Raw genomic sequence first — 43,494 nt, forward strand, 5'->3', positions numbered from 1 at the left:
ATCCCGAAACAGAGATGGCGATTGGCGAAACAGTGGCGAAGAGTGAATCTCAAATAGAAACGGGAAGAGAAAGGGAATCTCTCGGGCCCGCCGCGCCAGTAACAATAGGGGAAATTACCAATCCCGAAACAGAGATTGTCGTTACAAGTCAAGGAGAAAAGGAAAATCTGCCCGCAGAAGAAGATGCACCGATGCGGATTTTCATTACAGGTGCGAGTGGGTGCATCGGGCACTACATCGTAGAAACTTTGATTGAGAAAACAGACTACGAACTGTTTCTATTAGTAAGGAATCCAAATCAACTCAAATTTGATTGCAATGCCCGTCCCGGTATTCACATTGTCCAAGGTGATATGCGCGAAATCAAGCGCTTTGGCAAGCTGCTGAAGACGATGAATTGTGCCGTTTTGGCGGCGGCAGCTTGGGGAGGACAGGAAGCAATTGATGTAAATACGTTCAAAACTATCCAACTGCTGAAGTTACTCAACCCAAAAGTTTGTCAGCATATCATTTATTTTTCCACCGCCAGCGTCTTAAATCGCCAAAATCAATTGCTTAAAGAAGCTGGACAAGCGGGGACAGATTATATTCGTTCCAAATACGACGTCTTGCGTCAAGTAAACCGCGTACCCCTTGCTGGGCGCATCACTACGGTATTTCCAACTTTAGTTTTAGGAGGCGATGAAAAACATCCATATTCCCATATTTCCGCCGGATTACCAGACTTAATGAAAGAAACAGAAATAATTCGCTTTTTAGACAAACCGCTGTTGAAAGTAAAACCAATAGATTTGATTCGGTTTTTCCAAGCAGAGGGGAGTTTTCACTTTATCCACGCACGAGATATTGCCCAAGTCGTAAGATATCTCATAGACCATCCCCCAGAATCGCAAGATTCCCGCTGGTTGGTGTTGGGAAATGAACCCGTGACGATTAACGAAGTAATCGAGGAAGCTTGCGCCTATTTGAACAAACCTATTTCCTATCGCTTTAACCTGTCTCCTTGGTTAGCGAATATCTTTATCCGTTTGTTCCGGATTGAAATGAGTGCTTGGGATCGGTTCAGCTTCGACTATAGGCATTTTACTTACCAGAATCCGGTCAATCCGTCAACATTCGGAATGCCAGTTTACTGTCCTAATATTATTGATGTGCTAAAACTGAGCGGAATTTCACCCTTTGGGTAAAATTTAATAGACCTCTGCAAAAAAGAAACTAACATAGCAGGCAGGATGCCCACCCCACAAGAGTTTTTGCAGAAGTATCATGGGAAAGGTGCGTTAGGCGCTTCCAGAAGTTATGGTAATTTCAAAGAAGGCTAAATGCGCCTGACGCACCCGACGCTAATAGTTTATCGTTTTAGATCAGTTTGATGGCGCGGAAGCCAAAAAACAAGGCTAAAGCGACGGCATAAGCACCACCCAAGAGCAAAATATAAGCTAAAGCACCAGACAGCATTTGCGTTTCTCCTGTTTCTTTTAGGTTTTGATATGGAATCCGTTATAAATGTTAATGTACCGCAACAAGCATACGATATTGCGATCGCACCCAATAACTTAGACAAGTTGGGTGAGATGATGCAGTCGTTAAAGCTGGGGAAAAAAGTGCTGTTGGTGTCGAATCCGGCGATTTTCCGGCATTATGGGGAGAAAGCGATCGCCTCCCTCAATTCAGCAGAGTACGATGTGACTACCTGCATCCTCCCCGCAGGCGAACAATACAAAACCCTCACCGCCATCCAAAAAATCTATAACACCGCCCTGGAAAACCGTCTAGAACGCTCCTCGACAATGGTAGCCTTGGGAGGTGGCGTGATCGGCGATATGACAGGCTTCGCCGCCGCTACGTGGCTGCGCGGTATTAATTTTATCCAAGTACCCACCAGCTTGCTGGCGATGGTAGATGCAGCGATTGGCGGTAAAACTGGCGTCAATCATCCCAAAGGGAAAAACTTAATCGGGGCATTTTATCAACCCAAATTAGTATTAATCGACCCCCAAGTTTTAAATACCTTACCACCCAGAGAATTTCGCGCCGGAATGGCAGAAGTGATTAAATACGGCGTAATTTGGGATGCAGACTTGTTTGCAGCGTTAGAAGCATCTAAAAGATTGGATCAATTCCGCTATATCAGTGAGGAATTATTGCAACAAATCCTAAATAAATCTTGCCAAGCGAAGGCAGATGTGGTAAGCAAAGACGAAAAAGAATCGGGATTGAGGGCAATTTTAAATTACGGTCATACGATTGGTCATGCGGTCGAAAGTTTGACCGGATATAAGTTAGTAAATCATGGGGAAGCCGTGGCAATTGGCATGGTAGCGGCGGGACAGTTGGCGGTGCATTTGGAAATGTGGGATAAAACTGATGCAGAACGTCAAGATGCGTTGATTAAAAAAGCGGGATTGCCGACACAATTGCCAGCAGGATTGGATATTGAAGCGGTGATTGATACGTTGCAAACTGATAAGAAAGTGAAGGATGGGAAGGTGAGATTTATTCTGCCTACTCGGATTGGTGAAGTAATAGTAACGGATAAAGTTGAGGGGGATTTGATGCGGGAGGTGTTGCCAAAAATGCAGGCGGTTTAATTTTTTTGAACCGCAGAGGCGCAGAGGTCGCAGAGAGAAGAGAAGAGAGGATTCTTCTTACCCACGCTTTGCGATCGCACTACAACGAGGTGTTATGTCGCTTGTATTGTGCAACGATACAGCAGTACAGATTCAAATATGCCGTATGATGCAGCATCATCCACAATCCCAATTGTAGAGAACCCGCGAAAAATCTAAAGCTCCTAACGCTTTTTCCTCTATGAAAAAGTTACCTACGCCTGAATCCCCCCACTGAATACGCGCATTGTCTGCCCAATCAATCTGTAGTAGAAGAAGCCAGTTCTCATCGGGTGGTGTTAGGAATCGGCGGACATCTTGTTGCACAAAGTCTGCGTAACCACCTATTTTGTTACCTTGAGATGTAAATTTTTCTGTAAAATCGGCCCAAGCTTTTTCTTCCTCTTCAGTCAGAGAGGCAAGGAAGCCTTCTCCCAACAATCTCTCGAATCTATAGTCGTTGTGCCATACGACCTCTTCGCGCAAAGAAAACTCTAATCTGCACTCCCTCTCCACTGGCAGATAATTAAAATCTGGCAGAAAATCAACTGACGTTATCAGGAAGTTTTCATCTTCAATAATTTCAGGGTGATAAATAACACGGAAATTATTTTGGCTGGTTTGAAGTTTGAACTGTTCAACCGAATCGTATGGATCGGTAAACTCTAGTCCCCAAAGATCGTCGTCAGCGATGAAAAATTGAAGTATGCCTGCTGTTGGATAACCCTCAAGCTTGGGAGTCTCCGCGAAGTTAATCTGTGCAAGCAATGCCAACGGTCTTCCGTTTTTACTATGCGGATATTTAAAATTTTTGGGCATATAAGGAAGGCCCAAATACTTACTATACCAAGATTTGGGTAATTCTTTTTTCAGCGACTCCTCGTCATTAACTTCAAAAGGCTCAATATGTATAAATGTTGTCTTAGTAGCAAGAATGATATCTTGCTTTTCTAGGAAATTTTCGGTAAATTGAATATCCATTTTTTACTTTTACAATTGTAACAAATAAATATAAGGTCACAAAATGTCATCTATCAGAACTGTAGCACCTTGACAGAAATCTATGCTGAGATGATAATCTTGAAGCATTGCTGTGCCAATGAGTGGACGACGACCCATTGCTAGAACTGCTATATCGCGCGCTACACGGTTCCACACAACAGTTGCTAGGTAAACATCGGTTGCGACATTGGAGTTATCGGCTAGATTGGCATTGATTTGGGCAAGGTAGGGTAACCCAAGCTGAGCGATCGCAGCAGATGGTAAGGTTAAGAAACCTTCAAAGCCTGTATCAACAACACACTCAATTTCTATTAAATCTTCTTGTCCTGGGACACGAAAAATTACACCAATTCTTGCCTGGAGTCCAACAACATTTCCCTGTATCACACTCCAGTCCTAACCAATGTACCGCCAACGGCATAGACAGCATTAAAGCCAATCCTTTCTGCCCAAATTGCTGCATCAGCTTGTTTAGCTTGCAATCGACGACTGGTAACTACTAGATCGTCTCCTATTTCATAGTCGCCAGTTTCAACATTGATCGAGATAATTTTGCCAATATTCTCTGCTGTTTCTACATTGGCACGGATACTCTTTTCATAAAGTTCTTTGCCACGGCGAGCAATTTCTTCTCTACTGAGGGCGGAATGAGTCATATCAGTTACCTTCTCATTCAAATAGCAGTTCCTAAATACATGATAAGCGAGAATGAATTAAGTGTATGGGTAAGCAGCCAATCTAGGCACACCCTTCAACGTACTCGACTTCTGGGAGTCTTCCCGATCGGAATATCGTTACCCGATTATTGAGTGTTTCAAATACTAACCGATAGTTGCGATCGCGCGCATCTTTGGGAATATAAGTTAAATAGTGTCCGCCTCGATCAAACGTGTATTCATGGGGAGTTACTCTAATTTGTCCTGGATAAAGCGATTTAATTCGCTCTTCTGTATCGCCAATTTTTGCTCCACTAACTGTGGTAATGCGATCGCTAACAATTTCTACTCTCGCAATCCGGTCAACCTCACGATTTATCGGGCCTTCTTTGTGAGGACTTATGACCATAAATTGCAAGCCTTGCGGCCCCCGTTGCGGTCGAATGTGGTAACAATTGTCTAGTCGTCCATTACTTACAAACCGCACTCTAGCAGAAAGTTCGGCTTCTGCAATCGTCATGCCAACGCGCACGGGACCGATGCCATCAATCGCTAATTTCGATTGTTCTGTCAGTGTTGTTTGAGCAGAAAGCGGTAGAGTAGAAAGTATAAATGTTAAGAACGTGCCGATAATAAATGCCAAAATTTTAATATTGCGCCTCATAGTTAAATTTCCTAAAATTTAGTTTATGGTTGCTGCAAATGTTCGGTTAAAAATAACTATTTAGACTATTGTAACTCAGCCTCAGCGTGTTGCCACCGTAGGGTGTCGCGATATACCTCCGGCACGCTAAGCGATCGCATTGTTCAAATATGAGCTACCTCAAAGACGTTATCGCCAGAATTTGCCAAACTAAAGATACCACTGAGTTAGAAGGGCATCGAACATGACTCAGACTCCCGTCAACATTCAAACTGCACAGGGACATCAAGTATTAGCCGCAGCCGGTAAGAAAATTCTCCGACCGGGCGGAAAGTCTGCTACAGAACAGTTATTTGAGTGGGCGAATTTTCAACCAAACGAGACAGTATTGGAACTTGCGGCTAGTTTTGGAGAGAGTGCGATCGCACTATCCCAACGTTATGGCGTCCGCGTTGTCGGCGTGGAAAAAAACCCGGAAAGTGTAGCGCGTGCAAAAGCCAATATTCGCAATGCTGGTTTAGAACAACAAATAGAAATTATCGAAGGAGATATTTTCCACTTAGAAGCAATTCCCGGCGAATTTGATTGCGTTTTTGCCGAAGCAATTCTCTCGATGCAATCTGCACCAGGAAAAGCCAAAATCTTAAACTCTATTCGCGATAAGCTAAAAAACGGAGGTAAATTTCTCTCCCACGAACTACTAGCCCAAAACAACGAAGAAGAAATCCACCAACAACTTGCACAAACCATCCGCAGCAACACCACACCCCTATCAGAAACAAATTGGATTGCAGCTTGTACCGCAGCAGGATTGCAAGTTCAACAGCACAAAACTGGAGCAATGGCATTACTGAATCTGCCATCAATGATTCAAGATGAAGGTTTAGTAGATACAGCCAAATTTCTGTGGAATGTATTAGCTAACCCAGAAATCCGAAAACGAGTGCTAGCCATGCGCCAAATCTTCAACAAATATCGGCAAGACTTGGGTTACATAGTTCTCGTAGCTGTTAAAAACAAGCCACTCTCTCTCTAATTACCAGAAAAAATGGGTTGTTAGCCTTCCCCTTTTAAGGGAAAAGGAAAAATTAATTGGCTTCGCTCACAATCCTATAAGCTTTAGGGAGAGGTAACTGTCAACTGTCAACTGTCAACTGTTGAACTCTTCCCTCTGCGTCCTCTGCGCCTCTGCGGTTAATTATCTAATCATGACTTCTAAAACAGTGCCTACCCCATCCTTCACAACTCAACTGAGAGAACAAATTGAATATCCCACTGGGGGAGTTCTAAGTAAAGTTCTCTTGAAAGACAATAATTGCCAGTACACCCTATTTTGCCTAGCATCTGGCACAGAAATTTCCGAACACACCTCAACGCGAAACGCGACAGTTCACGTCCTTCAAGGTCGAGGAATTCTGACCTTAGAAGGAAGAGAAATTACACTGGTTCCAGGTATATTTGTCTTTATGCCTGCGAATGCTCCTCATGCCTTAAAAGCCGAGGAAAATTTGGCATTTTTGCTGACACTTTCTGAAATTAACCATTAGCTGGAATTTCAACAGAACGCAAAAAACTCGCGCTTTCTTCTGGCAGTGCTGTATTAATATACATGCCACTGCCTAATTCAAATCCGGCGGTCAAATTCGTTCGCGGTATGAGTGCAATATACCAGTGAAAGTAATCGGTGCGTTCCTCTGCGGTTGGAATAGAACGGATTGTGTAATTGTAATCGGGATTGTTCAATCCGTAATAAAGTTTAGCCAAAACGGTTTTCAGCATCTTGGCTAAATCTTCAATTTCTGTATCGGTAATATCGTCAAAACAAGATGTATGGCGACGGGGAAAAATCCAAGTATGAAAAGGTGAAAGCGCCGCATAGGGAATAAACGCGACAAAATGTTCGCTTTCTGCTATAATTCTTTCCCTGCTTGCCAATTCATCTTTGATTGTGCGACAAAATATACATTCGCCCGTATCGTCAAAATAACGAATCGCTTCTTGCAAGCGAATTCGCAATTGGTAAGGGACAACTGGCGTTGCTGCTAGCTGGGAGTGAGGATGTTCTAAAGATGTGCCTGCACTTTGACCATGATTTTTAAAGATAATAATCGTGGCAATGCGAGGGTCGTGTCTAATTTCAGCATATCTTTGACGGTAAACTCTGATAATATTGGCTACGTCTTCAATTTCCATCAGTGCGGTCGTCAAGTCATGTCGGGGATGTTCGATAATAACTTCGTGAAATCCCACTCCGGATAAGGAACGATTTATACCTGCGACTTTCCTAATAGCTTCTCCCACGGGAAATAAAGCAGGATATTTGTTATAAACAGCACGCACTCTCCATCCGCGATTATCGTTCAAACGATAGGATTCTAGTTCGGTAAAATCTTCGTTACCGGCACAAAAGGGACAAGTAGGACTATAGGAAGGGATGCGAACAGTTTCGGTGTGAGGTTTGGCAAATTGGTGGGGTCTTTTTGCCCTTTCGGTAGCAATAATTACCCAGTCCCTGGTAATTGCATTTAGTCTGAGTTCGGTCATTTTGTCCTCATTTTTGACGAGGGTTTGTGCCACCAATTTTATCCGATGGATATGGCTAAATATGGGGAGCGTTAGCCAATCGTAAAATGAGGATAGGAATAAGGCAATTCTGCCAACCAAAACTCAATCAAATCTTGATTTAATTACCATGCAATAGCTAACCTGTCAACCAATGTTAATCTTTTTCAACCTATGACTACCACAACAACTGAAACTCAAAAAAAACCTAACCCCCAGGGGTGGTATAAACCGACTTTTTCGCCAGAACATGGGGTTTATGTGATGCTGCTGGTTTCTTTTTTTACAGGTGCAGCAGCGGCACAAAATTGGACGCTTTTAACGACGTTGGCTTTAATTTGTGCGTTTATTGGCTTTCAAGCTGAACATCCCCTTGTTCTACAGATAAAACAACGAAAAAGCTTGAAGCCGCGTTTTTTAGTTTGGGGTGGATTGTATGCAGGAATTTGCTTGGCGATCGCTCTATACCTATACCTAAGATATCCTATATTACTGTGGATTTATTTTGCTGCGATCGCTGCCTTAATTATCGATGGTATTTCCGCCTTCCACCGGGAACAAAAATCTATCTTTAATGAGATAGTAACCTTCGCTGCGGTATGTCTTTCTGCACCCTTCGCTTATGCTGTTACTACGGGGACAATTTCAACCATTGCCATCGGTTTGTGGGCGATTAATACGCTTTATTTTTGCAGTACTATTTTTACTGTAAAGCTGCGGAAACCGAAAACGAGTTCTGTTATTCCGGGGGTGGTGTATCATGCGATCGCAATCCCAATTATCACCGGACTCTACTATTTAGGCTGGCTATCTTTACCCATCGCTTTAGCATTTGGAATAGCCCTACTCAAATTCGCCATCATAGCTTGGCAACAGCAATTGTTTAGCACCGCCAAAATTCAATATGTGGCAATGCTAGAAACAGGATGTGCCTTCATTTTTCTGGCAATTGTTGCCCTCTCGCTGCTGCCAACGCGCTTAACAACTCTTTAGAAAACTCCGCATTTATATATGCCTTTGGTTAGAGCCACTGTAGCGAAATTAGCAGTAATCTAAAAAATGCTAACAAAGTAGCGAGAATCATCTTCAAAGCGCTACAAGGGGTTTTAGAGGACTTGCCAGTTGTTTATTAAATCGGCAACAGTTTAGCGAATTTCAAAGAAAATTATCAGAAGTTTTGGAGATTTGGCTATGACCGATACCACGGTATTTAATGGCGGTACGGCAACAGCTACAAGAACTCGCCAACTCAGCTTTCCAGCTTGGCTAGTGCTAATATGTATCGTTGCCTTTACCGTTTTACTGGCAGCGGGTGCTGCTATTTGGAAAAACGCTCCACCCGTCCCAGACTTTGTGCGTTCCTCTCAACAAGAAATCATCCTCACAAAGGCAGAAATTCAAGCCGGACAAGAAATTTATCTGGCACGCGGCGGTCAACATATTGGCAGCGTATGGGGACACGGCAGCTACTTAGCACCCGATTGGACAGCTGACGTTCTCCACAAATGGGGTTTAGCAACTGCTGGGGTTTTATACAACAATAATCCCAACTTTTTGCCAGAAGATTTAGCCGCATTACCAGCCCCAGAAAGAGCCAGTTTGCAAGCACAAGTCAGCGAAGAATTTAAAACCAATCGTTACGACCCTCAAACCCACTCACTAACCCTGACAAACGCCCAAACCGAAGGGTTAAAATACGTCTTCGACCAGTATCACAATCTATTAACCTACGGTTCTTCTATTCACTCAATTCCTCAAGGTTGGTTTAAAGACGATACCCAAATTCGCAACGTCACCGCCTTCTTTGCTTGGACAGCTTGGGCAGCAGCAGCCAATCGACCCAATGCCCCCTTTTCTTATACCGCAAATTGGCCTCACGATGACTTAATTGGCAATCAAGCACCGGGGCAATTTATTATCTGGTCGATTGTTTCAGTTATCGTATTGATTGCTGGCATTGGTGCCTTTCTGTTTGTCTATCTCACCCAAGAAGAACCCGACGAAATTCAACCAGTCCCAGCACGTCCAGCGGTGCGAATTCCCACACCCAGCCAAAAAGTTACCTCGCTATTTTTCGGCGTCGCGATGGTGCTGTTTTTAGTGCAAATTGTGATGGGAATGTTCACGGCGCATTATGCTGTAGAAGGCGAAGGTTTTTACGGAATTCCTCTAATTAACTTCCTGCCTTATGCTGCTTCCCGCACTTGGCACTTGCAATTAGCCGTATTTTGGATTGCGACTTGTTGGCTAGCAGCCGGACTTTACTTCGCCCCTCGTTTCGGTGGTTTTGAACCCAAATTCCAAGCCGTTGGAAATAGCATTCTTCTAATTGCCTTAACCGTCGTTGTCGTCGGTTCAATGATTGGTTCTTGGAGTGCAATTACGGGAGTTTTAGACGTAAAAAATAGCTTCCTTTGGGGACACCAAGGCTATGAATACATCGAACTAGGTCGAGTTTGGCAATTGCTGCTAATTGGCGGCATGATTTTCTGGTTGTGGCTGATGTACCGCGCCTTCAAACCCGCTTTGCTAAAAGAAAAAAGTCCCACCGGATTGAGTCACTTTTTCCTGTACAGCGCGATTACAATTCCCCTGTTTTATTCAGTGGGTTTAGCTTATACCAATCGCACGCCTTTGAGTATTGCAGAATATTGGCGCTGGTGGGTGGTTCACTTGTGGGTAGAAGGTTTCTTCGAGGTATTTGCTACCGTTGTGATTGCTTATTTATGCAGCGAATTGGGCTTTTTGAAGAAATCTTCAGCGCTGCGCGCTACTTACCTGACGACTATTTTGTATTTGGGTAGTGGCGTAATTGGAACCTTGCACCATTTGTATTTTTCCGGTACGCCGTCGTTTATTGCGGCACTGGGAGCGGTGTTTTCAGCATTGGAAGTAGTCCCTTTAACGTTGATAGGGTTTGAAGTATTACAAAGCTTGAGACTTTCGCGAGAAGCTGAAGGATTTTATCGCTGGCCTTTGCGCTTTTTTATCGCTACCTGTATTTGGAATTTAATCGGTGCTGGCGTGTTTGGTTTCTTAATTAACCCGCCCATTGTTCTCTACTACTCTCAAGGTTTAAATACTACGCCAATTCACGCACATGCTGCTTTATTTGGTGTCTATGGCTGTCTTGCTTTGGCGCTGATGCTGTTTGCTTTGCGGGAATTCGTACCAGAAGATGCATGGAATGAAAATCTGCTGAAGTTCTCTTTCTGGATGATTAACGGCGGCTTAGTTGTGATGCTAATTTTTGGCTTAATTCCCAATGGCTTCTATCAGCTAGTACAGTCAATTAATTACGGCACTTGGTATGCTCGTAGTGCTGAAGTGATTACCAGTCCTTGGATGCGGTGGACGGTATGGTTACGAATTCCAGGTGACATTATTTTTGCCATCGGTACATTGGCAATGTTTGTCTTTACTGTAAGGGCGATTTACGCTATCTTTCGCTTTCCAGTTGCAAGTAAACCTGAATTAAAAGCGGCTGAACAATCTTAAATGTTTGTAGTAAGGACTTTAGTCCTTGCTGAGTGAGACATGATACCAAATCCAGGTTAGCTACCCCGCAATATCATTTTCCTCTTCTCTTCTTTCTTCTTGGCGTTCTTGGCGTCTTGGCGGTTCATTTAAAAAGGGGGTCATCCAAGCGGATTTGGTATTCTTTTCGTTGATTGAAAACATTAGCAAATTTGCTAAAATGTTAACATTTATGATGCCACCGGACGCCGATTTTAGTAGACGTGATATGCTCCATTAAAGTTGACAACAAAAAACTCCGTCACCCTAACTAATTAGTCCAGTCTGGACAAGGGGGGTAGCGTCAACAGTTGATTGAAGTCACAAGCATTCCCCGATGCCTTCACAGATAGGGGATAAGAGCTGCGTAGTTCAGCCTATGGCAGTTAACTGCTCAAAGTGAAAGCGAAGGGGGTTGCTGCAATGCAATCGGAGGCTATTTAATATTTGCCTATACTTTCACCAACTATGAGGACTAAAGTCCTCACTACGAACTATACCCAACCTTAGTTAGCTAGGGTTGGGGATTTTTTCATGCGTTGCACAAATTGCAACGCTGGGCGTCAGAGAGGGGACAGCCGTCTGGTATATAAGCACGACATAGACAAAAGATTAATCTTTTCTGTAGCTTAAACTACCATTTAAGGCTATTGTAAGCATAGGTAAAAATTCTTAAGCCATCCTCCTGGATGTTGGGGCTTGAGGTTGCTGCCGGATTCATAAGTATGTCTGATTTTTTTATATTAATCATTAAGATATTCTTATTTTTTGGTGGCACGCAGTTTATGAAAAGTTATCCGAGCAAACGGAATTACAAACGGACTTTGGCACGGTTAAAAATTTTTTTGTGCAAGCTTCATGGCAGTTCAGTTTATCAACCCCGGTTTTCGTACAAACAAATTTTGTTTTCCTATATTGGTAGTTTCCTGGGTATTGCAGCATTGGCTTACCTTTCCATCAAGACCAATTATCCTTTAATTGCGGGGCCTTTTGGTGCAACTGCCGTATTGCTTTTTGCAGTTCCAGAAAGTCCTTTAGCACAGCCACGCAATGTGCTTGGCGGCAATATTATCGGTGCTATTGTCGGGTTGATTTTACTACATTTATTTGGTTCGCAACCTTGGGTGATGGCTTTAGCTGTTGCCACTGCGATTAAAGTGATGCAACTAACAAGAACTTTACACCCTCCTGGTGGCGCTGTGGCATTAGTGGGAGTGATGAGTCATGCTAAATGGGATTTTCTTTTTACACCAGTGCTAGCTGGTTCAATTATTATGTTATTTTGCACGCTCGCATTCAACAATCTGATACCAGAAAGGCGTTATCCCAAACACTGGTTGTAGAATGCGTTCAAGTTTTTTAGATGAGACTACACTTTTTGAATGTCCTGTTTAATGCTTGCAAGGTCGGTGTAGCAGTCAGCAACTTTGATTAAACTGTCGCTGGTCATGGAGTACAAGCTGACAACTTCGACTTGCACTCCTTGGTATCCCAGAGCATTAACAACGTAGGCGAGGTCTCCATCTCCGCTTACCAGCACCACCCCATCGCAATAGCTGGCTAATTTCATCATATCGACGGCAATTTCTACATCTAAATTTGCTTTTTTGGAGCCATCTGGCAGCTGAATTACATCTTTGGTGATGACGCGATAACCGTTGTGCCGCATCCACATCAGAAAGCCTTGTTGTTTGTCGTTGCTGCGATCTACGCCTGTGTAGAAATAAGCCCGCACCAACCGACGACCTTTGGTTAAATAGTACAGCAGTTTTGTATAGTCGATTTCTATGTTGAGCTGCGCTGCTGCGTAAAATAAGTTGGCACCATCAATAAAAATCACCACGCGATCGCGATTCGCAGATTCAACAATCTCTGAATTCTCCACTATTTGCAACTGCGAGCGTTCGGGTAGTTGTGCAGACTCAGATAGCTTCGATAATTGGCTATCCCTCTGAGGTTTCGGCAATAGCTGCATACAAGGCGACCTCTCTATTTGGCCTTTACGTCCTCACGTTTGTGCTGACTGAGGCTATTTAATATTTTCTTTATATTCTCTAGGATGTTCTCAATGATACTGCTTGGTCAAGCTAAAAATACACAATTCTTAACTTACTGCAATATTTATAACGACAGATTTATCTTCACTCAAGCTGTCTCTAACCAATCAAACATCCGGTCTAATTGTTTCAGATTCACCAAGCCATACTGCCAAAGTATTGTCGCTAGCAGATTTGAGTCCTGCACAGACTGTTGCGGCATCAATTTTTCCAGAAGGCGCTGGGCGAACGCAATCTCAGCAGCACCAATCTCCATATCTTCTTGCAAAAAGCGAATGAACTGCGCCTGCATGGTCAATTTCCTCACCCTTTCTCCGGTTGCCTACAAGAAATGTAACAAATTATGTAAATTTTTGTAAAGCATTTTTTCATAATTCGCCACTCAGGAGGCAAAAGACAAAATCGATACCTTGCTGCTGGCTGCTGGAATATCCGTCTGAAGCCAAATTGCCTCAATTGCTGTACTGATGGGATTGTTACCTAGTTTACTTTTAACCCACTGTTCAGCAATTCTTATCGCTTACATAAGCGCAAAATATTAACACATTGTTAAGAAAATTTAAAAAAACATTAAGAATGTGTTACATTAATTAACGGAAAGCAACGAAACCAAACAAAATCTGGAGGTAGCTTGAGGTTGTGCGGGCAAATTAATCAATGCTTAAACAAATCTAAAAAAACAGGCGATATTAAGCGCTGGCAAGACATGCTTAGTTCTAGAAGCCCCACAGAAATTTCAAATCCAAAGTTTATGAACCCAGAGCAGCTGCTGAAGAGCTATGCAGCCGGAGAGCGGGTATTTCGTCAGGCAAACCTGCGAGGAGCCGACTTAAGCGAAGTTCGTCTTGCTGGCATCAAGCTTGGGCAAGCTGACCTCGCTCTTGCCAACCTATCGGCGGCAAACCTGCGTTGGAGCAATTTGAGCGAAGCAAGTTTGAAGGGAGCGACTCTCTGGCGAGCCGACTTGAGTGGCGCGCGCCTGATTCGAGCCAACTTGAGCGGAGCCAATTTAATTCAGGCGAAACTGAGCCAAGCGGACTTACACAAAGTATTGCTAGTCAGAGCAGAGCTGCGGTTGGTAGATCTGCGGGATGCCGACCTGAGCGGTGCCGATATGACAGGAGTTGACCTGAGTTATGCCGACTTGAGCAACGCCAACCTAGCAGGAGCCGACCTGAGCAGGGCGAACTTGACGGGTGCTAACCTCAGCAATACAGACTTATATCGCGTCAACTTGGCGAGAGCAATTTTAGCCAGAACGAATTTGTCTGCTGCCAACCTCAGCGAAGTCAACTTAGATCGGGTCGATCTGAGTACGGCTAATTTAACCGACGCCACCTTGGCTCAATTGGGTTCTGGCAACGAGAACTAACAGCGATTCTTCTCAAGATCAAAGCACTTGGTCGTAGAGCAAGCGACTTTAGTCGTGGAGACAAAAAAATCTATTTCTTGATAGAATTCCCTGGATTGATGGGGTTTCTCCCCATCCCCGCGTCCCCGCATCTTTGCGTCCCCGCATCATGAGCGTCCCCGCGTCCTCTTCAAGACTGCTCCTGGCTAAGGAATTTTCCCAGTTGATTGTGTAATGAATAACTCATATTCTCTGTTGCAGGAGTTACGCCAGAGCTTGCCCCACTTGCGTCCTCAGCTCTACTTCAAGGCTTCCCTAACGGCGCTTTCCCATGCAATAGAAGATGCAGTATTAGTAGGGAAAGGTACGCCGCTAGCGATTGCCAATTTTCAACACGAGCGATTCTACCGCCAAGAAGTCCGTCGCTATCAGCGCATCGCTCAATGCACGGATCAAGTTTACGTGCTGGCTGTCCCGGAATCTGATTTTGGAGCAGCTTCAGCTTCCTATGTGACGATTCCCCTTGACCCTAATGATGGTTTAGCACAAGAGTGGCATTTAATTGTCATCGATCGGCAATATTCAGCTTGCATAATTTGCCGAGAACAAGTTTCGCCGGAAAACCCTGCATTATTAGATCAAGCGCGGAAGTTCAAAGGCATTTGGTCGTTTGACCGTCAGGTTTGCCTTCAAGCAGCCAAGTTATTGTTAGAGAGGATTTTAGCTTACAAACCGGAACTGGAATCGGAGGTAAAACAGACGCTAAAACGGTACGGTTTAACCGGCAAAACCTCAGTTCAAATCAAAAATAAGCGATCGCCCCAACTAGATCAACTATTTACCGAGCGCCTGATCGCTTACTTGCAAGCGAGCCAATTCAAACTATTAAGAGCTTACCGCGCCATTGCCGTCCAAGAGGGCAAAGAACGCCTAATTAATGTCCTGAGTGCATTTATCCGTCGGTCGCTCAATCCCCAACAGGTACTGATATCAACGGTACAGGAATTAGGACAAGTCTTTAACTCATGCCGGTGTATACTCTATCGCTGCGATGCCTTTGGTCAAACGTTACCGATTGAATATGAATCGGTTGCTGTTAAAGTTACTTCCATGCGGGGTGAAATTTGGTCGATAGTAGAACATTCCCTATTTCGAGAAGTATTGGAGAAAGATGAAGCGATCGCAATTGCCGATATTTCCCAAGACTTAGGCATTCGCAGCGATTCGGAGTTACAAGCTAAGTTCGGGCGGTGGCAAATTCGCTCTTGTTTATTAGTACCGATTCGCTATCAAGAAGCCCAGCTTGGCATGTTAGAAATCCATTATTGCGGCAGCGAGGCGCATCCTTGGTGTGCAGATGAGATTGCCTTAGTCGTTGCGATCGCCGCCCAGGTGGGAATTGCCCTCATGCAAGCCCAAGCTTATACTGACCTAGAGGCGCTCAACCGACAACTGGAAGCCATCGAGCGCAGTCAGCGCAATTTGATTGCGATCGCCGGACACGAATTGCGAACCCCCTTATCCACCATCCGTATTTGCTTAGAAACTCTAGCGACTACGCCAGAAATCCCCACCGATTTGCAACAGGAAATGCTACAAACGGCCCTCAACGATTCAGACCGTTTGCAACAGCTAATTCAAGATTTCTTGCGGCTATCGCGGTTAGAAAGCGGTCTAGTACGTTGGCAAATAGAGCCGCTGTCGCTGCCCGAATGTCTGGATTTAGCCATCAGCAATCTTAAAACGCGCCGCTTACCAGAAACATTACCTCAAATTGTTTTAGATTTACCCAATTTTTTACCACCAGTTCAAGCTGATGGGGAAGGAATTACAGAAGTGCTGATTAAACTTTTAGACAATGGCTGCAAGTTTACACCTACCAGCGGTCAAATTACCGTTCGCGCTCAAGTCCTTGACAAACTTCAAATGTTAGAAGTTATTATTATCGACACTGGTCGAGGAATTGAACCCAGTCAATTAGAATCGATTTTCGACCGCTTCTATCAAGAAGAAGCATTTCTTCAGCGCACCATTGGTGGTAGCGGACTCGGTTTAGCAATCTGCCGCCAAATTATTCAAAGCTTGGGCGGAAAAATTTGGGCAACCTCTGCTGGCAAAGATAGGGGAAGTCAGTTTCACTTAACAATTCCAATTTCCCCAATTGTACTTGGGAGCATGTCAGCTTTGTAGCCGACACCCTTAAGGGTGTCGCTACACAAACAAAGCCTGCTCTAGCATGCTTTAAAAGCTTTAGCCCCTCTCTGCTAGGGCTTCGTTTTTGTAGCCGACACCCTCAAGGGTGTCGCTACACAGACAAAGCCTGCTCTAGCAGGCTTTAAAAGCTTTAGCCCCTCTCTGCTAGGGCTTCGTTTTTGTAGCCGCACCCTTGAGGGTGTCGGCGTAGATTTGCATTCCTGACATGCTCCCATTGTACTTTAGTAATTTATCTTGCCCGACGCCATACTTGCTGACCCACACGCTAACGCCAAATCTGCCAATTCCTCTGCATCTAAAATCGCAATCTTCCCGCCACGTCGATAAACCAAAACCGACTTCATACTCTTAATCAACCGGACGCATTCTTCATAAGTAATGCCGATACTCCGCGCTATCTTATAATAGGAAAGATTCGCCTTTAAACAAATACCATCTGGCGTTTTTTCTGTCCCGTATTGCGCGGCAAAATACTGAATAAATCTGGCTAAACGCACAATAGCTCTTTCTGAAACCAATCCATGTACCGTGTCGTGGAGTTGCTGAAGTCGCTGATTAAATACCATCAACATTCGCAAAGCAATTTCAGGATTATTTCTAATTGCTTCTAATAAAGCATCTTTTTCGACTGTAATAACCAGGCAATTGCGCTCAGCAGTTACCGTCGCGGGTGCAATGCCATTTCCTAATAAAGCTGGTGCGGCGAATATTTCCCCAGGTGATAAAGTGCGGAGAATAGTTTCTTTACCAGTACTTGCTGTTTTGGTAATTCGTAAAGAACCACCCACAAGGGCAAATAGTTTTGCGGGTATGGGATCGCTCTCCTGCATCACGATTTCCCCCGCTTGGTAGTCTTGCACTCGACTATGGGCTTGTAAACCTTCTAATTCCCAGGTTTCTAGCTGTGCAAACACTTGAATTTGAGCCAGTTGTTCAACGGTAGCTTGCAAGTGAATCCTCCATGCGATCGCGCAACTCTACTTTGGCGGTGGTAGTGGGTAATTGGTAATTGGTAATTGGATGATTTGGCGGTAGAATTCTGACAATTACCAATTAGCCAAAAAGCTTCATGCAGGACTTACGCACGACGAACCCAGAAATCAGAGAAACAAAGGTGATGGGTAGATCGCTAGTTCCAAAGCCAGGATTTTTCAGAGAAACAAAGGTGATGGGTAGATCGCTAGTTCCAAACCCAGGATTTTGCCGAGAAACAAAGGTGATGGATAGATCGCTAGTTGCAAACCCAGGATTTTTCTTCATATCACCTTAGTTTCTTTGCCTAAGTCCTGTCATGGCTGAACCATCCAGACTAAAAATCCCAAAATTTGCTCCACTGGCGGCAGCGGATAAATAGTCAAATCGATAGTCACCTCATTGCCAACAAGCTTGAGAAATTCCCACTGAATACCATTACTAACAGCACCATAAATAGCAGGCAACGCTCTTTTCTTCGCCTCGTTAAATCTTTGAGCAGCGACCATTTCAGCCACACACTGACCGATACCAGTTTTCAGATCTGCTTGTTTGGCTTCCACAATTACAACTGCTGGATCTTCAATTTCCAACAGTTCACTTGAACGACTAATCAAAAAGTCGCAACGTCCATTCAATCCAACCGATTCATCTACGCTAAAATCTTCCCCCGAGAATAGGCTAATTTGACGATTCAAAATCCGCCGTACTTCTACCAAAACAGGACTAATAACTAACTCAGATCTAGCTTTCTCGCTACCTGTCGCCACAGCAAGCGGCAGAGTCTCTTCCAGAAAAGCTGCCAAAGTAGCACTCGGGTGAATAGGAGCAATTTCAGGTAAAAACCTAACTCCCTCCACTGTGGTTAAATTGAACGCTTCTTTAACCTTGGTGATAGTAGTAAATTGGCTATACGGCATAAATTTTTCCCTCAAGCTTTACCACCGAAGTACAAGATTACTGTTGGGTTTCTTTCCCTCAACCCAACCTACTCCTCTTCCCTCTGCGTCCTCTGCGTCTTGGCGGTTCATTCTTTCTCCACTTTATATCCCAACTCCGCCAAACGACTCCGAGATTGTCTCCACTTCGGTTCCACTTTTACAAACAATTCCAAATAAATCTTCCCAGCAATTAACTTTTGCATTTGCTCCCGCGCCGCACTGCCAATTGCCTTCAACATACTACCCTTTTTCCCAATCAAAATCCCTTTTTGGGAATCTCGCTCAACGTTAATTGCTGCAAAAACGCGGGTAATTGCTGGTTCTTCTTCTACCTTTTCTATCGTTACTGCTACCGAATGCGGCACTTCTTCCCTGGTTAATAGCAGAATTTGTTCGCGAATTAATTCCCCCATAATAAAGCGTTCTGGCTGGTCTGTAACCAAATCTGGGGGATAATAATAAGGACCTGATTCTAATTTTTCAATTAATAATTTTTGCAGTGAATCTAATCCTTCTCCGGTTATTGCCGAAAACTTGACAACACGCCATTTTTGTGGTTCTGCCAACTCGTTATAACTGCGATCGATTTCTGGGGAATCTTGCGCTAGTTGGTCGATTTTGTTTAGCCCTAAAATCACCGGAGTTTTGGTATTTTCTAGCAATTCGGCGATGAAGCGATCGCCACCCCCCATTTCCACCGATCCATCCACGACAAACAGCACCACATCCACGGATTTAATCGCGATTTGGGCATTTTGCACCAACACTTCTCCTAACTGGTGATGCGGCTTATGAATTCCCGGTGTATCGACAAAAATCATCTGGGCTTCTGGCGTTGTCAAAATTCCCCGCAAGCGATTTCGCGTAGTTTGAGCAACTGGCGAAGTAATCGCGATTTTTTGCCCCACTAATTGATTCATCAGCGTGGATTTTCCTACATTGGGGCGTCCGATAATACCGATAAACCCTGACTTGTATCCCTCCGGTGCAACGGGGATACTGAAAGTAAAATCTTGTTCTATAATCTCTTCCTGGTCGCTCATTTTATTGCAGATTTCAGATGGCAGATTTACATTTTAATACAATGTTCATTTAAAGTCAATTTAACTATTTCAAATTTCAATTAAATCTGCAATCTTAAATCTTAAATCTTAAATTTTCCTCCCTCTGCTTGCTTTATACACAGATTGGCGGCGGCTTCAGCGGCAAGAGGTTTGCTCAAGAAGTAACCTTGAACGTCATCGCACTTTACCTCTCGTAAAAATTCCAATTGTCCTGGTGTTTCTACTCCCTCGGCTATTACTTTTAAGTTTAACCCATGACCCAGAGCAATGACTGCCTTAATGATGGGTGCGTCGTCAATAAACGAGCGATCGATTTTCAGCGTACTTAAGGGAAATCGTTTCAGGGAACTGAGGGAAGAATAGCCTGTACCAAAGTCATCCATTGAGATGTAGATGCCCATGTTTTTTAAACTTTGCAACACCGAGATGGTAAAATCTATATCTTGGATCGCAGTAGTTTCGGTAATTTCTATTTCCAAGTAACGCGGTTCTAGCCCTGTTTCTGCTAAACTTAGAGCTATTTTCTCGAGCAAATTTTGTTGCATAAACTGACGTGCTGAAAGATTCACTGCCATACGTAGCGGCGGCAGTCCGGCTAACTGCCAAGCTTTATTTTGAGCGCAAGCCGTCCGCAGCGCCCATTCTCCAATCGGGTTGATCAATCCGGTTTCTTCTGCGAGTGGAATAAACCGATTGGGAGGAATTAATCCTTGTTCGGGGTGCTGCCAGCGAATTAGCGCTTCCATCCCCACAATTTTACCAGTTTTTAAGTCGATTTGGGGTTGGTAGTGCAAGAGAAATTCTTCCCGTTCTAAGGCTTTGTATAAATTGTTTTCTAAGACCATTTTTTCCAGCGCTTGAGTGCCAATAGAAGGGGTGTATAGCTGGTAATTATTCCGCCCCTGTTGTTTGACTCGATGCATAGCGGCATCGGCATTTTTGAGCAGGGTTTCTACATCTTCGCCATCGTAGGGAGCTAAGGCAATTCCAATGCTAGCTTTGATATAAAATTCACCCTGACCCTCAATCTGAAAAGGTAAGTTAAAAACAGACAAAATTCCTTGGGCAATTTGAGCCGCTGATTCGGCACAAACAATGGGGGATAGCAATAGGGTAAATTCATCGCCGCCCCAACGAGCAATTGTGTCAGATTCGCGCAGGCATTTTTTGAGTCGTTGGGCAACATCTTGCAGCAAGCGATCGCCTACACCATGACCCAAGGTTTCGTTGATTTTTTTGAACCCATCTAAGTCTAAAAATAACACTGCCAAAATTTCTCCTTTTTGGTGGGTATTTGCCAGTGCTAAACCAAGTCGGTCGTTAAATAGCAACCGATTAGGTAAACCCGTTAAAATATCGTAAGAAGCTTGATGCCGGAGCGTGTCTTCTACGCGCCGTTGCATGATGGACATGTAAACGTGAATTCCCAGGGTTTGAGCGAGTTTTATTTCATTTGCATTCCACGCTTTAGCTTGTCCAGTTCTGATTTCTTGCCATGTTTCAAATGACCGCCATTGAGGCAAATTCTGCGAGGATTGATTCCACCTTCCTGCCCATAATGTTTCGGTTTCAATTTCATTGCGGAAAATGGTGATGCACCCGATGCATTGTTGTTGATACTGTAATGGCACTATCAGTAGGGAGCGAATCGAAGTTGATGCAAAAGCAGGCAGTAAATACTGAAGTTGAGGTTCTTGGTAAAGATCGCTAATGCTATAGACGTGCGAGAGAATATTTTTACTGGCAAACACCGGCAAAATCGAACATTTACAATCTTCAGATACCGCTTTACCTTCGCAGTTACAGCTGATAATTTGTTGCCAAAAAGGTGTTTCTTCAATCTGCGCTAGGTTTGGTTGATCGCCCCAAGTATAAAGTTGAGCAGGCTTACCCGTTGGCTCGGCTGTAATATACAATCTAGCACCAGAACCTTGTAAAGCTTTTGCTATTTGTTCCAAAACCGTTTGCTTTTTGTGTTTCAGGGGTAGCGGTGAATGGAGAATGCGGTTAATTTGGTTAATTATGACTTCATCCCTTGCTTGTTGTTGCGCTTGCAAAAGTAGATTGTACTGCGCGATCGCAATCGAAACTTGATCCACCAGCAACTGCACTATCTTTAACTCGCTTTCTGAAAATTGTCGCGGTTTAATCTGGTGGCAAGCTAATAAACCCCATAAGTTATTTTCATATAAAATCGGCACGGTCAGCGAAGAACTTACCCCCATCGCCGTTAGATACTCAACGTGACAAGGGTCTACAGGTAAATAGCGAATATCTTCCGTTACCAGACTTTCTCCTGTCTTAGGACAATCTAACTGATAAAGCATTTTCCGTTGCGAAGCCACATCTACAATCACCCGCTGGCGTGCTTTCACAAACATCTCCCGCACATGGGGGGGAATGTCGCTAGCTGGGAAATGCAATCCCAGCAGCGAGGGTAAGCACTTACCCCGGATCGACTCGGCGATGACTTCGCCGCTACCATCCGCATGAAAGCGGTATATTTTGACGCGATCGCAAGCCATAAATTTGCGTATTTCCTCCACCGTCGCCGTCAAAATCTCTTGCAGATCCAAAGAGGCGCGAATGCGGCTGACAATCCGATTCAGCAATCCCTCTCGCCACGATCCTAGCCTTCCCGGAAGTGCCGCTTTTTTACTAACCATGCGGTTCAACCTACCAATCTAAAGTTAATTACCCCAGAGTGAAACAGATCTGTTTTTTCAATTAGTGTTAACTCAATTTGAAGAAAAATTAATTAAAAAAAAATTAATTTTCTTCTAATTGTATTCCACTTTACATTTACTTGCTTTTTAATTAAAAAAATTTTACTTAATTCAAATAAATTATTAAATTTTAGAATAAAACTCTAGCTTTTGTGCTATTTGCTAACATACTATTTTGGCTCTTTGTGTTTCACAACTTTTTCTAACTTTTGATAGGTGACAGATCGCCTTGGCTCGACTAAAGAGTCAATCCCGTGTAGGCAGCAAAAGCAGGACTTACCCACGACCTTGCCATCACCAAAGTTTCTTTGTTTCATAGAAACCCGGTTTCTTTGCCTAAGTCCTGAAAAGTTTTCTACCAAACACTTAAACGCAGGTTGCTTTGACATCCTCACGGGAAGTCAACGCCACGGTGATTCCTGGGCCTGACGATTTAGATTTCTGCTTCCTTCGATTGCTGGACTTTCGCAACTGCGCTTTAACCTCATGGCTATCAGGTCTTACGTTCGCGACGGAGTCTGTCACGGTGTGTCCCACCGCCAAAATGTTTCGCGCTGCGTTGATGTCCCGGTCGTGGTGCGTTCCGCAGTTGGGGCAGTCCCATTCTCGGATACTCAACGGCAACGATTGGACAATGTGACCGCAACCTCCACAGCGTTTGGAACTGGGGAACCATCGGTCAATCTTCACCAAGGTTCGACCATACCACTTGGCTTTGTACTGGAATCACACCATCAACAAGCGGGAGCGTGGTAGCTCCCGGTTTTTAAACGGGGGCCCAAACGCGAAGCGGCAAATTTATTTGCCGCGTTTTTTATTTCTTGCTATGGTGCGGATCGTTAATATAGGCCAAAATAACCGCCGTCGAAACCTTGCCAGTAGTATCGTGAAAATAGCCCCTAGTCCACATAGAAGGCATCCGTTTCAAATGGGGATACTTAGCCCTCAATTCATAAGAAGATCGTCCCTTAAAAGCCTTCACCACTTGCGCTATTGAATGGTCGGTATCGTATTCTACCAACAAGTGAACGTGGTCTGGAGCTATTTCTAAAGCCTTGATAAACCAGCCATGCTCGACAGCAACATCATTCAATATCTTGTAAAGATCGTTTTTAACCTCTCCTACCAACACCGCGCGCCTACGCTTTGGTATCCAACACAAGTGGACAGTAGCACAACCAATGCTGTGAGCATATCTACGGTACTTCCTGTCAGCTAAATCTACTGTCATGTTGTTTACCCCTGCCTATTGACATCTAGCTGTAAATCAAGTTATCCTTTTCCCCAGGTCGATGTCAACACAGTTAAAATGGCTAAAAGTACCACTCCATCATTCATAACAACCATACCTCTCGTCGTTACAAGTTCTGCCGAAGCAGAGTTGCTATCCCGCTGGCAAGCAGGTCGGCAATTGTATAACGCTTTACTAGATGAGGCAATGGCAAGGATGAGGTTGGTACAAATATCTAGCTATTACCAGATGGCGAAAACCTTACCAAAAGGGAAAGCTAGAACAGAAGCCTTTGCTGCGGCTAGAAAGCAATATAGGTATTCAGAATAGGACCTACAAGCTTATGCAACCATCGCAGCCAATGCTGCCAAATGGATTGCTGAAAAAGTTGACTCCAATAACCAACAAAAGTTAGCTAACCGCGCCTTTCAAGCCTCGGAAAAAATCCTGTTTGGTCGAGCTAAAAAGGTAAGATTTAAGCTGAAATATCGATTTCGGATCATGGAAGGCAAGACCAACAAGCAAGGCATCAGATGGGTTGGAGAACAGTTAGTTTGGGGGAAACTCAAACTTGCTGCACTGATTGATAAAGACAATCCCGTAATAATGCATGGCTTAACCAGCGAAGTTAAATACGTCCGCATTCTTTGGCAAGAGATTCGCGGAAAACGCCGTTGGTACGCTCAGCTAATTAACAAAGGGTTGCCCGATCAAAAACCAGCTAACTTCGTCACTCCAGGAGTGGTAGGAGTTGACCTAAACATTTCCAATGTGGCTTACGTTGCAGACAACAATGCTGGATTGTTGTCATTTGCAGAAAGCGTCCCGACTTACGAACGGGAAATATCCGCACTTCAACGTAAAATGCAGAGGTCGCAAAGGCAAGCTAATCCTGGGCATTATGAACCTGATTTCATAGGCGGCAAGGGACGCAAAAATATCCTGAAACAAGGCAAGCATAAAAAAGGGTATCGCAGGTGGAACAAGTCCAAGCGATACCATAAGCTTGCTGCTAAAAAGAGAGAGCTAGAACGTCGTAAATCTGAGTATGCTAAGTCTCAGAATAGGCGGCTAGTTAACAATATTTTGAGAAACGGAAACAAAATTAAAATCGAAAAGGTTTCTGTACGTTGCTGGCAAAAGACTTGGGTCAAAGCTATTAATGCTAAATACCCCGGATTCTTTCAATCAGAACTGAAGCGATATCCCTGAAAATGCTGGAAGTTCATTCTATCAGTTTTAGACTGCAAAAACCGCACTATCTCAAACTCATTTGACGGGCGAACGTGTGAAGAAATCGCTGTCAGATAGAGTGCATTACGATCGATCCGGTGCAGTCATGCATCGCGATTTAATGAGTGCGTTTTTCAGTCGTTAGGTGTATGACGATGAGTTGTCATGGCGGGATGCTCAGCTTGAGTATCCTTGGATGGAAACTACCTTGCTACGGGCAGTGCGATTCGTTCACTCGAAACCTTTTCAAGGGGGATGAGTGGCAACAGTAGAGTAACCCAATTGGGTTGAGTTCGCACTTTAATCCTCTACTGATGACAACTTACTATCCATGTAGGTGAGGAAACCTAGTCGAGCAACTGCGAAGACAGCTAGGGGAAAAATGGGAAAAAAATGAAGGGTCACTCCGACATTATAACCCAATCCAGAAAACACCAAACCCTACCGTCCTGGTGCGGGATTGAAAGCACACAGACTACCAAAATTATGGTAGCCCCTACAGAGGAGACTGACTATCAAATCTGTAAAGCGGGGGTGAAAGCAGGAATAGGTGGTAATAGCTGAAAGCACCTACTGCAAGCAAGAGAATATGGGTAGAAACAGCTAATCATCGATGAACCATCGAAAACCAGGATCAGGGGATATAAGCTAATAGGCTCTCAGCCTAACTCCTGAGTCGGAAATAGCCGACAAAGGTAAGGAATATCAGGTTTTGCCCACCGAGATAGCGCACTTCCTAGACCCTCGATGGAAAGATGAACCCTAAAATCTCAATCAATCGATAGTAGGAACGAAGTAACCTCCCAAAAGCTCCTGATCAAGGTCGATTGATCAGGTAGGCAAGTCTTGCCAAAAGCCAAGGGTAGGTGGGATGGTTCAAGAAGCTTTTGCCTAACCCGAAATAACGGGTAATGCCTGAAAAGGGATGGCGTAACTGCCAGGATAAGCAGACAACAACCGCAATATGTGAAAGCTAGAGTCACCAGTAGTGATGAACAAGCCTAAATCAGATTCACAACAGAATACTGAGGGATGGAAGGCTATCAATTGGCGCACAGCCGAAAGGTACGTCTTTAAGTTACAAAAGCGAATCTACGCTGCTTCACGTCGCGGCGATGTCAAGCTAGTACGCAAACTCCAAAAAACGTTGATCAGGTCTTGGTCTAATAGGGTCTTATCGGTACGTCGGGTTACACAAGATAATACTGGCAAGAAAACGGCGGGAGTGGATGGAATCAAAACACTATCCCCAGAAGCACGTTTTGAACTAGCAAGTCAACTCAAATTAACTGGAAAATCCCGCCCTACTCGTAGGGTATGGATACCAAAACCGGGGAAAGAGGAAAAACGACCATTAGGAATACCCACAATGTACGACCTCGCGATGCCGCGCGGTGGTGAAAACTGCCCTTGAGCCAGAATGGGAGGCAGTCTTCGAGCCTAACAGTTATGGCTAAAGACCAGGAAGGTCATGTCACGATGCGATAAAACAGATTAAAAACTGTATTCAGAACAAAGCTAAGTACGTGTTAGACGCGGATATAGCCAAATGTTTTGACCGCATCAACCACGAAGCCCTGCTCCAAAAGTTGAACATCAAAGGTAAGGTCAGGCAACAAATAAAAGCTTGGCCCAAATCTGGGGTAATAGACACTGGAGCATTTACTGCTACATCTCTTGGCACGCCACAGGGTGGGGTGATTTCGACCTTATTGGCAAACATCGCCCTCCACGGGCTTGAAAATACGCTCAAGGAATATGCCAAAACTATAGACTGGAAAAAGAAAAACGGCAGTCAACATAGCTGGCAAAATAAAACAAAATCCTTGAGCTTCATTAGATACGCCGATGACTTCGTGGTTATACACGAAGATAAGCTCGTCGTCCAAAGATGCCGGGAGATAATCTCGGACTGGCTAAGTGGTATAGGTCTGCAACTGAAACCCGAAAAGACTCGGCTAACTCACACACTCCTTCCAGAGTTAAGTGAGGATGGTTTTGCTGGATTTGACTTTCTAGGTCATCACATACAGCAATACCCTGCTGGTAAATACCGAAGTCCAAGAGACACCAAAGGTAGGATATTGGGTTACAAAACACTCATCACCCCAACGAAGGAAGCAAGTAAGGTACATCAAGAGCAAATTGGAAGAATCATCAGAAAACATAGGTCATCGCCCCAAGCGGCACTAATAAAAGACCTTAACCCTGTCATAAGGGGATGGGCTTCCTATTACGCAAACTCCGACATTAAAAATGTTGGAGAGTCATCAAAACAAGACAATCTCACCTACCTGAAACTCCGTAGATGGGCAAAATACCGTTGTGGAAACTCCAAGGACGGACATAAAAAGTACTGGACTACCATCGGCGGTAATAACTGGGTATTCGCAACCAAAAAGGGAGATGGAAACCCCCTTTGGTTACTAACACATAGTGAAATAGCTTGCAGTAGCAATAACTATGTGAAAGTTAAAGGCGAAAAAAGCCCCTACGACTGCGACTCAGTTTATTGGAGTACAAGACTAGGGGAACACCCTGAAATGCCTAGTAGAAAGGCGCGCGTTGCTTAAACAACAAAAGGGTAAATGTCTGGCGTGCGGACTACACTTCCTTGAATGGGATGTGATGGAAGTAGACCATAAAATCCCTAGAGCAATAGGCGGCAAGGATGAATGGAATAATCTGCAACTATTACATCGGCATTGTCACGATGAAAAGACTGCCCAAGACTTAATAGAAATATGGAAGAAAGAACACTCAAAGTTCCTCAAGAAACTGGCTCAAGAATGGAGCAGATATGAATGGGAGTGGATTGACGACATTCCGACCATTAAGACACAGGCAGTTAAGAAGTCCTGTAGTGACAAAAGGAAGCACATTGAGTACCCTTGTGCGGGGAAACTCGCAAGCACGGTTTCGGATGGGAGGGAGAGGCTAGTAATAACCTCTCTCGACCCTACCGGGTGGCTTCAGAACCATTAGAGGTTGTGAAACTCTCAAGATGATGGAGGTGCAAGTCCTCCCTGCCAGGTATGGGCATGACTCCCAATCTATCCACAGTGACCAGACAAGGAATTCTGGAGGCTGAAGCTGGAAGTAGGGCGCAATCAGAGGTTGACCGAAACCACACTGGCGCTAGGGGCTTTCCCACGGTGAAACATAGCCTAAAAAAGCAACTTAAGAACAAGCGGGACGGAAAAGAATACTACCCCCGACAGAGCTAGAGCTAATACCCGCTAGCTTTTTCCCTGAGACTAGCCATACCAGGGGTATCTAGCAGTTGAATTGGCTGCACCTATAGGAACAAGACAATCACTTGAGGGAACGAATAAAAACGGGTCTAAGGTCCTTGGGACGGTCGAACCCAAGGTAGGCAAGACGAGATGCCCAATCCCTTAGACACGGGTAGGATTGGGCGTAATTGCTCAAAGGCAATCAGAAGACACTTGCCAGGAGTAGAGAATGATTAGGCACGGCAAAAGCGAAGCGTGAATTTTGGAGAAAGTTACCCTGGAAGCAATTTCGGCGTAACCTATTCCGCCTACAAATGAGAGTGTACAAAGCTATTCGAGCCAATCACCTGCGAAAAGCCAAGTCATTACAGAAGCTAATTCTGAAATCCCGCGCAGCAAGATTACTGGCAATCCGTCAAGTAACACAGCTAAATGCAGGAAAGAAAACACCAGGTATTGACGGCAAAGCGTCCCTGACGCATCAGGAACGCCTAGATTTGAGTGAGATACTCAAATCTTTTGCTAACACCTGGAAGCACCAAAGGTTGAGAGAAATTCCCATACCAAAAAAGCATGGGTCAACCCGGATTCTCAAAGTGCCTACTATAGCTGATAGAGCATGGCAATGCCTAGTTAAATTCGCTATAGAACCTGCACATGAAGCAACATTCCATGAACGAAGCTATGGTTTCAGACCAGGTAGGGCGGCACATGACGCCCAGAAAATCCTGTTCAACCATTTACGAATGGAAAAAACAAACAAGTCATCGAACTTGACATCGAGGCGCGACCTGAAAGGGTCGTTTAGTAAGGGAAGCCGTCTTCCCTAGCGGATTCACACCCGCTACCCTCACGTAAAAGACTCGTCAGAGTCCGGTCACGACCGAGTAGGCAACGAAACAGTCGGAGTGCAGACCACGCAAGTAGCCAAAGCTAGCAGCCTAAGCTGGTCAGGAGCAAGAGGGTAATTTCCTCTGGTGAACGCAAGTAAACTGTCATTTAAACTGCGTTACTAGTGAAGAGCCATATAAATAAGGCTGACAGGCTCTAACCAAAAGGTACGTGGAATGGATTTATGGCTTTCGATTCCATAAGTCGTGTGAACGATACTTCCACCGCAGAATAGACAGCACCTAACGGAAATTGAAAAACTAGACGATACAACAGGGTAAGCCCTACTGGGTCTATCGAAGGTCGATAGCGATAGTAAGCCAAAGGTAACTGAGGCAGAAATCCCAGGAGGATAAAGGATGGAAGAAAAAGCGAATGCTGGCTTGTAACGAGTCAGATAGGGGTTGAAACATTACCACTGACTGAAAAGAAAGCTGACTTCTTCTGGGTCTTATACGGAAGTGAATCCAACAAAAGGAATCAAATCTGAGGACAAGTTAGATGGTGTCAAATACGACAACAAACAGACTGAAGAAACGACTTGAAGATGGGGACCAGGTTAGCTGGAGAAAGGTTAACAAGCTCGTTAGAAACCTGCGTCAGAGAATCTTTCGTGCGAGAAAACAAGGTGACTTCCGTAAGCTACGAAGCTTACAGAAGTTGATGTTACGAAGCTACGCCAATTTACTGTTGTCAGTTCGACGTATCACCCAGACAAATCTTGGCAAAGCTACGGCAGGAATTGACAAAGAGATTGTCAATACCCCTCAAGCCAGGGTGATTCTGGTAAACAACTGGGATGGGGGAAACCTCAAACCAACCCGGAGGGTAGAGATACCCAAGCCCAACGGCAAGAAACGACCGCTCGGCATCCCGACCCTGGGTGACAGAATCGAACAGGCAATAGTAAAGAATTCGCTAGAACCTGAATGGTCAGCCGTATTCGAGCAACACTCGTATGGCTTTCGACCGGGAAGAAGCTGTGACGATGCCATTGAACAATGCTTTAACAAAGTAGGGTTCAACCGTGCAGGTGGACATAGGTGGGTTCTAGAAGCTGACATCAAGGGATTCTTCGACAACATCGCCCATGAATCTATCCTGAATATGGTGAGTAACTTTCCTCAACGAGAACTGATCAAAGGATGGTTAAAAGCGGGGTTTGTGTTCCAAGGGAAACTAAATCCTACGGAACAAGGCACACCACAGGGAGGAGTTATCTCACCTCTACTTGCCAACATCGGATTGCATGGCTTAGAAACATTTGTAAAAGCCACCAATCCGAAACTTGGGGTGGTACGGTATGCCGATGATTTCATCGTTACGTCTAGAGACAGGAAAAGTCTCGCAGCTGCTCAAACCCTGATACAAGCATGGATGTCCGAACGAGGTCTTGAGTTAAGCGCTCAGAAGACGGTCATCACGTCAATCGAAGATGGCTTCGACTTTCTGGGGTTCAACTCCCGGCACTACGATGGCAAACTTCTGATCAAACCGTCCAAAAAGAAGGTGCTAGCCTTCTGCAAGCGGTTGGGGGAAGAAATCAAAAACCTGAGTGGTGTAGAACAGGAAGTCCTAATCAAGAAACTCAATCCAATTCTCAGAGGTTTTGCTAACTACTACAAAGGGGTTGTGAGCAAAGAAACCTTCAGCTATATCTCCTACAGATTATGGCAATACCTTTGGCGTTGGGCAAAGCGTAGACACCCCAACAAGAATACTTCATGGGTACGCAAACGTTACTTCAAGACCATCAAAGGCGTTAAATGGGCGTTCGCTTGCACCACAAGCGACAGACGGGGTAAGGACAAAGAACTTGTCCTTTACCAAATTGCATCTACTCCTATCGTGCGCCAGATAAAAGTCAAGGGTGACGCTAGCCCCGACGACCCCTCGTTAAAAGAGTATTGGAACAAACGCCACCAGAAGCTTGGGAAAACCTACTTCGATAAAGGCACTAAGCTCTATACGATAGCAGAAAACCAATGTTGGAAGTGTCCAAAATGTGGCGAACCACTATTCAACGGAGAGGAAGTCGAAACCCATCACATATTACCTGTTGCTGAAGGTGGAACAGACGACGTGGAAAACCTTCAGCACTTACACGTACCGTGTCACAAGCAGGTACATAAAACCCAAGTCAAATCTCGCTTGAAGTAAGACTTGAGCCGGATGAGCTGGAAACTCTCACGTCCGGTTCAAAGGGGAGGGGATAGGGGCGACCCTCGAACCTCACCCGACAAATGCTTCGACCGGATAAACCACTCATCCATCATGGAACGACTGATCGCCCCATTAGGCATAAAGCTCGGAATATTCCGATGCCTTAAAGCAGGAGTCAACCCAGAATTTCCCGAACAGGGAACCCCTCAAGGCGGCGTAGTCAGTCCGCTACTCGCTAACATTGCGCTCAACGGGATAGAAGATATCCATCACTCCGTCCGATATGCGGATGACATGGTTATTATACTCAAACCCAAAGATGACGCCGAGGCAATACTTGCACGTATCAGTCAGTTTCTTGCGGAACGCGGAATGAAGGTTAGTCAGAAAAAGACCAAACTAACCGCTACGACAGACGGGTTTGATTTCCTTGGCTGGCATTTCAAAGTGCTTTGCAACGGGAAGTTTAGATGTATCCCTTCAGTGGAAAACTGCAAAACATTCCGTCAGAAAGTAAAACACATCGTCAACAACTCGAATTATGGTGCTGCGGTCAAGGCTGAGAAATTAGCCCCCGTAGTCAGAGGTTGGAGAAATTACCATCGCTACTGCAAAATGAATGGGGCACGGTTGTCACTGTACCACATTCAAAACAGAGCCTTCAGCGTATTTAACAAGGAAACGAAACACAATCGTGAATCTAGCAAGAAATTACTGGACAAAGCGTTCCAATCGGTTCCTTACTCTGAAAACAAACACATCAACGTCAAAGGGGATAAATCACCATTTGACGGAGATATTGTCTACTGGAGTGAGGGCAATAGCAAGCTCTAAGATGGCGAAACCTCTTTTGCCCTAAAACGGCAAAACCATATCTGTGGATACTGTGGACTAAAGATGCTAAGTGACGAGAAGGTACATCTCCATCATGTACATGGAAACCACAAAAATTGGCAGAAAAACAACCTTCTAGCTATTCATGAAAGCTGCCACGATTACATTCACATGAGCAAACGCGAAAGCTAAGAACATCGGCAGCTGGGTGCGGGGAAAGCCCGCACGCCCAGATCTAAACGGGAGGGGCGGGGAATAATATCCCCCCTCGACCCAACCTCAACAAAGGCACGCGGGAGCGAGGTCACGCCCCCCGTCAAGAGACCGGGGAGGAAAAGCGACGCGGCGAATTTATTCGCCGTCAAGTTCTCTAGACATTATTTCAATCACTTCGCTGACGCTTGTATTGCGGTTTTTTGCTACTTTTTGTAATTTTTTCCACGCGGTAGGAGTCAACATAATCCTATGAGGTTGCTTGACTTCTTCGTGAAAAACTGGCTGATTTCTCATTCTTTTTTTACCTTTTTCCATTGACATAGTCTAGAATATGGCTATATACTGAATGTAGGATAACAGAACAAAGGAGGTGATTCAACTATGCCACGGAGTACAAAACCATCATTCGTTTTAGAACTGCCATTAGTGGTAAACAGCAACCATGATTTTGAGCTACAAGCTGGGTTGAACGCATCAATGTGTTTGTATAACAACGTGGTGGGAGAAACTTACAAGCGGATGCAATTGGTGCGTAACTCCGAGGCATATCAGGCAGCTAAGAAGCTCCCCAAGGATAAGAAGAAAGAGCGTGGCGAAGCTTTCAATAAAGCGCGTCAAGCTTACCGACTTACAGAGTACGAAATACAAGCTTACGCTAATCGAGCAGCTAACGACTCAAAATGGATTGCCCAAAAAGTAGATTCCAATACTCAGCAGAAGTTGGCAACTCGTGGGTTTAAAGCGGTTGAGCGCGTACTGTTTGGTAGAGCAAAAAAGGTACGGTTTAAGGTTCAAACTCGTTTCCACTCAGTTGAGGGTAAGTCAAACAAACAAGGTCTTAGGTGGGTAAACGACCGGGTTGTGTGGGGCAAGTTGCAATTACCCGCAATTATCGACTACAGCAACGAGGTGATTCGGCACGGTCTTTCAAGTCCCGTCAAGTACTGTGGCCCGCTCCGAAGGGAACTAAACGGGAAACGTCGTTGGTTTGTCCAGTTGGTGCTAGAAGGCTTACCCTACCAAAAAGAGAAGAATAACGTTGCCGATGGACTGATTGGGTTTGAGATCAATATAAGTAACATCGGTTACGTTGCTGACAGTCATGCAGACTTGCTTCCCTTTGCGGAAGGTGTTCCTACCTACCAGAAGGAAATAACCGCACTGCAACGCAAGATGCAACGGTCACAGCGTGTCGACAATCCGGACAATTACGAGCCGGATTTTGTGGGACGCAAGCGACGTAAAACCGTTGTCAAAAAAGGAAAGGTCAAGAAAGGTAAAAAACTCCACTGGAAGAGAACCAAGAATTACCAACGAGCGGCACATAAAAAACGGGAATTAGAACGCCGTAAAGCTGCTTACGCCAAATCTCAGAATAGGAGAGTAGTTAACGAAATTCTGAGACATGGTAAACATATCAGGACTGAAAAAGTAAGCGTTAAGGGTTGGCAGAAACGTTATGGAAAAGCCATCTCTACTAAATCCCCTGGATTTGTCCAATCTGAATTGAAACGCAAAGCCCAGAAAGCTGGCGGATCGTTCACAACGTTCGAGACGAGAAAAACGGCACTGTCACAAATGCATCTAACGGGGAACCGCATCAAAAAATCCCTGTCAGAACCTGTGCATCAAGATGAAACTGGCGTTGTGATGCACCGAGATTTGTTCAGTGCGTTCTTGAGCAGGCACGTAAATCAGGATGTGTTGTCATTGCAAGATGCTCGCGATCGGTATCAAAGGCTGGAGTCAGTCTTATTGGAGGCGTGGCAACGTTCAATAAACCGCAAGCAAGTAGGCGCGTCTGAAAACAGGAAGTCTGATTCTCCCTCCGAGCGGTTCTCCTATAAGGGCAAAAAGGTTGACCAGATAGCTAGCAAGGGCGAAAAGTCAACCCCAAATTTGCCTGAATCCCCGTCTCTTTAGAGCGGGGAGTGGCTCAATCCCACGTCTTACCAATTAGCAATTAGCAATTAGCAATTAGCAATTACCAATGATAATAATTGACGGTTCCTACGGCGAAGGCGGGGGACAAGTACTCCGAACTTGCCTCAGCTTAGCAGCAATAACTGGCGAAGCAATTCGCATCGAGAACATCAGGGCCGGACGCCCGAAACCCGGACTGGCGGCGCAACACCTCACATCCGTGCGCGCAGCAGCCGCTATTTGTCAGGCACAAGTGCGGGGGGATAAACTCGGTTCGACCATGCTGGAATTTATTCCCAGTAGCCCTACTTTGGCGGGACAGTATAGTTTTGATGTGTCCGAAGCGAGGGAAGGCGGTTCCGCAGGTACGGTAACGCTGGTTTTGCAAACGATTTTGTTACCTTTGGCGCTAGCAAAAGGCGACTCAGAAGTCACGTTGCGCGGGGGAACCCACGTTGCTCACAGTCCTACACTGAGCTATATCGAACAAGTTTATCTGCCGGCGATCGCTCTTATGGGTATCGCCGCTAGCGTCAAACTAATTGCTTGGGGTTGGTATCCCCAAGGCGGAGGACAAGCGCACCTGCGCGTATCCGGCGACAGTACCCTATGCGGCATAACTTTATTAGAGCGCGGTCCCTTGCGCCTGGTAGAGGGATTGGCGGTGGTAACCCAACTTCCTGCCCACATTCCCAACCGCATGGCGCTGCGAGCCGACAATATCTTACGCGAAAACCAACTCAGAGCCAATATCAAGCCGCTGCGGGAACGAGGTGTTGCACCGGGGGCGGGTATTTTCCTGCTTGCTGAGTATAAAAATAGTCTGGCTGGGTTCAGCGCTTTGGGGCGCGTCGGGCTACCGGCGGAAAAAGTTGCCGAAATCGCTTGCGAGGAATTACTGAATTTCCATGAAAAAGTAGCACCCATCGATGTTCACCTAGCAGATCAGATACTGTTACCAGCAGCTTTAGCATCCTCGTCGAGTCAGTACCGCGTCGCCCAAATCAGTACCCACCTGACCACCAATGCTTGGGTGATTCACCAGTTTGGCTTAGCCGAGATCGAGATCGACCAAACCAACCAAATTGTAACGGTGACACCGGCATCGGCAAAGACAAGGGAGAATTCAACCTAATTTCTGCCCCACCTTCCCCACTTTCTCTTCAAACATGCCGTGAAAAAAAAGCTCCCCTCTCCCTTTTACAGATATGTAGCATCGCCAAGTGCAATTGGTATTTATAAAGAATCCATGAAGCCAAGGGAAAGCGAGTTTGATTGTGCTACGAAATTAATGGCTGGAAAATTCGGTTTTTTGCCAAAAAACTCGGTGTGACTTCCCAACTGACCCTTCACACTAACTTGACAAATCCTTGCTTACGGATATGCCATTGCTGGAAGTGAGGAAAAAGCCAGGGATTGAAATACTGAAAATTCCTTATGCACCGCGTCAGTTCTAAACAAGATATTTCAGAGAATCTACGCTGGTTGGGGCTCGCTCAAACCGATTAAGCTGTCAGTATGGGGAGCAAAAATATGTGTAAAATAACACCGGAAGAACTAGAATTAGAAAACAAGCAAGCACAGCTGGCTGCACTGGAAGCCGCGCTGGCTGAACGGGAGTTAGAGTTGACAACACTTGAGGCAAGGTTACACGCCTTTGAACGGGAATACCTGCGAGTCGTTGGGGTCCGATATGGGAAACTCGAGGAAATCGAAGCTGAAATTGCTAAATATTTGGCATTTTTGCACCCAAAGGACGAGATCGCTGGCAAGCAGGCGGTTCTAGCATCGGAGAAAGCGCAGATGTCCAAGCGTGCTTGCTCCCGCGCATCTTCACCGCCAAATTCTCACCCTGGGGAAAGTCTGAAGAAACTTTATCGCGAAGTTGCCAAACGCATACACCCAGATTTGGCAACGGATGAAGTAGAACGCCTTCGCAGGCAGAAACTCATGGCACTGGCGAATCAAGCCTATGAGAACGGAGATAAACAGAAACTTGAGGCCATTCTTCACCAATGGGAACACAGCCCTGAGTTTGTCAAAGGGGAAGGCATCGCAGCGGAACTAATTCGCGCGATTCGCAAAATTGCCCAAGTTAGGGAGCGATTGAATGCAATTGAAACAGAAATTAATACCTTAAAACAATCGGAACTTTACCTGTTAAGAGACAAAGCGATCGATGCAGGTATCGAAGGACGCGACTTATTAGCAGAAATGGCATACCAACTTAATAAGAAAATTGCCAGAGCAAAAGGATGGCTAGAAAAATTGAGAACTAACGTAGGTGTGTGTGCATGAATAATAATAAACTACAAAAAAACAACGATCTGGTTCCAACAGAGCATCGAGATCTGACAAAGTCTTCCAGAGCGGTGATTCACAGGGGATTAGATTTAGCAAGAGAACTGAAGTCTGAAATACCAATAAACGTTTACAAGCAACAGACTTATACCCAGCCGTTAACTCAAACCTGGAAATGCGTCAGCACCCTCGTAGGGCATTCCTATGGGGTTTATTACGTCGCCTTCAACCCGGATGGAAAAACTTTAGCCAGCGGCAGCTACGACTACTCGATCAAAGTTTGGAATCTTGACAACTGCCAGCCAATCTGCACTGTGGAGGATAATTCTCGCTGGTTCTTTTCCGTCGCCATCAGTCCGGACTGGCAAACGATCGCTACTGGCTGCGATAGCGGGGCGATTAAATTGTGGCAGCTCTATACGGGCAACTCAGTTGGCATCCTGGCGGGGCATTTCATGGATGTTACTTGCGTTGCGTTTAGCCCGATCCCCGTCACATCCCCCTTTTTAAGGGGGACAGCAGGGGGATCCCAAGGGGGGATTCTGGTTAGTGGCAGTTTAGATAACACGATCAAACTATGGCACCCAGACAGGGGTGAGGAAATTCGCACCCTGACGGGACATGATGGCGAAGTTTTTTCCGTTGCTATTAGCCCAGATGGACAAACCCTTGTCAGCGGTAGTTGGGACAATACGATTAAGCTGTGGGATCTAGACACTGGGGAAGAACTTCATACCATTTTTGCTCGTAATGTTCGGTACATTGCCATTAGTCCAGATGGGCAGACGCTTACCGCTGGCTGTGCTGACGGGACTGTCAAATTGTGGCACATCGGTACGGGCAGTCTACTCGACGGCTTTACCGGGCATAAAGACGGCATTCGGTTTCTCGCGTTTAGCCCAGATGGAAACACTTTAGCCAGTGCTAGTGAGGACAATACGATCAAACTTTGGCATTTAGCAACGGGGAAAGTTCTTTGCACCCTGCGGGGACATTCAGATCGCGTTCGTTGCGTTGCTTTTAGTCCAGATGGAACTACTTTAGCCAGCGGCAGCGATGATAATACGATCAAGATTTGGCAGTTATCGCCGGAATTGTAAATCGCTTTTCCTACCTCAGCTAGAACACCCTCTGCTTTCTGACTCGCTAAACTATCGATGTCTCCTTCTTTACCGACGACATGATAGTTCTGGTTGCCCTGCTTGCCTTTTACCTCGCGTTTAACCTGGGAGCCAACGACGTTGCCAACTCGATGGGAACTTCCGTAGGCTCGAAGGCGGTTACCTTACGGCAAGCACTGATAATTGCCGGTATTTTAGAATTTACGGGTGCTGTACTATTTGGCAGTGCGGTTTCCGAAACCCTCGCCACCGATATCGTCAACCCAGTTTTATTCGCCGCCACACCAAAAGTTTTGCTCCTGGGCATGGTATCGGTACTGATTGCCTGCGGTTTATGGATGCAAATTGCTACCAGTTTTGGGTTGCCAGTATCATCTTCTCATGCGGTTGTGGGCGCCATCGCTGGTTTCAGTTGGGTAGCCGCCGGTATTCGCGCCGTTGATTGGTCTTCCATCGGCATTATCACCCTCGCCTGGATCGCCACGCCCATTGTCAGCGGCGCGATCGCTTCCGGGTTTTACAGTATAATCAAGCACTACATCCTCGACAAACCAGATCCCCTGTTTCGCCTGCGCGAGTGGATTCCTTGGCTATCAGCCGCACTGCTAAGCGTTGTTGGCGTCATCGTCTTACCAACGGTGAGTAAACCGATACAAGTATTTCTATGGAATAATTGGGGACTAGCCCTACCTGCCCACGATATTCCCTTGGGATTGGGAGCGATCGCATCGGTTACCCTGAGTTTAGTCAGTTGGCGACAATTAGAAACCAGACAGACAAAGGAAAGATCGCCAATTACCAATTACCAATTACCAATTACCAATCCAATTGAGCGTCAACTAGGTAGATTTCAAGTACTGAGTGCTTGTTGTGTCGCGTTTGCCCACGGATCGAATGATGTGGGGAATGCGATCGCCCCTCTTGCTGCGATCGCCTATATCCGTCGCACGGGTAGCGTCCCCCTAGCCAACTTTAGCGTTCCCTTATGGATTTTAGTACTGGGTGGTTTAGGGATTGTTGCTGGGTTAGCGATTTGGGGCAAAAACGTCATTACCACAGTAGGAGAAAACATTATTCCCCTCAAACCCAGCGGCGGTTTCTGTGCCGAATTAGCCACCGCCACGACGGTTTTACTCGCTTCCCGCTTAGGTTTGCCCGTCTCCACCTCTCACGCCCTAGTTGGCGGCGTTGTAGGGATAGGAATGGTGCAAAATTTCCGCTCCATTCGTTTTAGCACGCTTCGATCTATTGGGAGTGCGTGGCTGACTACTATTCCTATTACCGCCGCTTTAGCAGCAGGTATTTTTAGCGTTGCTAATTGGGTAATGGGTAATGGGTAATTGCTAATTGCTAATTGCTAATTGCTAATTGCTAATTCTCCTGGAGCTCACCTGCTCACCTGCTCACCTGCACACCTGCCTACCTGCTAGGCCGGGCGGTTTCGTCCGATTGCTGTAATTGCCGCACATCGGCTTCTAGGGCGGCGGCGTGGCGCTCCAAAATGGCTTCCAAATCTTGAAAGTGTTCTTGAGGCGATCGCAATCGTCTATACTCCAGATCGGTAACGACTTCTGGAAAAATTCTGTATCTTTTTTGACTAAAAATCAACTAAATCCTGCTGTTGGCACGCAGATCGAAAGCAACGCACAATACTAAAACAAAGCGCGGCTTTCTTGGACAGATTGGACAAGGATACCGGAAATATCGCAAAAAAACGGAGATATTGCAAAAAAGCAGGGTATAATCCAGAATTTTGACGGCAAATTGGCAAGAGGTAGACAGAAAAATGGTGCCACAGGACAATCAATCAGAAGATTGGGGCGAAGATAACGCCAACGCAGCAGAAGACATGCTGAGAACCGTATCGCAAGAACTGCAAAGTATAAAAGATAACTGGCTGAACGATATCGATCGTCTGCGAGGCGAGAAATCGAGGTTGGAGGCTGAGATCGAACAGATGCGATCTACTCAGCAACAACTCAAATCCCAGCAATCAGGTGTCTTAACCCAGACAACCCAAGGCGATCAACAACAAGTATGGGCGCAGCAACTCGCCGGGATATTAGCAAATCACCTGCAAGAGCGACTGCGCCAGCAACTAAGTCAATCCACAGGGGAAGCACCGCAACCATCCGCCACACCGGGGGAATCGACCGAAAATACGTATCGGATACTATCTTCGGTCGATTCTACCCTCAGCACCACCTTAAAAGCCCTGCAACAGGATGTCAGCAGCTATCAAAGCGCCCTCGCGCAACAGCTGGGACGAATGCAAACCCTAGAACAACAAGGGGAAGCGATTTTAGAAGCGCTAGTTAGTCGCCTGAAAAACCATCTTAAGACAGCCCCTGCACCCCGTCCGATTACGATCGACACTCCCCAACCCCGCGTCGAAGCACCATTACCAGCGACTCCTGTAGTCGAAACAACGCCACAACCAGTAGCGCCTCCCCCACCAATAACAATTGGGCGTCCCACTTTAAATAGAGGTTTTTGGCTGATACTAATGTCATCTTTGGTACTGGCGTTTCAAAACGTCGTTACCAAGATTATTTTGGTCAAAAAACCCGTGTTTATTTTGGGTAGTTTGGGCGGATTTGTGCAACCAACTGCTGGTAACGCCCTGTTAATTCTACTAATGCGAATGACAATAGAATTACCCCTATTGTTCTTCGTCGCCCGTTTGCTTTATCCCAGAGCATGGCGAGATTTGAGGCAATTGTTGAATAAAAGTCGGCGGAAATCCCTGGGATGGTTGCTGGGGACTGGGTTTACTTTATTCCTATCTCAGTTTTTCTTCTACATAGCGCTGGGGAATATTCCCACAAGTATCGCTACCACCATTTTCTTCATTTACCCCACGGTAATAATCCTGTTAGATTGGCAACTTTTTGGTTCTCGTCCTTCACTTTCCCTAACCTTAGCGACGATGAGCATTTATTTGGGAGTGTTTCTGAGCTTGCCTTTCCAACAAGGGATAAAAGATAGCAACTTGTGGCTGGGAATTACAACTGCGCTCGCATCTGGAATATCCTTAGCGATATACGTAATCTTGAGCAGAATTTGCGCTCAAAAACTCAAGTTACATCCTTTACCCTTCAGGATAGTTGACTGCACAACCATTTTAGTCTTGTCGGCTTTAAGCGTCCAAATCGCCAATATGATCCCGCTTAAAATCCTCGTATCCAACGTACCCCCAAACATGTGGAATTCACTCTGGATATCGACGGGAATTTTGGCAGTTGCAACCTTGCTTGGTCTGGTGCTAAATCACTTTGGATTGCGTCAGATAGGCTCTCCCATCGCTCCGATGATTGGGGCTATAGTTCCCGCTTTGACAACGCTTTTGGCTTGGGGATTAATCGGGGAAAATTTGATGCCGATTCAAGCAATTGGAATTGCCATAGTCACCTTGTGGGTATTGGGAATTAGCGCCGAAAACGTGCAGCGAATGATGGCGAAAAAACCCGCACCAGCAAATCGCTAAATACCAGCGTAGGGTGCGTTAGCGACAGCGTAACGCACCTAAAACGACTAAAGTCGCGCCTACACAAACAAAGGCCACCTGCGCGGTCTATAAGAATTTGGTATCATCTGCCAGAATGTTACTAATAAAAGCCTGCATAAAAAATACCAGCGTAGGGTGATCTCTTCGACAGCGTAACGCACCTAAAACGACTGTAGGCGAAGCCTTCCCGCAGGGTAGTCGCGCCTACACAAACTTTGACCGCCTACGCGGTCTATAAGAATTTGGTATCATCTGCCAGAATGTTACTAATAAAAGCCTGCACAAACTTTGACCGCCTGCGCGGTCTATCATCTGCCATAATGTAACTAAATACAAGACTTGGGATGAGGGCGCGATGACTGTTCAAGAAATAATTGTAGAAAAACTCAATACTCTGCCATTGGAAAAACAGCAAGAAGTACTCGATTTTGTCGAGTTTTTGCAAGCACAAATGCAAAAAAGAGACTTACCAAGTCAAAACGAGGGGCAACCAGTATCAGTTTTGACCCTGGCTGAGAAGTTTATTGGCTGTGTGGAAGGGCCAGGTGACCTTTCAACTAACAAAAAATATATGGAAGGGTACGGATCTTAATGAGGCAAAGGGTATTACTGGATACAGGGCCATTGGTGGCTGCCATTGATCGCCGCGATCGCTTTCACAACTGGGTAACAGCGGAGTTGGCTACAATCGCTTCCCCATTATTGACTTGTGAAGCCGTTGTTTCAGAAGCATTGTTTCTGTTACGGAATGTTTATGGGGGTCAGGAAGCACTGATTTCCCTCGTTAGTACTGGAGCAATCCATATACCTTTTCGCCTGAATGAAGAATTTATCCGCATAGGGGAATTACTTACCCGTTACCAGTCTGTACCGATGTCTTTAGCTGATGCTTGTTTAGTGCGAATGTCTGAACAGTATTCAGGAAGTTCTGTGTTAACTATGGACAGCGATTTTATAATTTACCGCAAGCATCGCAATGAAGTAATTCCTGTTATTATGCCTCAAGATGTATAGGGGTGGGGCATCGATCGCATCCCTAATCGCAACCATCAAACCTTACCATTTGTATCTATATCTTCTATTCCTGGAGGTTCTGACGGTGAGGACGCTACTATTCGCAGGTTAATATCAACTATTACCTTATGCTTATCAATAGTTATATTGGCTCTTTTTATTAAAAATTCTAATGGTAAACAATCACTTGATTCGGATTGGGTAGAGGACTGAGTTTTATATCCCGCTTCCTGAAGCCATTCAGTAATATTTCTCCAGTTTTCTACCTTTTCATCGCCTCTGCCCACAAGGTTTTTAACATATAAATACAGAGTGTTAGAAAAGTCAACCCCAATCCCCTTAACACTCTTATTCAACCTTTCCGCTATTTCAGTGGGACTGTAACCGCACAGCAATCCTCGCAAGTGTAGCTTTTCTACGGGTGTCAGACGCTTCCCCTTCGCCGATGCTAGATCTGCGTACAGGGTTTCTAAATCCCAGTTATTTGCGGCTTCGGCAAACTGCGCGTCAATGGATGCCATTGCCTAAATTCTCTATAAAAAATTTCCTATTCTAATCCTAACATAACTCCTAATGCTTATTAGATTACGATTAGAACTAAAGACAGATAGTCTAAATAAAGACAGATAAATGATGCATATTTACGTGTACATACGTAGATAGCAACGGCTTGCGGCCTGTGTGCGAGTTGCGATCGCCTGTTCTTAAGATTGCTAAAAACTACCGTTAGGAGTCTTTTAATGCCTTCGTTTTACCCTGGTCAGAAAGCTAATGAACTTGCTAAGGAAGCACAAGAGCGATACGAACGTGCTGTTGAACAGCTCAAAAGAGAGGAAGCAGCCACAAACAAGTTGGCAGAAGAGTATGGTCAACTCCAACTCAATGTCATAAGAGGCACAATTAAGCGCTTTGTTGACTTCCTTGAGCGCACTGGAAGGAAAGCTTCTGAAAGTGAGAAGCGACTTTTAGAAGGGATGGACTTTTCAGTTCAGCAAATCCAGGAGTACAAAGCTGCGGCTATAGGAGCAGAAAAGTATTTCGTGACAACTCCCACCGCTAACCGCAAGCGGTGTAGCGGGGGCTTCTTAAACTCACGAATAAGAGTTCCTGCTTCACGGGCTGTCTACTGACTAAGCCTCCACAGGCAGCAAACGGTTGTCCTACCGTCCGTTTTAAAATGTTAAGCGATGCGTTCAAATCTCTGGACAAACTAATCAAACAATTCGGACAATTATGAACTCGAACCGATAAATCTTTAACGACTCTTTCACCGCAATTAAAACACTCAATACTTGTCCCTTTGGCATCACAGGCTTGAGTATGCTTGCCGCGTCTTACCGCTACTGCTTGCAAAATATTCAAGAATGCGCCCCAAGCCACATCCAGTATCGATTTAGCTAATCTAGTTCTAGCCAGACCTTTGATATTTAATTTCTCGAACCCAATCAAATCGTAATTTAAACATAACCAATGAGCCACCAAATAATGAAAATCTTTCCGTTGTCTAGCA

Annotated in this window: 43 protein-coding genes and 2 pseudogenes; 24 read left to right on the plus strand and 21 right to left on the minus strand. The window is 45.2% G+C overall.

Features of this window, described 5'->3' with window-relative positions:
- The first annotated feature begins 191 nt into the window (after positions 1-191).
- Positions 192-1,187: an NAD-dependent epimerase/dehydratase family protein gene (locus tag ACE1CM_RS24670; protein WP_374881376.1), complete on the plus strand. Its 996-nt coding sequence runs from the start codon at positions 192-194 to the stop codon at positions 1,185-1,187.
- Positions 1,188-1,359: 172 nt separating this feature from the next.
- Here ACE1CM_RS24670 and ACE1CM_RS24675 read toward each other — a convergent pair whose 3' ends face one another.
- Positions 1,360-1,458: a cytochrome b6-f complex subunit PetL gene (locus tag ACE1CM_RS24675; RefSeq protein WP_307731573.1), complete on the minus strand. Its 99-nt coding sequence runs from the start codon at positions 1,456-1,458 to the stop codon at positions 1,360-1,362.
- A gap of 32 nt (positions 1,459-1,490) precedes the next feature.
- On the opposite strand from ACE1CM_RS24675, the gene aroB reads away from it, so the two are divergent.
- Complete coding sequence (gene aroB, locus ACE1CM_RS24680; RefSeq protein ID WP_374881301.1) at positions 1,491-2,591, plus strand: 3-dehydroquinate synthase; 1,101 nt, start codon at positions 1,491-1,493, stop codon at positions 2,589-2,591.
- A 156-nt stretch (positions 2,592-2,747) separates the two neighbouring features.
- Here the strand turns inward: aroB and ACE1CM_RS24685 are convergent, their stop codons facing one another.
- From ACE1CM_RS24685 to ACE1CM_RS24700, 4 genes are all read right to left on the minus strand, one after another.
- Positions 2,748-3,590 carry a YwqG family protein gene (locus ACE1CM_RS24685; RefSeq protein WP_374881303.1) on the minus strand — a complete coding sequence of 281 codons (843 nt, stop codon included), beginning with the start codon at positions 3,588-3,590 and terminating at the stop codon, positions 2,748-2,750.
- Positions 3,591-3,626: 36 nt separating this feature from the next.
- Entirely contained in the window at positions 3,627-3,998 is a 372-nt protein-coding gene (locus tag ACE1CM_RS24690; RefSeq protein WP_374881305.1) for a clan AA aspartic protease, read from the minus strand.
- Entirely contained in the window at positions 3,995-4,267 is a 273-nt protein-coding gene (locus ACE1CM_RS24695) for a hypothetical protein (RefSeq protein ID WP_374881307.1), read from the minus strand. The genes ACE1CM_RS24690 and ACE1CM_RS24695 overlap by 4 nt, the downstream gene beginning before the upstream one ends.
- Positions 4,268-4,349: 82 nt before the next feature.
- Entirely contained in the window at positions 4,350-4,931 is a 582-nt protein-coding gene (locus tag ACE1CM_RS24700; protein WP_374881309.1) for a hypothetical protein, read from the minus strand.
- A 223-nt stretch (positions 4,932-5,154) separates the two neighbouring features.
- On the opposite strand from ACE1CM_RS24700, the gene ACE1CM_RS24705 reads away from it, so the two are divergent.
- Positions 5,155-5,946, plus strand: a complete 792-nt coding sequence (locus ACE1CM_RS24705) for an SAM-dependent methyltransferase (protein ID WP_374881311.1) — start codon at positions 5,155-5,157, stop codon at positions 5,944-5,946.
- 172 nt (positions 5,947-6,118) lie between these two features.
- Positions 6,119-6,457 carry a cupin domain-containing protein gene (locus tag ACE1CM_RS24710; RefSeq protein WP_374881313.1) on the plus strand — a complete coding sequence of 113 codons (339 nt, stop codon included), beginning with the start codon at positions 6,119-6,121 and terminating at the stop codon, positions 6,455-6,457.
- On the opposite strand, the gene galT is transcribed toward ACE1CM_RS24710, so the two are convergent.
- Positions 6,447-7,454: a galactose-1-phosphate uridylyltransferase gene (galT, locus tag ACE1CM_RS24715; protein WP_374881315.1), complete on the minus strand. Its 1,008-nt coding sequence runs from the start codon at positions 7,452-7,454 to the stop codon at positions 6,447-6,449. The genes ACE1CM_RS24710 and galT overlap by 11 nt on opposite strands.
- A gap of 192 nt (positions 7,455-7,646) precedes the next feature.
- Between galT and ACE1CM_RS24720 the strand changes: the two genes are divergently transcribed.
- Together ACE1CM_RS24720 and ACE1CM_RS24725 are read left to right on the plus strand one after the other, a co-directional pair.
- Complete coding sequence (locus tag ACE1CM_RS24720; protein ID WP_374881317.1) at positions 7,647-8,465, plus strand: YwiC-like family protein; 819 nt, start codon at positions 7,647-7,649, stop codon at positions 8,463-8,465.
- A 198-nt stretch (positions 8,466-8,663) separates the two neighbouring features.
- Positions 8,664-10,970, plus strand: coding sequence for a nitric-oxide reductase large subunit (locus tag ACE1CM_RS24725; protein WP_374881319.1), 2,307 nt, complete (start codon positions 8,664-8,666; stop codon positions 10,968-10,970).
- A gap of 60 nt (positions 10,971-11,030) precedes the next feature.
- Here the strand turns inward: ACE1CM_RS24725 and ACE1CM_RS24730 are convergent, their stop codons facing one another.
- On the minus strand, positions 11,031-11,153 hold the full coding sequence (locus ACE1CM_RS24730) for a hypothetical protein (RefSeq protein ID WP_374881321.1): 123 nt from the start codon (positions 11,151-11,153) through the stop codon (positions 11,031-11,033).
- 620 nt (positions 11,154-11,773) lie between these two features.
- On the opposite strand from ACE1CM_RS24730, the gene ACE1CM_RS24735 reads away from it, so the two are divergent.
- Complete coding sequence (locus tag ACE1CM_RS24735) at positions 11,774-12,331, plus strand: HPP family protein (RefSeq protein ID WP_374881323.1); 558 nt, start codon at positions 11,774-11,776, stop codon at positions 12,329-12,331.
- A 26-nt stretch (positions 12,332-12,357) separates the two neighbouring features.
- On the opposite strand, the gene ACE1CM_RS24740 is transcribed toward ACE1CM_RS24735, so the two are convergent.
- Positions 12,358-12,963, minus strand: a complete 606-nt coding sequence (locus ACE1CM_RS24740) for an NYN domain-containing protein (RefSeq protein ID WP_374881325.1) — start codon at positions 12,961-12,963, stop codon at positions 12,358-12,360.
- Between the two features lie 170 nt (positions 12,964-13,133).
- Positions 13,134-13,337 carry a DUF2949 domain-containing protein gene (locus ACE1CM_RS24745; protein ID WP_374881327.1) on the minus strand — a complete coding sequence of 68 codons (204 nt, stop codon included), beginning with the start codon at positions 13,335-13,337 and terminating at the stop codon, positions 13,134-13,136.
- Positions 13,338-13,796: 459 nt separating this feature from the next.
- On the opposite strand from ACE1CM_RS24745, the gene ACE1CM_RS24750 reads away from it, so the two are divergent.
- Entirely contained in the window at positions 13,797-14,417 is a 621-nt protein-coding gene (locus tag ACE1CM_RS24750) for a pentapeptide repeat-containing protein (RefSeq protein ID WP_374881329.1), read from the plus strand.
- Positions 14,418-14,630: 213 nt separating this feature from the next.
- Complete coding sequence (locus ACE1CM_RS24755) at positions 14,631-16,586, plus strand: DICT sensory domain-containing protein (RefSeq protein ID WP_374881331.1); 1,956 nt, start codon at positions 14,631-14,633, stop codon at positions 16,584-16,586.
- A 245-nt stretch (positions 16,587-16,831) separates the two neighbouring features.
- Here the strand turns inward: ACE1CM_RS24755 and ACE1CM_RS24760 are convergent, their stop codons facing one another.
- The 8 genes and pseudogenes from ACE1CM_RS24760 to tnpA form a co-directional block, all read right to left on the minus strand.
- Positions 16,832-17,560, minus strand: coding sequence for a Crp/Fnr family transcriptional regulator (locus ACE1CM_RS24760; RefSeq protein ID WP_374881333.1), 729 nt, complete (start codon positions 17,558-17,560; stop codon positions 16,832-16,834).
- Positions 17,561-17,663: 103 nt separating this feature from the next.
- Entirely contained in the window at positions 17,664-17,870 is a 207-nt protein-coding gene (locus ACE1CM_RS24765; RefSeq protein WP_374881335.1) for a hypothetical protein, read from the minus strand.
- Between the two features lie 29 nt (positions 17,871-17,899).
- Positions 17,900-18,502 carry a hypothetical protein gene (locus tag ACE1CM_RS24770; RefSeq protein ID WP_374881337.1) on the minus strand — a complete coding sequence of 201 codons (603 nt, stop codon included), beginning with the start codon at positions 18,500-18,502 and terminating at the stop codon, positions 17,900-17,902.
- Positions 18,503-18,609: 107 nt separating this feature from the next.
- The gene (era, locus tag ACE1CM_RS24775; RefSeq protein WP_374881339.1) at positions 18,610-19,566 is read right to left on the minus strand and encodes a GTPase Era; all 957 of its coding nucleotides are present in this window, start codon (positions 19,564-19,566) and stop codon (positions 18,610-18,612) included.
- A gap of 101 nt (positions 19,567-19,667) precedes the next feature.
- Positions 19,668-22,253: an EAL domain-containing protein gene (locus tag ACE1CM_RS24780; protein ID WP_374881341.1), complete on the minus strand. Its 2,586-nt coding sequence runs from the start codon at positions 22,251-22,253 to the stop codon at positions 19,668-19,670.
- A gap of 230 nt (positions 22,254-22,483) precedes the next feature.
- Positions 22,484-22,630, minus strand: a complete 147-nt coding sequence (locus ACE1CM_RS24785; protein ID WP_374881343.1) for a hypothetical protein — start codon at positions 22,628-22,630, stop codon at positions 22,484-22,486.
- 49 nt (positions 22,631-22,679) lie between these two features.
- Positions 22,680-23,033, minus strand: a pseudogene (locus tag ACE1CM_RS24790) (zinc ribbon domain-containing protein); the annotation flags it as partial.
- Positions 23,034-23,127: 94 nt separating this feature from the next.
- A complete protein-coding gene (tnpA, locus tag ACE1CM_RS24795) occupies positions 23,128-23,544 on the minus strand; it encodes an IS200/IS605 family transposase (RefSeq protein WP_374881345.1) in 417 nt (138 codons plus the stop codon).
- Positions 23,545-23,622: 78 nt separating this feature from the next.
- On the opposite strand from tnpA, the gene ACE1CM_RS24800 reads away from it, so the two are divergent.
- The 6 genes and pseudogenes from ACE1CM_RS24800 to ACE1CM_RS24825 all read left to right on the plus strand — a co-directional run bounded on the left by ACE1CM_RS24800 (position 23,623) and on the right by ACE1CM_RS24825 (position 31,901).
- Complete coding sequence (locus ACE1CM_RS24800; protein WP_374881346.1) at positions 23,623-23,874, plus strand: hypothetical protein; 252 nt, start codon at positions 23,623-23,625, stop codon at positions 23,872-23,874.
- Between the two features lie 171 nt (positions 23,875-24,045).
- On the plus strand, positions 24,046-24,756 hold the full coding sequence (locus ACE1CM_RS24805) for a hypothetical protein (protein WP_374881348.1): 711 nt from the start codon (positions 24,046-24,048) through the stop codon (positions 24,754-24,756).
- A 1,012-nt stretch (positions 24,757-25,768) separates the two neighbouring features.
- Positions 25,769-27,510: pseudogene (locus tag ACE1CM_RS24810) on the plus strand (group II intron reverse transcriptase/maturase); the annotation flags it as partial.
- Positions 27,511-28,333: 823 nt separating this feature from the next.
- Positions 28,334-28,843, plus strand: a complete 510-nt coding sequence (locus ACE1CM_RS24815) for a reverse transcriptase N-terminal domain-containing protein (RefSeq protein WP_374881349.1) — start codon at positions 28,334-28,336, stop codon at positions 28,841-28,843.
- A 562-nt stretch (positions 28,844-29,405) separates the two neighbouring features.
- Positions 29,406-31,064 carry a group II intron reverse transcriptase/maturase gene (ltrA, locus tag ACE1CM_RS24820; RefSeq protein ID WP_374881351.1) on the plus strand — a complete coding sequence of 553 codons (1,659 nt, stop codon included), beginning with the start codon at positions 29,406-29,408 and terminating at the stop codon, positions 31,062-31,064.
- Positions 31,065-31,076: 12 nt separating this feature from the next.
- Positions 31,077-31,901, plus strand: a complete 825-nt coding sequence (locus ACE1CM_RS24825) for a reverse transcriptase domain-containing protein (RefSeq protein ID WP_374881353.1) — start codon at positions 31,077-31,079, stop codon at positions 31,899-31,901.
- A 351-nt stretch (positions 31,902-32,252) separates the two neighbouring features.
- Here the strand turns inward: ACE1CM_RS24825 and ACE1CM_RS24830 are convergent, their stop codons facing one another.
- On the minus strand, positions 32,253-32,411 hold the full coding sequence (locus ACE1CM_RS24830; RefSeq protein WP_374881355.1) for a hypothetical protein: 159 nt from the start codon (positions 32,409-32,411) through the stop codon (positions 32,253-32,255).
- 87 nt (positions 32,412-32,498) lie between these two features.
- On the opposite strand from ACE1CM_RS24830, the gene ACE1CM_RS24835 reads away from it, so the two are divergent.
- The 5 genes from ACE1CM_RS24835 (at position 32,499) to ACE1CM_RS24855 (ending at position 38,802) form a co-directional block, all read left to right on the plus strand.
- Complete coding sequence (locus tag ACE1CM_RS24835) at positions 32,499-34,040, plus strand: RNA-guided endonuclease TnpB family protein (protein ID WP_374881357.1); 1,542 nt, start codon at positions 32,499-32,501, stop codon at positions 34,038-34,040.
- Between the two features lie 67 nt (positions 34,041-34,107).
- On the plus strand, positions 34,108-35,175 hold the full coding sequence (gene rtcA, locus ACE1CM_RS24840; protein ID WP_374881359.1) for an RNA 3'-terminal phosphate cyclase: 1,068 nt from the start codon (positions 34,108-34,110) through the stop codon (positions 35,173-35,175).
- Between the two features lie 398 nt (positions 35,176-35,573).
- Positions 35,574-36,338 (plus strand): hypothetical protein, encoded by a 765-nt coding sequence (locus ACE1CM_RS24845; RefSeq protein WP_374881360.1) that lies wholly within the window; start codon positions 35,574-35,576, stop codon positions 36,336-36,338.
- On the plus strand, positions 36,335-37,441 hold the full coding sequence (locus ACE1CM_RS24850) for a WD40 repeat domain-containing protein (protein WP_374881362.1): 1,107 nt from the start codon (positions 36,335-36,337) through the stop codon (positions 37,439-37,441). The genes ACE1CM_RS24845 and ACE1CM_RS24850 overlap by 4 nt, the downstream gene beginning before the upstream one ends.
- Positions 37,442-37,521: 80 nt before the next feature.
- Positions 37,522-38,802 (plus strand): inorganic phosphate transporter, encoded by a 1,281-nt coding sequence (locus ACE1CM_RS24855; protein ID WP_374881364.1) that lies wholly within the window; start codon positions 37,522-37,524, stop codon positions 38,800-38,802.
- 79 nt (positions 38,803-38,881) lie between these two features.
- On the opposite strand, the gene ACE1CM_RS24860 is transcribed toward ACE1CM_RS24855, so the two are convergent.
- Positions 38,882-39,070 (minus strand): hypothetical protein, encoded by a 189-nt coding sequence (locus tag ACE1CM_RS24860; protein ID WP_374881365.1) that lies wholly within the window; start codon positions 39,068-39,070, stop codon positions 38,882-38,884.
- A 178-nt stretch (positions 39,071-39,248) separates the two neighbouring features.
- Between ACE1CM_RS24860 and ACE1CM_RS24865 the strand changes: the two genes are divergently transcribed.
- The 3 genes from ACE1CM_RS24865 to ACE1CM_RS24875 all read left to right on the plus strand — a co-directional run bounded on the left by ACE1CM_RS24865 (position 39,249) and on the right by ACE1CM_RS24875 (position 41,984).
- Positions 39,249-40,949, plus strand: coding sequence for an EamA family transporter (locus ACE1CM_RS24865; RefSeq protein ID WP_374881366.1), 1,701 nt, complete (start codon positions 39,249-39,251; stop codon positions 40,947-40,949).
- A gap of 376 nt (positions 40,950-41,325) precedes the next feature.
- Positions 41,326-41,562: a DUF2281 domain-containing protein gene (locus ACE1CM_RS24870; protein WP_374881368.1), complete on the plus strand. Its 237-nt coding sequence runs from the start codon at positions 41,326-41,328 to the stop codon at positions 41,560-41,562.
- A complete protein-coding gene (locus ACE1CM_RS24875) occupies positions 41,562-41,984 on the plus strand; it encodes a type II toxin-antitoxin system VapC family toxin (RefSeq protein ID WP_374881370.1) in 423 nt (140 codons plus the stop codon). Before ACE1CM_RS24870 ends, ACE1CM_RS24875 begins: the two co-directional genes overlap by 1 nt.
- A 35-nt stretch (positions 41,985-42,019) precedes the next feature.
- On the opposite strand, the gene ACE1CM_RS24880 is transcribed toward ACE1CM_RS24875, so the two are convergent.
- Positions 42,020-42,505, minus strand: a complete 486-nt coding sequence (locus tag ACE1CM_RS24880) for a helix-turn-helix transcriptional regulator (RefSeq protein WP_374881372.1) — start codon at positions 42,503-42,505, stop codon at positions 42,020-42,022.
- 219 nt (positions 42,506-42,724) lie between these two features.
- Between ACE1CM_RS24880 and ACE1CM_RS24885 the strand changes: the two genes are divergently transcribed.
- Positions 42,725-43,114 (plus strand): hypothetical protein, encoded by a 390-nt coding sequence (locus tag ACE1CM_RS24885; protein ID WP_374881374.1) that lies wholly within the window; start codon positions 42,725-42,727, stop codon positions 43,112-43,114.
- Here ACE1CM_RS24885 and ACE1CM_RS24890 read toward each other — a convergent pair.
- Positions 43,041-43,463: an RNA-guided endonuclease InsQ/TnpB family protein gene (locus ACE1CM_RS24890; RefSeq protein WP_374881377.1), complete on the minus strand. Its 423-nt coding sequence runs from the start codon at positions 43,461-43,463 to the stop codon at positions 43,041-43,043. The genes ACE1CM_RS24885 and ACE1CM_RS24890 overlap by 74 nt on opposite strands.
- Positions 43,464-43,494: the final 31 nt, after the last annotated feature.

Source organism: Microseira sp. BLCC-F43 (assembly GCF_041929235.1).
Taxonomy (GTDB): Bacteria; Cyanobacteriota; Cyanobacteriia; order Cyanobacteriales; family Aerosakkonemataceae; genus Microseira.

Excerpts from the sequence above, each read along its gene's own strand:
- ACE1CM_RS24885 (WP_374881374.1), top strand. The coding sequence starts at position 42,725 with ATGCCTTCGTTTTACCCTGGTCAGAAAGCTAATGAACTTGCTAAGGAA.
- ACE1CM_RS24720 (WP_374881317.1), top strand. The coding sequence starts at position 7,647 with ATGACTACCACAACAACTGAAACTCAAAAAAAACCTAACCCCCAGGGG.
- ACE1CM_RS24670 (WP_374881376.1), top strand. The coding sequence starts at position 192 with ATGCGGATTTTCATTACAGGTGCGAGTGGGTGCATCGGGCACTACATC.
- ACE1CM_RS24735 (WP_374881323.1), top strand. The coding sequence starts at position 11,774 with ATGAAAAGTTATCCGAGCAAACGGAATTACAAACGGACTTTGGCACGG.
- ACE1CM_RS24865 (WP_374881366.1), top strand. The coding sequence starts at position 39,249 with ATGGTGCCACAGGACAATCAATCAGAAGATTGGGGCGAAGATAACGCC.
- ACE1CM_RS24725 (WP_374881319.1), top strand. The coding sequence starts at position 8,664 with ATGACCGATACCACGGTATTTAATGGCGGTACGGCAACAGCTACAAGA.
- ACE1CM_RS24675 (WP_307731573.1), bottom strand. The coding sequence starts at position 1,458 with ATGCTGTCTGGTGCTTTAGCTTATATTTTGCTCTTGGGTGGTGCTTAT.
- ACE1CM_RS24855 (WP_374881364.1), top strand. The coding sequence starts at position 37,522 with ATGATAGTTCTGGTTGCCCTGCTTGCCTTTTACCTCGCGTTTAACCTG.
- ACE1CM_RS24800 (WP_374881346.1), top strand. The coding sequence starts at position 23,623 with ATGGCTAAAAGTACCACTCCATCATTCATAACAACCATACCTCTCGTC.
- ACE1CM_RS24785 (WP_374881343.1), bottom strand. The coding sequence starts at position 22,630 with ATGAAACAAAGAAACTTTGGTGATGGCAAGGTCGTGGGTAAGTCCTGC.
- ltrA (WP_374881351.1), top strand. The coding sequence starts at position 29,406 with ATGGTGTCAAATACGACAACAAACAGACTGAAGAAACGACTTGAAGAT.
- aroB (WP_374881301.1), top strand. The coding sequence starts at position 1,491 with ATGGAATCCGTTATAAATGTTAATGTACCGCAACAAGCATACGATATT.
- ACE1CM_RS24730 (WP_374881321.1), bottom strand. The coding sequence starts at position 11,153 with ATGTTTTCAATCAACGAAAAGAATACCAAATCCGCTTGGATGACCCCC.
- ACE1CM_RS24710 (WP_374881313.1), top strand. The coding sequence starts at position 6,119 with ATGACTTCTAAAACAGTGCCTACCCCATCCTTCACAACTCAACTGAGA.
- ACE1CM_RS24765 (WP_374881335.1), bottom strand. The coding sequence starts at position 17,870 with ATGAAGAAAAATCCTGGGTTTGCAACTAGCGATCTATCCATCACCTTT.
- rtcA (WP_374881359.1), top strand. The coding sequence starts at position 34,108 with ATGATAATAATTGACGGTTCCTACGGCGAAGGCGGGGGACAAGTACTC.
- ACE1CM_RS24750 (WP_374881329.1), top strand. The coding sequence starts at position 13,797 with ATGAACCCAGAGCAGCTGCTGAAGAGCTATGCAGCCGGAGAGCGGGTA.
- ACE1CM_RS24805 (WP_374881348.1), top strand. The coding sequence starts at position 24,046 with ATGGAAGGCAAGACCAACAAGCAAGGCATCAGATGGGTTGGAGAACAG.
- ACE1CM_RS24825 (WP_374881353.1), top strand. The coding sequence starts at position 31,077 with ATGAGCTGGAAACTCTCACGTCCGGTTCAAAGGGGAGGGGATAGGGGC.
- ACE1CM_RS24780 (WP_374881341.1), bottom strand. The coding sequence starts at position 22,253 with ATGGTTAGTAAAAAAGCGGCACTTCCGGGAAGGCTAGGATCGTGGCGA.
- ACE1CM_RS24700 (WP_374881309.1), bottom strand. The coding sequence starts at position 4,931 with ATGAGGCGCAATATTAAAATTTTGGCATTTATTATCGGCACGTTCTTA.
- ACE1CM_RS24830 (WP_374881355.1), bottom strand. The coding sequence starts at position 32,411 with ATGAGAAATCAGCCAGTTTTTCACGAAGAAGTCAAGCAACCTCATAGG.
- ACE1CM_RS24835 (WP_374881357.1), top strand. The coding sequence starts at position 32,499 with ATGCCACGGAGTACAAAACCATCATTCGTTTTAGAACTGCCATTAGTG.
- ACE1CM_RS24880 (WP_374881372.1), bottom strand. The coding sequence starts at position 42,505 with ATGGCATCCATTGACGCGCAGTTTGCCGAAGCCGCAAATAACTGGGAT.
- ACE1CM_RS24740 (WP_374881325.1), bottom strand. The coding sequence starts at position 12,963 with ATGCAGCTATTGCCGAAACCTCAGAGGGATAGCCAATTATCGAAGCTA.
- era (WP_374881339.1), bottom strand. The coding sequence starts at position 19,566 with ATGAGCGACCAGGAAGAGATTATAGAACAAGATTTTACTTTCAGTATC.
- ACE1CM_RS24695 (WP_374881307.1), bottom strand. The coding sequence starts at position 4,267 with ATGACTCATTCCGCCCTCAGTAGAGAAGAAATTGCTCGCCGTGGCAAA.
- ACE1CM_RS24685 (WP_374881303.1), bottom strand. The coding sequence starts at position 3,590 with ATGGATATTCAATTTACCGAAAATTTCCTAGAAAAGCAAGATATCATT.
- tnpA (WP_374881345.1), bottom strand. The coding sequence starts at position 23,544 with ATGACAGTAGATTTAGCTGACAGGAAGTACCGTAGATATGCTCACAGC.
- ACE1CM_RS24845 (WP_374881360.1), top strand. The coding sequence starts at position 35,574 with ATGTGTAAAATAACACCGGAAGAACTAGAATTAGAAAACAAGCAAGCA.
- ACE1CM_RS24770 (WP_374881337.1), bottom strand. The coding sequence starts at position 18,502 with ATGCCGTATAGCCAATTTACTACTATCACCAAGGTTAAAGAAGCGTTC.
- galT (WP_374881315.1), bottom strand. The coding sequence starts at position 7,454 with ATGACCGAACTCAGACTAAATGCAATTACCAGGGACTGGGTAATTATT.
- ACE1CM_RS24870 (WP_374881368.1), top strand. The coding sequence starts at position 41,326 with ATGACTGTTCAAGAAATAATTGTAGAAAAACTCAATACTCTGCCATTG.
- ACE1CM_RS24875 (WP_374881370.1), top strand. The coding sequence starts at position 41,562 with ATGAGGCAAAGGGTATTACTGGATACAGGGCCATTGGTGGCTGCCATT.
- ACE1CM_RS24850 (WP_374881362.1), top strand. The coding sequence starts at position 36,335 with ATGAATAATAATAAACTACAAAAAAACAACGATCTGGTTCCAACAGAG.
- ACE1CM_RS24705 (WP_374881311.1), top strand. The coding sequence starts at position 5,155 with ATGACTCAGACTCCCGTCAACATTCAAACTGCACAGGGACATCAAGTA.
- ACE1CM_RS24745 (WP_374881327.1), bottom strand. The coding sequence starts at position 13,337 with ATGCAGGCGCAGTTCATTCGCTTTTTGCAAGAAGATATGGAGATTGGT.
- ACE1CM_RS24755 (WP_374881331.1), top strand. The coding sequence starts at position 14,631 with ATGAATAACTCATATTCTCTGTTGCAGGAGTTACGCCAGAGCTTGCCC.